Here is a 57,671-nt window from a genome sequence, read left to right as displayed (position 1 = left end):
CGGAAGGAATTCACATGACGGGTTCATCCCAAAGAAGCGCGAAAGCGGCGGCCCGACGCAGCGGGGCGACCAATGCGGGCGTAATCGAGATTCAGATTCAATATCGACCCCTCGGAGATCTCGTTCTGGATCCCCGCAATCCGCGCCAGCACTCCAATCGTCAGGTCAATCAGCTCGCGGACAGCATCCGAGAGTTTGGTTTCGTGATGCCCATTGTCACCGATGACAAGGGGAACGTAATCGTCGGCCACGGACGGGTGCTCGCAGCCAAGAAGCTAGGAATAGCGAAAATACCCGTGGTCGAGATCCGGCACCTGTCGGCCGCTCAGCTCAAGGCACTCAGGATTGCGGACAACAAGCTGGCGCTGAATGCGCATTGGGACGAGCAACTGCTCGGCGAACAGCTCCTGGAGCTGAAGGAGCTCGACCGGGATTTTGACCTGACGGTAACCGGGTTCACCTTGCCGGAAATCGATTTGACGATCCAAAAACTTAACGAGCTGCCCGTCGAAAACACCGAAGATACCGGCTCAGTTACGGGGGTTCCGGTCTGCCAGGCGGGTGAGCTGTGGCAACTGGGCTGCCATCGCATTTTGTGTGGGGACGCCAGATCGGAGTCCACCTTCAAGGAGCTCATGCAGAACGAACACGGCGGTGTCGTCGTCATCGATCCGCCCTATAACGTCCCCATCGACGGACACGTCTCTGGCAAAGGAAAGACTGTCCATCGTGAGTTTGCTCAAGGTGTTGGAGAGCTCAGCAGGGACGAGTTCATTCGCTTCCTAAAGGATAGCTGCATGCTGCTTGCGAAGTACAGCAAGAGCGGAGCAATCCATTTTGTCTTCATGGACTGGGCGCATCTCGACGAGCTTCTTGCCGCGGGCCGCGAGGCCTATAGCGAATTGAAGAACATTGCCGTCTGGGTCAAAAGCGCTGCCGGCATGGGATCGCTGTATCGCTCCCAGCATGAACTCGTATGTGTCTTCAAGTCCGGCACGGCGCGGCACACGAACAACATCGAACTCGGCAAGAATGGCCGAAATCGCAGCAACATTTGGAAGTACGACAGCGCCAGCACCCAAGCCCGAAAAGGCAATAACGTTCTGGAACTGCATCCGACGGTCAAGCCCGTCCCGCTCGTCATGGACGCCCTGTTGGACTGTTCGCATCGCGGCGAAATCGTCATCGACTCGTTCTTAGGCAGCGGCACCACGCTGCTTGCCGCAGAACGAACCGGCCGCCTCTGTCGTGGGATCGAACTCGACCCGCTCTATATCGATACGGCGATCCGACGCTGGCAGAATCTGACGGGACAAGATGCCGTTCGGTTATCGGATGGAAAGCTGTTCAGAGAGATCGAATCTGAAAGGGAAGAGACTGGTGAGCAGGAATAAGGCTGAAGGCTATGAGGTAGGCTATCGAAAGCCGCCGGTAGGTGCGCGCTTCAAAAAGGGTCAGTCCGGGAATCCGAGCGGGCGGCCCAAAAGGAATACTCGGGGAGTTCACCCCGGTCGCCAGCGACCAGGCTCGAAAAAGCAATAATGCTCGGGAACTTCATCCGACCGTCAAGCCGGTCCCGCGTTTGAGATCGAATGCGAAAGGGAAGAGAGCGGTGAGCAAGGATAACGCGGAAGGCTATAAGGTGGGCTACCGAAAGCCGCCGGTAGGTTCGCGCTTCAAAAAAGGTCAGTCCGGGAATCCACGCGGGCGACCCAAAAAGAATACTCAGGTATTTCACCCCGGAAGGATCCTGCAATCGATCGATAACGAGGAGCTTGTCGTCAACATCGACGGCAAGCGCAAACGAATGCCAAGAGCAGAGATCCACCTTCGGCAGTTGTTCAACAAGGCGATGAGAGGAGATATCGATGCAGCAAGGATCATAGCAACAATGGCAAAGCAACATTTCGGCCCAGACGCCGAGGGCCCATCTGAGATAGAGTTCGTTGTTGTGCCCGAACGAAGCGAACTCACAGCAAAGAACCCGATGTCGGAAGAGTCTAATGAGCGCGCAAACTAGATCGAAGAACACACAATTCAAAAAAGGCCAATCAGGAAATCCAAGAGGTCGCCCAAAACAAGCGAAGCGACCGAAGTCTCTCGGGTTTCTGTTTCGCAAAGTTGCACAGGAACAAGTCCGACTTGAGATCGATGGAGACGCCGTCACGATGTTACGTTGGAGCGCCTACGTGAATCAGATCTACACCATGGCCCTCAACAAAGATATCGCTGCGGCGCGCCTGTTGGACCAACTCCGTAGGCAGTTTCCTGGGGATCCGTTGCCTGGTGATAAAATAACATTTGGGATCACCGAAGCCGACGAGAGGCTCTAATGCCAGGCTCATAAGCGAACAACCTAGGGAGCGTCAGGGCGCATTTTGCTAGGACGCAGCCAGCGGCAACGCGACCGTGACGGCCTTCGATCATTCATGGGGGCTGGTCTTCGACAGGCACGCGAGAGACACTGAGAGCCTCTATTCAGCCGACGGCGGCGGACTGGATCAAGCTGATGCACCCGGAGCATATCGCCATATCTGGCTGGACCCGATTGCCCGTTGCGTGGATCAGTCGCCAAGCCCCGTGCGCGATCGCGTAGCGCGGTTCCCAAGCCCTGCGAGTTTGGCTTCGTGGGGCTGGCGTCCAAAGCGCTCAGGTTGCCCCTACCGCGGCCGCCGGAGCCATTGGATTTAAGGTCAAAGAAAGCCCCCGGCGATGAGCCGTGTGATGGAGACGAAGGCACGAACAGATCGGCCCAACCGACCGGCCTAAAAGATCGTTCCAGATTTAACCTGCAACGCGGACATCAAGCTTAATGCCCAAATTGAGGTGCGACACGCGCGCGCCGGGTTAAGCTTATGGAGCCGATCTGGCCCGACAAAAACGGCAGGCATTCCACCATGACAGAACCACCCTATTCTGTCTTCCTCGTTGAGGACGAGACAATGATCAGGATGATGCTGGTGGAAATGCTGGAGGAGCTAGGTCACAGGGCCGCGGCCGAGGCTGGTCTCCACAAGCGGTTCACCTGGCAAACCGTGGTGAGTTCGATTTCGCCATTCTAGGCAGTGTACCCCATCATAAACCCGGTGGCGTGATGCGACTAAAGCAATATCTGCTTTGCCCCTATAAGCAACCGACTTCGTGCGGCAGCGCAATATGTCGCGATGGGCCAAGCTCGGAAGTCGCTAGACCATTGGACTGGCTCACGACGCCAAGTCGTCGAGCAACGCCTTGGCCTCTTTCAAATCGAGCGTGTCGAACCCTTCAGTGAACCAGCCGTAAACCGGAGCCAGCAGATCACGTGCCGCGGTGCGTTTGTCCTGATCGCGCCAAAAGCGGGCAAGGCTCGTCGCTGCCCGGAGCTCAAGTGATTTCGCCCGTTGTTGCCGAGCGGTCTGTAGGGACTTCAGCAGCCATGCGTTGCTCCCTCCGAGCTGGCCGCGAGATAATGCCACCAACCCTCGCAGCCGAGAGATTTCCGCATCCCACCAGTGCTCGCCGCTTTGTTCCGCAATGGCAGCAGCACCCGTCAGGGCTTCGGCTCCGCCGGGGTGGTTTCCCGTGCGACAAAGCACCTCGCAAAAGAGCGCAAAGCTATAGGGAGCGTACTGGATCGTGCCTTGCTTCGCCGGATCAGCAAGCGCGGCGCGGTAGGAGGCAATCGCCGCCTCAATTTTATCCGGTGCCAACAACGCCCAGCCGCGGAGGACTCGTGGATCGAGCGGCAAGGCAACCCGCTTCTCAGCCGCTAGGGTCTCTGCGCTCTCAATGCACTGCAGCACCGACGCTGAGTCACGTCGGAACTGGTGCAATATCGACGCATGCAGACGCGCCATAGCAAGGCTGAAGGGATGGTTCACCCGTTCCGCAAGCGCCAACGCGTCATTCACGCGAGCGAGCGCCGTGTCAGGGTAGCCGAGCAGCCAGGCGCTCCAGGCACCTAGCGTTCCTGCACAGACTCCGGGGTCGTGGCCGTAGATGTGTGCGTGCGTCCGGTGCTGCTCGAACTCATAAAGGGTTCGGCCCTTCTCGCAATGTTCCTGCGCCGGAGCAAGTTCGCCGCAGAAGAAATGTGTTGTCCAGCCCGTATGATGAGCTTCGAGCCGAAGGCCGACATTATTACTCTTTTCGACCAGGCTCAGGAGCCTATCTGAAAGCTGGCGCGCCGCATTCCAATCCGACGTGCGTCGGAAAGTCCACAACCCCCATATCGCGGTGAACTGAGAATCGATGTCCCCTATCTTATCGGAAAGCTCGTGCGCACGAGCGTGCGCTTTAGCTGCTTCGGCCGAGGAGAAGCCGTTGGCGTTACTAAGAGACACGCCTTTAGCGAGTTGCAGCTTGATCTCCTGCCGATCGCGCTGCGCATCCAAGAGAGATGGCAGCAGGGACAAACCACGATCGAAATGACTGACCGCCTCGGCATACGCGGAGCGGGAAGCCGCAAACTGGCCAGCTTTTAGCCATTGATCAGAGGCCCGTTCCGCCTGTCCGGCACCCGTCAGATGATGGGCCAGTATCTCGGGCTGCCGATCGACCAGATCTGCGAAATGCTGCTCCAAGGTGGTGGCAACTCGTGCATGCAACTCTTGCCGTCTTCGGCGCAGCAGCGTGCCATAGGCAGCGTCCTGCACCAGAGCGTGCTTGAATAGATAGCTGGAATACGGAGGCACACCTTGTCGGAACAACAAGCCAGCGGAGATCAGACGGTCTAAGGCGGATGCCAACTCTGGCTCCGGCTTGCTCGCAACGGAAAAAAGCAGGGTGTGAGAGAACTCTCGCCCTATCGCGGAACCAATCTGGGCCACCTCCTTGGCGGACCCGAGCTGGTCGAGCCTCGCCATAAGCGAGGCGTGCAGGCTTGCGGGGACCGCCGACGCAGGTGACGGAATATTGCCTGTAGTTCGCCGCGCTTCGCCCTCACTCTTGGTCTCCAGGACCGCCTTCGTCATCTCCTCCACGAAAAGGGGAATCCCGTCCGTGCGCTCAATGATGTCCTGCCGCACGCTCGCCGAGATAAGCTGGTTGCCCACGATGTGATCAATCACCGTCTCGATTTCGCGCTGCGCCAGCCGATTGAGGGTGAGAGCAGTGACGTAGGGCCGCCCGATCCAGTGCGGTTCGAACTCTGGACGAAACGTCACAATCAACAGCACACGGTAGGTCCGAAGCCGGTCAACGACCCCGCTGAAAGCTTCCTGACTCGTGGGGTCGGTCCAATGTGCATCCTCGACGATCATTAGCACAGGTGTGGAGCGCGACAATGCCTCCACCTGTGACCCGAGCGCTTCAAATGTCCGCTGGCGGTGCTGTTCGGAGGGTATGTCGAGCGCCGCGTAGCGTCCGTCTTTTGGCAGCGACAGCATGTCGGCGAATAGCGCCGTATCCTCCAAAGAGGTTGAAGTCTGCGCCAATACTGTATCGAGCTTGTCCAGCTTTGTTTCCAGCGCGTCGTCATGCGCAAATCGTGCGGCCCGTTCCATCTGGCCGATGATCGGATAAAAAGCGCTGTCGGTATGCTGCGGCGAGCAGAAATAGCGCAATCGGGTATGCGGCTCGTTAGCGATGCTTTCCAGCAGCGCCGCCGTAAGCCGCGATTTGCCAATACCAGCCTCGCCGGAGAGCAGCACTACTTGGCCTTCACCACTCTTTGCCTTGGACCAGCGTCGCAACAGGAGTTCGAGTTCTTCGTCCCGCCCAACAAGCTCGGTCAATCCGTTCGCGTGCAAGGCCTCGAAGCGGCTTTCGACTGAAGCCGGCCGCAACGCAGCCCATGCCCCTACGGCGCCTGAGATACCTTTGAGTTCTTTCGGCCCAAATTCTTCAAGCTCGAACAGATTGCCCAACAGCTTCCGAGTACTCTCCGCAATGACGACGCTGTTCGGCTCAGCAATGCCCTGCAAACGTGCCGCAAGGTTTGGCGTTTCACCGATTATGGCGTGCTCCTGAGAAGCGCCGGACCCGATGAGGTCGCCGACAACCACCAGTCCCGTTGCGATGCCGATACGCGTCTGCAGGGGCGCACGAATCTTCAGAGCACCTACGCCAGCTACCAACTCCAGCCCCGCCCGGACGGCCCGTTCCGCATCGTCTTCGTGCGCCTGCGGATACCCGAAATACACCAGTACCCCATCGCCCATATACTTCGCAACGAAGCCGCCGAACCGCCGCACGATGTCGGTGACGCACTTCTGATACGCGGAAATGATCTCGCGTAGGTCTTCAGGGTCCATGCGTGCTGAAAGTGCTGTTGAACCCACAAGGTCCGAGAACATAACAGTGACTTGGCGACGTTCGGCGGCATCTTGGGGCTTCAACTCGGCCGTAACGCGTTGAGCTACGGCAGGACTCCCAAGCTCCTGGATAGCCGCAAGGATTATGCGCCGATGCCCGAGCAGTACGCCGATGTCCTTAAGGTCCTGATCAGTCAGATGGCGAAGTGCTGCGAAACCAATCCCGTTTTCAGCAAAACGCTGCGCGTACTCGGACATTCCGAGCTTTTCGAGCCAGTCGGCAATTTGCTGCATCGCGGCCCCTCCGGATCTTGCGCAAACCAATCTGGACCGATAGGACCGAAAGTCTACCACGCGAGCCGACTTATTCCAGCGCCCGCCGTGAGGTTGCTTGTCCGGTCATTTTCGACAGTTTTGACAGAGATTGAGGGCTGGTGATGTCCGCTCTTGTCCGTAAGCGCCGTACCAGGGTCGTGCCAAGAGCGTTGCGTTTGGCCGGACTGCCGTGATTCAAACTCTCGAATGGGGGCTCGAATCATGCGCTACGAACTCGCCGACTATGAATGGTCCGCCATCAAGCCGATGCTGCCGAACAAGCCGCGTGGCGTTCCTCGGGTGAACGACAGACGGGTCCTGAATGGCATCTTCCGGGTCCTCCGATCAGGAGCACCCTGGCGTGATCTGCCGACGGCGTTTGGCCCTTACACCACTTGCTACAACCGCTTTGTCAGGTGGCGGCGGGCCGGTGTTTGGAGCCGCATCATAGAAGCGCTTGCCACTGCCCAGGATGCTGCTGTCCAGATGATCGACACTTCCATTGTCCGCGTGCATCAGCATGGAGCCTGCATCACAACGAACCAGCGCCAATCGATGGGAAGGTCCCGCGGCGACTTGACGAGCAAAATCCATGCGGTGGTCGATGGCTGCCGGTACGGCTGGCGCTGAGCCCCGGTGAGGCCCATGACGTTCGACTTGCCGGAAAACTGCTGTCTCGCCTCGTGCTCGCAACCAGGTCGAGCGGTTCTTCAACAGGATCAAACAATGTCGTCGCGTGGCGACGCGCTACGACAGGCTGGCCGCAGCCGCGGCTCGCAACTCGACCTGGGTGGCTCCGTCCCGCGCCTGAATTGCCATTCCCTGGTGGACGCTCAAATAGAACCGGCTGCCGCGTGGATCAGGGCGACCATGAATGGTTCATGCCGACGCTGAGGCGCGGGTACGCCCGGCTTGCGGTCTGGATGGTACGTTCGAACAGAACGTTTGAACAAGGCCGGCTACCGGAGCCGACGCGGACATTCGCGAGGATCTATAATCGAAGCCAGGGGCTTAACCGCGACCGTCGGCAGTCAACGGCGTGCATTCCGCGTTGACGACGCCGGCGGCTGTGACCGGGTGCTGCGCGCGGGAGGGGCGTACCGTCTTACTATCGACTTTGACCGTTAGTCCCTCATCGGGCCGCACATCGGAGACCAAGACCGAAGAAAGGAACCATCAAGCACGTCTGCGATTGTACTTTCTCTGGGAGAAGACCGAAATGAACCGCCTGACTCAAAAAGTGCAGTTCGACAGGTCAAAGATCAACATCCGCGATCCCCAACAGGTTAAACGCTGGACCCACGCGCTCGGCGTGTCAAAGGAAGATCTGCGAAAGGCTGTCGAAAAAGTCGGCGACTGCGCGACGACGGTTCGCAAGGAGCTGGAAACGAAATCATGACAAGAGAGCAGGAAGTGGCCGCCGAATGCGCGCAGGAAGCACGACGTCAGGCAGCGCTTCTTCCGCCAGGTCCCATTCGCGATGCGTTGCTAGAAAAGGCGCGCCAATATGAACTTCCTGTAAAACCCCAGAATCTAGACGCTCCTTCAAACTAGGATTTGCGAAGCTAAAGATACGTGCCCAAAGTCACCATAAACCCGCGGGGGAGCAGCCGTTCGTGCGAATGGCGTTAATCAGGGTCACCGACCGGCGGCTTCAGCTACTTCATGCTCGCGACGCCGCGGACGGGAGCAATTGGGCGCGACCTCCGCAAGCCTCTCGCTTCGATCAACGCCGCACTCATTCTCGGCGAGATGCAAAGACCTATAGGGAGCATCAAGTCCTGCCGATGCTCCAAAGAAACGTCGTGCGCATGCTCGGACTGATCGACAAAGTGCTCAATTTCGCCCGGTCGGTTGGAAGGAGGTATCATCCCAGATCGGAATGATTTGAGCGCCGCTTGAACGGGTCCTGCACCAGGTCATTGTCGAACTGCGCCGTCAAGCCGGAAATCGTCGAGGACAACGCCATTCACGCCCCAGTAGAATGCGACAGATCTCTAGACAACTGATCTCGAACATCGTTGAGAACGCCGTGGCGCTTCCAACGAGACGATACTCAGTCGCGCATCGAGTCAGGGCGACAAGCAAACCATGAGAACCCGCCTTGCTTTCTCGCGCCACAACTTTCGCGGCCTTTCACGTACCCGACGGTTGAATGTTTAAGCCAGCGCTTGCTTGCGCAGAGCCACCAGCGGCCAATTTTCGGTACAACACCTCGTACTCTATCGCCATTCGCGTCGCTGAAAAGCGTTCCACGAAGCGGCGACGTATTTTTCGTCTATCCAATTGCCCAACCCGATGCACCGCCGCGATTGCCTGCTTCTCGTCCTCGACAATGAAGCCGGTCACGCCGTCCTCTACCACCTCGGGAACAGAGCCCGAGCGATAGGCGATCACGGGCGTTCCGCATGCCATCGCTTCGATCATGACCAGCCCGAAAGGCTCCGGCCAATCGATCGGAAACAACAACGCGGCGGCCTCGGCCAAGAACCGCTGCTTCTTGGCGTCGTCGACTTCTCCGACGAGACGAACGTTTTTGCCGTCGATGAAAGGCTCAAGCTCCTTCTTGAAGTAGACGGTCTCGCTACGAGGAATCTTGGCAGCGATGCGCAGAGGTTGCTCGGCTTCGCGCGCGATGCGGATGGCATCCTCCGGCCCCTTCTCCGCGGTGAGACGGCCGAGAAAGGCCAGATAGGATCCTTGTTCGTAGTACGGGCGGAACAGATCCACGGGCAGTCCATGCTGGATCGTCCCGCTCCAGTTCGCGTCCGGGAGCGGCCGACGCTGATCGTCCGAAATCGAGACGAAGGGGGCTCGCGGAAATTCTCGCACCACGTCGCCCAATCCCGGCAGGTCGAGCCGCCCGTGCATGGTCGTGAGAAACGGCACGCCCAGGCGGCTGAGCAGCGGAAGGGGCAGCCAGTCGATGTGGGCATGAATGATGTCAAAATCCCTCGCCCGCTGCGCGATAGCTTCGAGCAGCAGAGCGCAGGCGGCGTTCGGATCCGCCCCCTTTCTCCCCAAACGAAGCGCACGCGGCCAGACCGCGTGAAGCTCGCCGCGCGTCCGGGAATCGCCGCTCGCAAACAGCGTGACGTCGTGCCCGAGTTCGACCAGTTCGTCCACCAGCCAGGCGACAACGCGCTCGGTGCCGCCGTAGAGCTTCGGGGGAACGCTTTCGGCCAAAGGAGCAAGCTGGGCGATACGCATCGGGACCGCCCACTAGTCGAAGACCGAGCGCAGCGCAATCACGACCGCTGCGGAAGCAACGTAAGAAAATGCCAACAGCGTCCATTCCGGTCTGGCACTCTCGCTAGCCAGCTGCCAGATCAGCACCTCCATGCGCTTCAGCATGCGTCGTCGGGAAGGCGCTCGAGGTAAGCAATGCCTAATCCGGTAAGCTCTTCGGCATCGCACTCGCGCAGTTCCCGCCTCGTCTGCAGATGGCGTTCGAGCAGACATCGACGGCTGTCCGGTGCATCGACGTCGCGACGCTTCGCACGGTAGACGCACCAAGCCGTATCAATCGCCGTCCGTAGTTGGCCGTGGGCGACCATGCTCGAGACTCCGAAGTAGATTCCTCGAATGCCAACTCATCTGGGCGGAGGAAGTTTCTACTTTTTCCCGGAGATCGATATCTGCTGAACCGAATTACCTTAGGGAAGATTTACCGGGTTAGCGTCTGGTCCTAGGCTTGCTCCCGGTCGCAGTCGTGATCTCGGCAGGAACGACAAGCACATGTCTTCCGTTGGCAAGTGGGCAAAGACTCATTGAAGAAGAAGCTAGATGAAGGTTTCCGGCGAAGCTGCCTGACGATCTCCGACCCAGGCCGGCCTCGCGCCTTGAAGGTCAGTGACACTTTTTGACCACGGGTCCGTGCTGCCGCAGGGTCTAATGCGTGCGCTGCAACAAAGCCGGAGCCGCCGACGGCGAAAATTACGCTGTTGTGGCCGACGACCGGAAGTAAGATTGTCCTGTAAGTGACGCCGTTCGCGGGAGGTGCAAATGGATAGCAGATCCTCGCAGGGAGATCCCTCCGCCTATCTAGCCCGTCCTATTCGTGAGAGTGCTTTTTTTAGTCCGATTGATGTGGCCGCACATCTGCTCTGACGAGGCGCGCGGGATTGCCTTCGGCTTTTCACCGCCTGACCGACCCGTACTTTGCAACGCGCTTGAGGTGTAGGTTGGGCGAACGGGGGGCGGACGCCCCGCCGGTCAAGGACCGAGAGGCAGCAGCGCGCCTGGCAAGCCGCGGATCAGGTCGGCTTCGGGACATGCCGCGGCAAACGCAAGGCGAATGCGGCTCGTGGTCTCGACGACACGGGCAGCGAGTTTCAAGAGACGAAGACGCAGCGTCGCGAACTCGGCTGTGGCCAATTCCCGGGCTTTGGGAATCGCGTCGCGCACGGTCAGCATCAGCCAATAAGCGGCGGTGTGGAGAACGAGGCGGACTTGATTGGCGAGCGCCGAACGGCAGCTGGTGCGATCGGAGGCGAGCTGTGTCTTATGCAGCTTGATCAGATTCTCGGCTTGGCCGCGCGCGCAATACAGGCTGTCGTAGATCCACTCGGCCGAGCCGACATCGAGGCTGGTGACGACGAAACGGATGTCGAGGCCGAGCATCGTCGCCTCAATACGGGCGACGGTACGCCGTTCGCGATCCCAGGACTTGGCCTTGTGGCGCGTCTCGGTATAGCCACGCAGAACCGGCAGGTTCTCGATGGCGCGTCGCGTGCGGATGTCGTCGGCGGCCTCGTCGAGTTTTCTGGCGAGCGGCTTGGTGCCGGACAGACCGAAGATGTAGTCGATGCCGTTGGTCTCGCACCACGCCATTGCCTCCGGCCGGGCATAGTGCCCGTCGCCACGGAACGTAATTCGCGTGTTGTGCCACCGCGTCCGGATATGCCGTATCAGGCGGCGCAGATGGGCACGCACCTCGACGCCGCCCGGCGTCTTGCCGGGCCGCAACACGACCGCCACGGGCCGGCTCTTCTCCGTGTCGTAGACGTGGATCGGCAGGAAGCAGCGTTCGTCATAATGAGCGTTGAACAGCGAGAGCTGCTGATGGCCGTGGACGACATCGCAGGTATCATCGATGTCAAGCGTGACGGATGCCGGCTCGCGCGGGTAGCTATCCATCCATGCGTCGACCAAAGTGTAGGTCAGTCGGATCACGTCGCGCAGGCGCGGAGCATTCTCCAGCCGCGACAGCGTCGGTTGGGAACACAGATCGCGACCCGTGTCCGGCAGCCGTCCGCAGGCCAGCTTGAATGCGGGATCGGACCGCAGATGATCGAGTGTCATTCGGCCTGCAATATTGACCCCCTAAGCCGGGGGATCGGCGTCCAAAATTGACCCCCTACAGATTGATCTGTTGCGCTGCCTGCTTTGGAACGAAGCAGGTGGTGGGGGATGCTGATCGTGGAGACAATTGCCCGGATCCGGCGCGAGCACTTCATCAAGGGCAAGACGATCAAGGAGATCGCCCGTGACCTGAAGGTGTCGCGGAACACGGTCCGGAAGGTGCTGAGGTCGGGAGAGACCTCCTTCGAGTACGAGCGGCAGGTGCAGCCGCGGCCAAAGCTGGGACGATGGGCAGTAGAGCTTGACGGATTGCTGGCGGCGAACGCGGCCAAATCGGCTCGTGAACAGCTGACGTTGATCCGGATCTTCGAAGAGCTGCGCGGCCGCGGCTACGACGGCGGTTACGATGCCGTGCGGCGTTACGCCAGGCGGTGGAGCAAAGAACGCGGGCAATCGACCGCGGCGGCTTATGTCCCGCTGAGCTTTGCCCCAGGCGAAGCCTACCAGTTCGACTGGAGCCACGAGGTGGTCTTGCTGAGCGGGACCACGGTGATGGTGAAGGCCGCCCATGTCCGGCTCTGTCACAGCCGCATGCTGTTCGTGCGGGCCTATCCGCGGGAGACGCAGGAGATGGTGTTCGACGCCCACGACCGGGCGTTCGCTCTGTTCAAAGGCACCTGCACCCGCGGCATCTACGACAACATGAAGACCGCCGTAGAGACGATCTTCGTCGGTAAAGGGCGTCTCTACAATCGCCGCTTCCTGCAGATGTGCAGCCACTATCTGGTCGATCCGGTCGCCTGCACGCCGGCGTCGGGCTGGGAGAAGGGGCAGGTCGAGAACCAGGTCGGGCTGGTCCGGGAGCGCTTCTTCACGCCGCGGCTGCGGTTCAAAAACCTCGACGAGTTAAACGCCTGGCTGCTCGACAAATGCATCGCCTACGCCAAGGCTCATCGCCACCCGGAGCTGGTCGATCAGACGATCTGGGAAGTGTTCGAAGCCGAGCGTCCCAAGCTCGTTCCCTATGCCGGCCGCTTCGACGGCTTCCATGCGGTGACGGCATCGGTCTCGAAGACCTGCCTGGTGCGCTTCGACAACAACAAGTACTCGGTCGCAGCCAGCGCAGTCGGACGGCCGGTCGAAGTCCAGGCTTATGCCGACCGCATCGTGATCCGTCAGGATGGACGCATCGTTGCCGAGCACCCGCGATCCTTTGGCCGCGGCGAGACGACCTATGATCCCTGGCACTATGTGCCGGTGCTGGCTCGCAAACCCGGTGCCTTGCGCAACGGCGCTCCCTTCAAAGACTGGGTGCTGCCGGCCGCGATCGAGCGGATCCGGCGCAAGCTTGCCAGCACCGACGATGGCAATCGGCAGATGGTCGACATCCTCACCGCGGTGCTGACTGACGGTCTGTCCGCGGTGGAAGCGGCCTGTGCCGAAGCGCTCGGTCATGGCGTCCATTCCGCCGATGTCGTGCTCAACATCCTGGCCCGTCAACGTGAACCCGCCCCACCGGCCAACATCATGACGCCGGCCGCACTGACGCTCCGTCATGCACCGATCGCCGATTGTGCCCGCTACGACAACCTCCGGAGGACCATCTGATGGAACGAACCCAAATCTTCGACCTCATGGGCGAGCTCAAGCTCTACGGCATGAAGGCTGCCTTCGACGAGATCATGGCAACTGCCGTCAAGCGCCAGCACGAACCTCAGCGCATTGTCGGCGACCTGCTTAACGCCGAGATCAACGAGAAGCAGGCCCGCTCGATCAAATACCAGCTGACCATTGCCAAGCTGCCGCTTGCCAAGGACATCGCCGACTTCCAGTTCGACGGCACGCCGATCAATCAGACTCTCGTCAATGATCTCGCCAGCGGCGGCTTCATCGCCCAGCAACGCAATGTCGTGCTGGTTGGCGGCACCGGCACAGGCAAGACCCACCTGGCCATTGCCATCGCCAGAAGCTGCATCCGATCCGGTGCCCGCGGCCGCTTCTTCAACGTAGTCGACCTCGTCAATCGCCTCGAGACCGAGACCCGCAACGGACGGCAAGGACGGCTCGCCGAGCATCTGACCCGGATGGACTTCATCGTGCTGGATGAACTCGGCTATTTGCCCTTCGCCCAGTCCGGTGGCCAGCTCCTCTTCCACCTCGTCAGCCGGCTCTATGAGCGCGCCTCCGTCATCGTGACGACCAATCTCGCCTTCGGCGAATGGCCGAGCGTGTTCGGCGACGCCAAAATGACCACAGCGCTGCTCGACCGATTGACCCATCACTGCGACATTGTCGAGACCGGCAACGATAGCTGGCGGTTCAAGAGCCGAGACGACGATCACGCCACCCGCGCTCGTCTCGCCTCCGCTATCCCGGCCAGCTCCGACGAGACGAGCGCTACCAGCAAAGCCCGCCGCACGAAGGGGTCAAAATTGGACGCCGATGAGGGGCGCATTGCCTCATCGAAAATGTTACCGAACAATTCCGCTGATGACTGGGGCGGCGTTACCGAATCAGGTCGGTGGCGCCAATGGCGAGCGGGATCAGCATGGGCGCAAGGCGCGAGGTGTTGGCCGTGGTGGCGAGGCGCTACCGTGCGGCTGGACGAGTTGAGAAGGGACGGATCCTTGACGAGTTGACAGCAACGACGGGTTGGCACCGCAAGCACGCGGTGCGAGCACTGTCGGTTGCCGGAAGGGACAGGCCCAGACCACCACTGGACGAAGGGGCAACGAGCCCAACCGAACCAGCGACAAGTCGGCGACGCAAATACGCCAGCGTGCGCGACGCGCTGATCGCGCTGTGGGAAGCCTCCGATCGCGTCTGCGGTAAGCGCCTCGTATCGATGATCCCAGTGCTGTTGCCCGCACTCGAGCGGCATGGCCGGCTGAAGCCAACGAGCGCAGAGCGTGCGCTGCTGACAACTCTGAGCGCGGCGACGATCGATCGGATGTTGATCGACGTTAAAATTGCGGCTGCTGGGGGGCGCCGGCGGCGAGTCGGATTCTACTCGGCGATTCGACGCGAGGTGCCGATCCGCACTTTCAATGACTGGGCAAACCCGCCGCCAGGCTTTTGCGAGATCGACATGGTCGCGCACGGTGGGACCAGCGTCGCCGGCTCGTTTATCCAGACTTTGACCATGGTGGACATCGCAACAGGATGGACGGAATGCCTGCCCCTGGTGACACGCGATGGCAGCCTCGTCGTGGAAGCGATGACGCGAGCACAGGGCCTGTTCCCGTGGGTGATCTGTGGCGCCGACTTCGATAACGACAGCGCGTTCATGAACGACGTCGTCGTTCCATGGTGCCGAGCACAGAAGATCGAGGTAACGCGGTCACGTGCCTACAAAAAGAACGATCAGGCTTTCGTGGAGCAGAAGAACGGTGCGGTGGTCCGGCGGCTCGTCGGATACGGGCGCTTCGACGGGGTCGAGACGGCCCGCGTGATGGCACGTCTCTACGCGGCGGCGCGCCTGCTGGTGAACTTCTTCCAGCCGTCATTCAAGCTCAAAGAGAAGCGCCGCGAGGGTGCCAAGATCATCAAACGCTATCATCCGCCTGCCACACCATACGAACGTGCACTGGGGCACCCGAAACTCCCATCAGCGGTCAAGCGCCGTCTGCGCCAGACGTATCGGACTCTCGATCCCATACAATTGCTTGCCACGATCCGCACGGCGCAGGAAGAGCTCGGCGAACGGATCGGCAAGCGCGGTCTTGCGAAGGTTCCCACCGTATCGCCGGCTGATCCGCTCTCGTTTGCCCGATCGCTCGGCACGGCGGCAAACACCGCCGAAGTGCGGGCCACGCACCGCCGGCCGAAACGGCGATACAAAAAGCGTATTCGCATGCCCTCGAAGCTCGATCCCCATCTCGCGATCATCGAGAACTGGCTCGCCGTCGAGCCACAGCTCACTGCACTGGCCATCGTGGGCAGGCTCGCCACGATCGATCCTTCGATGTTCAGCGACAAGCAGCATTCGATCGTTCAGCGCCTGCTTCGGTCCCTCCGGCGGAAGGTGGCGGAGACAGCCATCGTATCCATGCCCGTGGATGAAATACGGCCCGAGGCTGTGGACGGCGCTGCGTGTGATGAGCACTCCGCCCCGCCCACAGCCTCTCCACCGAGCTGGCCGCGGCTCGAGACCGGTCTGGGGCAGTTCGTAGACCTTCATCCCGGGTAACATTACTTCCTGAGGCAATACGAGGGGTCAAATTTGCAGGCCGATTGACAGTGGACTTCTCTTGCTTCGGGTATCATCCCGACCTTGAATCACGACTCACGCTTTAAGAACAGTAGGTACTAGAAAGCCTGATGCAAGCCGGCCAGAAGGCAACCGAGCAATTCGACGACGCACTCGTTGCTGCCATGGGTCTCGAGGGCAAACCTGCGAAAGGTGGGGGAATGCCCCCTTTCGCCGTCGCGGCGAACTTGCAGCAACAATACTGGTCGCCGATCGTGGATTTTTGGCGCGGTTTTTTGGGCGATAGATCCGCGCCGGGGGCGGATTCATCCACACGAGCCTCCCGAGGCGACCGGCGATTCAAGGACGAGGCCTGGGGGTATTCGTCTTACTATGACCTGCTTAAGCGAGTTTATTTATCGAATTCGAAGCAATTGTCGGATCTTGTCGACCAGGCGCAAGTCGACGACACGTCCAAGCTTCAGCTGCGCTTCTATGCACGACAATTCATCGATGCGATGAGCCCGTCGAACTTTCCCGCGACCAATCCCGAGGTTATCCGGACTGCCATCCGTACGCGGTCCGCGAGCCTGACGTCCGGCATGCAGAATCTGATCGCGGATATCCAGAAAGGACGCATCACCCGGGTGGATGAAACGGCTTTCGAAATTGGTCGCAATCTTGCGGTGACGCCCGGCGCGGTGGTTTTCGAGAATGAACTGATTCAACTCATTCAATACACGCCGCAGACGACTGATGTGGAAAAAGCTCCGCTGTTGATCGTTCCGCCCTGCATCAACAAGTACTATTTGCTCGACCTCGGCGCGGGAAACTCGTTCGTCGAATATGCCGTTACCCAGGGGCAGCAGGTATTCCTGATTTCCTGGCGTAGCGCCGTTACCGAGACTCAAAATCTCACGTGGGACGACTACCTGACACTCGGGCCGTTGAAAGCCATCGACGTTGTGCGCGACATCGCAAATGTCGAAAAGGTTCATACTCTGGGCTTTTGCGTTGGTGGCACCATCTTGAGCTGTGCTGCCGGCGTGCTTGCGGCACGCGGAGAAGATAAACTAGCGACCATGACGCTTTTAACTACAATGATCGATTTCGCCGATACCGGCGAAATCGGTCTACTTATCGACCAGCATTCGGTGGCGATGCGCGAGGCAACGATCGGAATGGGCGGCATTCTGCCGGGAAAGGAACTGGCATTCACCTTTGGAACGCTACGCGCGAACGACCTAATTTGGCGCTACGTAGTCGATAGCTATATGAAGGGTGTGCCGCCGGAGGCGTTCGACCTTCTGTATTGGGATTCCGACAGCGTCAGCCTGCCAGGTCCGATGTATTGCTGGTACACGCGCAACACCTACCTTGAAAACAAGATCAAGCAACCCGGCGCGACGGAGCAATGCGGCGTGCCTATCGATCTCTCCAAGGTCAAGATACCGCTCTATCTGCTGGCCTCGCGTGAGGACCACATCGTGCCTTGGCAGAGCGCTTACCGATCGAAGGAGCTTATTGGAACGGATCCTCGCTTTGTGCTTGCAGCGAGTGGTCACGTGGCGGGTGTGATCAACCCGCCAGCGCGCAAGAAGCGCAACTATTGGGTCCACGAAAGCCTGGATGGCAATGCCGCAGGGTGGCTGGAAAGGGCCGAGGAGAAGCCGGGAAGCTGGTGGCCCGATTGGGACGCTTGGATGAAGCGCTACTCCACCGGAACCACCGGAGCCCCATCACAACCCGGAAATGCTCGGTATCACGTCGTCGAAAGTGCGCCCGGGCGATACGTCAAGCAACGGTCGAACTGACGGGCGTTTTGTACGGGTTAACCCGAGGGTGCAAGATACCGGGGCCATCTCTTGCCAATTTGCCGTCTATAAAAAAGGCCAACCCATCCGGCGCGGTGGCGGCCTACGGCACGCGAGCATACTGGCGGCTCTCGACGAGACCTGCGAGAAGATGCCCGAGCCGGGCACGCGCGCTGCCGACTTCATCGGGCTCCCGGGAATGGGTAGGTTACGGCAAGTGCCATTTCCGTCAGACCCGAATCCGGCGCCCGAAGCGCTCACCACGGCCTCTTGCCCCGGGGCGGAGACCTCGGGTAAGGGCGACCGGCTTCCATTGAAGGCCGAGCCCGAGACCGCAACGAACCGCCCCCCCCCGTCCAATTGGCTGTCACGTCTCCGAGCGGACGACGGACGGCGCCGCTCAAGATCATTTCTCGACATTGGCATGATCCCGCCGACACCAAATACAAACTGATGAAGCGAAAAGCGGGGGCCGGAGACCGGAAACGCCTCAACAGGCCGGCGAGAAAGAAAGCCTCCAGCTAGACCGGGTTGGACACCTTCTCCCAGTCAATCACTCTAAAATCGCGCTGCGCTACATAAATGAATGAAAAACGATGCAGAAACTGGCCGGCGCAAAGGAACGACCCGGCGTGGGCGGCAGGCCGGGGTCGCCATTCTGACTCCCGGCGGGCTTGGGGGACCTGACGCCGGGACCTAACCAAACTACGCCCGATATCGCCAGGCGTTCCTGTAACCAAACCTTCGCAGTAGTCCGCGAGGACAGTCGCTTTTCCCGGTACCGCGTTCTTAGGCCGTTCGGCCGGGGCCGTTTCTAACAGCGCGGGTGGTTCCGCGTGAACGAAACATCATTTCCGCCCGTCGAAAACGAGCGCGAAAACCAAACGAAAGCGACCTTGGCGCGGGGAGCGCCAAGGTCGCCACTAATACTCCCGGCCGGGGAGCAACCTGATCGCGGGAGCCATATGATCACTCCCTGCATCGCCACTTGGGCCTGACAGTCTGCGTCAGCCCACCCGTAGGTTCTCGGCGGAAGTCTTGCCCCGATTTTCTCGCTCTTCGTAACTAACCTTTGCACCCTCATTGAGGCCGCTCAGACCGGCCCTTTCCACCGCCGAGATGTGCACGAATACGTCTTTGCCACCGTTGTCGGGCTGAATGAATCCGTATCCTTTGGTTGGATTAAACCACTTAACAATACCTGTAGCCACGTCGCCTCTCCAGCTCTTAAGTAAGGCTTCCAGCGTAGCGCTAGCGCGGTAAATCGCAAGCGGAACCGGCAGCATAAATCGGCGGGTCCTTTTTCCGGACCACCGCTCGACGAAACCATTTTCGGAGCTCGTGAAGCTTGCCCGAAACAAACCGGGCCTAGTACCCAGTATCAGAGCTGAGTGATACGGCGGCCTTTGAAACGGCGTTGACGGACCTTTTTCTTGGTCCAGACGAAGGGCTCGGCTCTGTCGTTGTATGCGTTGACGTAGGCATCGATGTGCTCCTGAAGCTGCGTGAGGCTTGTGAAGGAGGTGCCGCTGAGCGACTGCCCCTGCAAGATCGAAAACCATACCTCGACCTGATTGAGCCAAGACGCACTTGTCGGCGTGAAATGAAATTGCACGTTGGGGTGGGCCTTGAGCCAATGCTCGTTCTTCTTGTGGGTGTTGAGGTTGTCGAGGATGACGTGAAGCTTCCGGTTCGGAAAAGCCGCGGTGACGCTGTTCATGAAGTCGAGAAACTCGACGCGGCGTCGGCGTTTTGAATGCGCCGCGATGATCTTTCCGGTGGCGACTTCGAGCGCCGCAAACAATGTTGTGGTGCCATGCCGCTTGTAATCGTGGCTCTGGCCGGTCAAGGCGCGGCCATTGGGCAACTTCAGATAACCCTGCGCTCGCTCCAAAGCCTGGATCGAGGGCTTCTCGTCCACGCACAGCACAATGGCCTTCGCGGGCGGGGCGACATAGAGGCCGACAACATCGGCGGCTTTGGCCGTAAAGTTCGGGTCGTTGCTCTCACACCAGGACTTACGAGCCGCGAGGTCAATCTTGTGGCTGCGCAGGAACCGCCAGACATATTGGACGTCAACATCGCCCAGCGCCCCGGCCAGCAGGGGCCCGGTCCAGCGTGCGAACCCGTCCGGCGGCGGCTTGTCCAGCAGCTTCAGAATCCGCTTGTCGGTGGCCTTCGTATAGATTGGCTGCTTGCCCGGTCGCGGCTTGTCTTGCAGCCCTTCAAGGCCTTGGTCGGCATAGCGATGCCGCCAAAGGCTGACAATCCGCGGCTGGACCCCAACTTCCTTGGCGATCGACCGAGTGCTGCGTCCATCCGCCGCCAACAGAACTATCCGCGCCCGCTTCAAATCGCGCTGCAACGTCACCGGGGAGCGGCAACACGCCTCAAGCACCTTGCGATCTTTCCTCGAAAGGTGGACTTCTCTTGCTTCGGGTATCATCCCGACCTTGAATCACGACTCACGCTTTAAGAACAGTAGGTACTAGCATTCCCTCATTGGACCAAGGGGATTCGGTCATGTGGGATTTCATCAACATTCTGTATCGTGACTTTTGCCTGGCACGCCTCCACGAGATGCGCCGAGTGGCGCACTGAAAGGCTTGCGGAATGACAGGCGAGAGGATCGCGACGAAGACGGTGTTAGCCGCGTTGGCCATCGGCATCGCCGTATGGGCAACGATGGGACCGCCGCAACCAACCACAAATTCGCCCGTGCACGTCGCCAGCAGACGATGAACCTCCGGTCTGGCGTAAGCCATGCAGTCTAAGTGAGGCTGGGGATTTCAGCGTCCCGGTTCAGGACGAAAACGCCGCGGGCATGTATTTGTGAGACCGGCGGCGGTCTTTGCGCGATCATGCCACCCCCGTCACAAGCCCCCCGACCTGCTTCCGTCCAGGTCGCATGTCCCGTTGCCGTCGTCCCGCTCGCGGTCATCGGTACCGGACGAGGCCCCTCGCTTTGAGACAGCTCGCGCAAGCGCAACACCAGAGGTCACGGTGGTTAGTAAGATCTTGGCCGATCTTGTCCGTACCCTTAAACTGATTGAGTCCGAGATCGCGGCCGAAGAAAGCGCATGAGTATTTCAGACCGATCCGACTCGAAGTATTCGATGCTGACGAAGTCGCTGATCGAGCGGCGGAACAATCTGAAGATGACCATTGCCGCTCTTGAACGGCGGATCACCGAGCGAGCGCACCATGGGCAAGCTTCAACTGCAGCTTAGCCACCAAGATCAGTGTCGCACCATACGCGACTTCTTGACTATCTGAGTTTCGCATGCGCGAGATGCCTAGGTTCGACCTGCTATGACGAGTCCGATAGCTGCGATTCTGGGGCATCGGCCTTCAGCGTGCCGAAGTAGGCGAACGCTGTAATGGGCATCGCTCAGACGAGCGCAGTCATTGACAGATTATCCCGAGGCGGAACACGAGTAACTTTCGCGCGTTCGTTCTCATCGAAGGAGAGCGGACCATGGCATCGAAAGCTGGCATTTTTCTCGCAGGGGTTGGGACAACATTTTTAATACTCGGCGCAGGATTCGGTAGTGGACTAGTCGTGGCAAATTCGGTTCTTGGGGAGCCGGCCAGCCACCAGGCACGCGTCTCTTCGCCAGCACCGCCAGCATCAGGACGAGTCATCTTGCCGTCTACAGCAGAAGCGGCGCAGCCTCTGCAAGTTGCCACTCAACAGGCGGCCGCCACGTCAGAAACGACTCACTCTTCGCGGCCGCAGATACAACCCGAGCCGATCAAGGACGTCCAAGCGCCGGTTGAGAAACAGGTAGCTAAGGTGGACGTGCGAAAAGCCGAGGTTGAAGATAGGGAACGACGTAAGCGATACGCTGAACGCAAAGCAAAACGGCTAGCTGCAGAGCGCGCTAAGCGTCAACAACAGCAGATAGAGCAGGCCGAACAACTCCAAGCGCCAATTGTCGCATTGGGTGGCGATGCCCCCTCTCGTCCAATAGTCTTCGGGAATGACTAAACGCCGCAAGCGTTTGCGCAGCAGCGACCGATTTGTGGACACCGCGATTAGGCGTTTTCAAGAAGCCAGAGGTTAGTCGTGGAGAGCCGCAAGTTCAATCGAGACGTCGAGGCGACTTCATGCCGCGCTCCATTTCTGCCGGAAGCCCATTTGCTTCTGCGCGCGCCCTTCTGCTCCCGCTGGCCCGGATGACACGCTTCTGCTTTGCAAAGGCCGTGCTTTCGTAGCGCGCAAGGCCGCCAATCCGTTTTGCAAGCGCCGTGTTCGGGGCCAGCAGGAATGCGGCGATCAATTCGTAACGAGCCGTGCGGACGCGGGCGAGCTCTTGCTGGGCGCTCACGATGGCGGCCGGCTCGAACGGCCGCCCTTCTTGCTCCAAGCGATTGAGAATAGCTTGCTTCAACGCGTCCGTCTCCGTGCTCTCATACACCATCGACCGCGACAACCCGTGACGAAGCGCATTCCGGCCCGACCGGGCCTTTCCCTGGTTTGTCTTCGGGCCGGTGCTGCGCTTGGCATTTCTCCGATTGGCTTTGATTTGTCGAACTGACGCCATGCCCTCTTGTCCTACTTTAGCGGTCACCCTCGCCACCTTGCTCCGTTCGTTATCTGCATCAAGCCTTGGCGGGCAAAAGAGCAAGATTGTTGCTGCAGAAAGGACTGGCCTTCCGCGGCAAACGGAGCGTTACTGAGTCGGCCGGGCACAGAAATGGCCCCGTTATCTCACCTCGCATCCCGCGAGGTTTGCGCAGTGCGGCAACCATCGCCGCGCTGTTCATAACGGGAGATACCGGTGAGTGCTATTCAGAGCAGTGGCGTAACAGAGCCACGATTCCAGCTCGTCAAGTTCAACCCTGCTGATCGCCGTCATTTTATCGGCGGCTCGGATGCTCGTATCATCATGGGCAATGATGAGGCGGACCTGATCCGCCTGTGGCGCGAAAAGCGCGGCGAGAGCGAGCCGGAGGACTTGTCCAACAACCTTATCGTCCAGCTCGGCACCGCCACCGAAGAACTCAATCGTAGCTGGTATCAACGCAATAGTGGCCAGACCCTGAAAGACATCCAGAAGCGCGTGCGTCATCCCGTCCATGCATGGATGGCGGCAACGCTCGACGGCATCGTCGAACAAACCGGCGCGGTGTTCGAAGCCAAGTTCATGCTGCCATGGGCTTTTAGTGAGGAAGCAGCAGCGGAAAAGCACATGGCGCAGCTGCAGCACAATATGTGGGTGATCGCGGCTAGGTCGGCGGTGCTCTCGGTGATCACCGGTGGCGGCAAATGGATCGAGATCACCGTGCATGCCGACCCGCTCTACCAGCATCTTCTGCTGACCGCGGAGAAGAAGTTCTGGCGCTGCGTGCAAAGTGGCGAGCCTCCGGCCCTGTTCGGGAGCGAGGCGCCGCGCCCGCGCCTGGCGGCCGTCAAGATCGTCGACATGACCGCCTCCAACCTGTGGGCCGAATGTGCGGCAAGTTACCTCCGCACCCGCATCGCCCATGGCGACCACGAACGGGCGAAGGCCGAGTTGAAAAAGCTTGTGCCGGAGGATGCCAAGGAAGCGTTCGGCTGCGGCATTCGTGCCAAGCGCGCGAAATCCGGCTCCGTCAGCTTTGACCCGCTTGAGATGGAGCGCGTCGATGCATCAGGCCAGTGAACATATCGGCGCGATCGCGGCCGCGCTCGCCAAAGCGCAGGCCGAACTGACCAACCCGGAGAAGACCTTGACCGCTGTGATCCGCTCACCGTTCCTGCGCGATGACGATCGGACCTTCCGCTATGCGTCGCTCGCCGCGGGCCTCGACATCGTGCGTAAGACCTTAAGCCGGCATGAGATCGCGACCATTCAGACCACACGGATCGAGACCACCACGGGCCACATCCACCTCACCACCCTGCTCGCTCATGCCTCCGGGGAATGGATTTCCTCGGACTTGCCGGTCTGCGCCGTCAAAGACGTCGAGGCGCCGCACCGCATGGGCGCGGCGCTCACCTATGCCCGCCGCTATGCCCTCTTTGCCCTGGTCGGAATTGCCGGCGAGGACGATCTTGACGCCCCCGACGCGGTGGCGGGCACGCCGGCCGCGGCGCCGCAAGCACCCGCTGGTGCGAAGGCCACCCCCGCCAAGGGCGTTCTCAACCGCGCGCCGGTGCTCGATCCAACGCAGTCGGCCGAGCTTCGGGAGCGGCTGTTGAGCCAGCTCTCGGTCCTGCCTGCCGGGGAGGATCTACTCACCTGGGCCAAGGCCAGCCTTCCGCTCAAGAACACCCTTTTGGAGCCGGACGCCAAGCTCGTCGAGGCCGTCTATCTGACCAAGCTTCAGGAAGCCGACCGAGCCGGGATGGTCGAACAGGCGCCCATCTTAGAGCAAGCGCCAGAGCAGCTCCCACAGCCTTCCGCAGCCACGGAGGCCGCGGTGCCGGCTTCCCTGACAGATGCGCCCGCGGCGGGATTGGCGTATCCCAAGGAGCTGCCCCGCAGGCGCAGCAAAGCGCACCTCATGTTTGTCCGAGAACAACCCTGCCTCGTTTGCCGGCAATCCCCCACTGACGCCCACCATTTGAAGTTCGCCCAACCCAGGGCTCTCGGCCGCAAGGTCAGCGACGAGTTCACCGTCCCATTGTGCCGCGTCCATCACCAGGAGCTGCATCGACAGGGCAATGAAAGGGCCTGGTGGGCGAACCTGAAAATCGAGCCATTGCGGGTGGCGCATGACTTGTGGGCGACGAGTTCGATCCACAGTCCACCCACCGCCGCCGTCGTCGGCGCGGCCGCCCCCTCGCGCCTGGGGTCGGAGGCTTCGCTACGATGAACGGGCCATTCCAAACCGCACGTGAGTTGAACGCAACAACGCCAACGCTGCCGGTCGAGTTTGAGGTGTTGGCACCGCCTCCCCTGCTGCTCCCCGGTGAACGGCTTGACCATTACCACGCGCTACGCCAGGCAGTCTTCGCCGATTTGGCGCCGCGGTCTGCCATCGAATGGCTGCTCGCGATCGACGTCGCCGAACTCTCCTGGGAAATCCAACGCTACCGCCTGCTGCGTCATCGGGTGCTTGCGATCTACCGGCAAAAGGCGATTGAGGCCGCCTTACGCAGCATCGACATGGCCGGGATCGCGCCTGAGTTCGAAGATGAGGCCGAGTATTACACAAGGCAAAACGCGCTGAGTTGGCGGCTCGATCCTGTTGCCACCACCGAAATCGAGGCGCGCCTGGCGTCGTACGGTTTCGATCAGCATTCCATCAACACCGACGTCTACGTCCAGGCACGCGAGGTCTTCGTTTTGTTTGAAAACCTGCTCAATGCGGCGCAGGCCAGACGACTTATGGTAATCAGGGAGATTAAGAAGCATCGCCTTCTGGCCTAGCACACTGGGCCCCACAACGAGGGCGGTGATAAACGCTGATCTTTTGCGCTCACGGTCCGTCGCTCCTGCACATGAACTCCTCTGTTGAAAGGAGCCGCACCATCAATCTCCGCTTGACCGAGAAGCTGACGAGGAAACAGGCCGAACACTTAAAGCAGGCAACGACGGACCTCAAATTGCGCAAGCGCGTTAATCTCGTGGATTTGGGCGCTGGTTCTAAGCCGCCGCGCGAGCGCGGACGATATTGCGCATTGCTCTGATCACAATATCATTGTGTAATCAGCGCCAGGTGTTGAAGTTGTGAAAGCTCGAAGGATAATGCTCCATGTTTTCGACAGCCGATCATGGTGCAGGCCTCAGAGCTGGCTCCGCAAATTCGGACAGTAGCTTGAGTGGATTTTCTGCCTGACAGCGGCGAGGATTCTTGCCGCGAATCAGGAGCGAAGATGACGAAGAAGAGCCGCCGGATGCATTCTCCGGCATTCAAGGCGAAGGTTGCTTTGGCTGCGGTCAAAGGCGAGAAGACGCTGGCGGAGCTGGCGCAACTGTTTGATGTTCATCCGAACCAGATCACGATCTGGAAAAACCAGCTCCTGGAAGGCGCCGCCGGCGTGTTTGGGCATGACAAGGCGTCGGCCGAGACGCCGGTCGATTTGAAGGCGTTACATGCCAAGATCGGCGAGCTGGCGTTGGAAAACGATTTTTTGTCCGGCGCGCTCACCAAGGCGGGCCTGCTGAGCGCAAAGCGATGATCGACCGCGGTCATGATCTTTCTATCGTGCGCCAGGCGAAGGTCCTGAAGCTGGCTCGCAGCACGGTCTACTATGAACCTCGGCCAGTTTCGGCCGAGGACCTTGCCTTGATGCGTCGGCTCGATGAGCTGCATCTCGATTATCCCTTCGCGGGAGCGCGTATGCAGCGATCGTTGCTGCGGCGGGAGGGCGTATACGCCGGTCGCCGCCACATCGCGACGCTGATGAAGCGCATGGGGATCGAGGCGGTCTATCGTCGCCCGAACACGAGTAAGCCGGCACCGGGTCACAAGATCTACCCGTACCTGTTGCGCGGATTGAAGATCGAGCGGCCCGACCAGGCGTGGGCAATGGACATCACCTACATTCCGATGCGGCGTGGCTTCGTCTATCTCGCGGCGGTCGTCGATGTGTTCAGCCGACGGGTCCTGGCCCATCGCGTCTCGATCACAATGGAGGCGGCCTTCTGCGTCGAAGCGGTCCAGGAGGCGTTGGCGAAGCACGGCAGGCCCGAGATTTTCAACACGGACCAGGGCAGCCAGTTCACCAGCCTCGAGTTCACCGATGTGCTGCTGGACGCGAAGATCGCCATCAGCATGGACGGCAAGGGCGCCTGGCGCGACAACGTGTTTGTCGAGCGGCTCTGGCGCACGGTCAAATACGAAGAAGTTTATCTCCGCGCCTACGACAGCGTGTCCGAGGCGCGAGCGTCAATTGCCAAGTATCTGGCCTTCTACAATCAGGGACGCCCTCACTCGAGCCTTGACGGGCGCACGCCCGACGAGGCTTACTTCGGCACGCAAGCTATGGTGATGGCCGCATGACCGTCGCCGACGATTTTGTCGTCGCTCTGGTCGGGCTACGCCCTCCCGACGCAACGACAAAATCGAAAGGCCCCGCGTTCAGCATAACCCGGCAGGAATCCACTTAAATCCCGCGGGGCGCTGTCCAAACAACCGGCGCCAGCTCTCTCCGCGCCGCTCCAATCGAACTCGCGGGCGACTGGGGTCGCATGATCCCGCATGCGGCTCTGCAAGTTGTTGAGCGGATGCGTGCTGCTTGCCTTGACGGTTTCCGCCTTATTTCAAACGACCAACCCGACCGCCTGCGCGTTGAGGAGCGCACCAGCGGCCCTCCCGCGGTCTGGCTTCACAATGACAGAACCGACCTTGCCTGGATTGTCGTCGACATTGGGGAACGGGATTGGTCGAGGCTCGCCTATCAGTTTGGTCACGAGTTAGGACACGTTACATCCAACTCATGGCGGCCGGATGCCAAGCCCGCAGCACCCAGCCAATGGTTGGAGGAGGCCTTGGTAGACGCCTTTACGCTGCGAGGCCTCGCCCTGTTGGCGGACAACTGGTCGCGCGATCCTCCGTTTAGGGATGACAGCGGTTTTGGCGCCGCCGTTGCGGTCTATCGACAAAATGCCGTCGAGCGTTACGGAAAGTTGGCAACTGAACAAGGTAATTCAAAGAATCCCAACGCCTGGTTCAGGCAGCATCGTGCCGCGTTGGAGGCGGACCCGTGCCTCAACGCGTTTGCACAGGCGGCATCTCTCTTTATCCTCGAAGAATACGAGCGCAACCCGGCCACCATGGAAGCGCTTGGCGCGCTAAACCGATGGGATGGCCGCAGCGCTATCCCACTTGAACAATATCTGGAGGCTTGGAAGGACAGCTGCAAAAAACTGCAGGCTTCGCCAGCTTTGCCCGATCGGCTTCAAGAGCTTCTAAGCTGACCTGGACCAACGCGTGGAGCGAAGTCGCCCTAGTTGTCCGGTATTGCGGCATCTGCACCACGCTCTCAACGTTCTCGCTTGATGCTCCGTAGAAATACCGGCGCGAGCAAGCGACTGCGCGCCCACGACAAGCAGTAGCCCGGCGCAAATCCCGGTCGCCAGGGATGCAATGCGCCCAGCGACCGCGGAATCAGTCGCGCGTGCTCTGGCATCGCAAATCTGCTCATTTCCTCCGCTGCTGGCTGTGTTACGCCGAAATGCTGGTGCAGGCCAAGGAAGCTCTAGACGCGGCAACCGCATATTGCGAGTATCAAACTTTCATTTTGAGTTGGATGCTAAAAATGGAACCCATTACATATCGCGGACTGCAAAACGCTGCAGACCAAAACACGCCGCATCTTGGCGGGAGCATCAAGGCTGGCGATCCCTTCACCTACTGTCCCTTGGTATGGGACTACGTCATTTCCAGATTTTGTATTCAATCGGTATTGGACCTTGGCAGCGGATGTGGAAACGCTGCTCATTACTTTCACAAAGCCGGTCTCATGGTGTTGGCGACCGATGGATTTCCAGAGAGCGTTGAAAAATCAACTTACCCGGCGTTCCAGCAGGATATTACCCAAGCCCCGATTGTCACTCGAACAGACTTGGTTCATTGCCAAGAGGTCGTCGAGCACATTGACGAAAAATACCTGGAGAACGTCCTTCTCAGTCTCACGTGCGGCAAATACATCCTGATGACTCATGCCGTTCCTGGGCAAATCGGATATCACCACGTCAACTTGCAGACATCGGAATACTGGATTGACCATCTGCATCGAAAAGGGTGCGAGTACCTTGAAGCTGACACACGTCGCATCAGGAATCTCGCTGAGAAGGACGGAGCTGCTTACATGCAGCAAAGCGGGTTGATGTTCGTCAATTCCGGCCGGCTCTAATCACATGACCTCACCGGCCTCGAATACGGTATCGTGCAAAAGCACTGAGGATGCGTAAGCTTCCGAGTTGCAGCGCGCTGTGTTCACTAAAAGCGCAAGATCTCGGCTGTTTGCGGTGCCTTCCGACTCCCGACTTAGAGTCGGCATGGCTCGAAAGCGCGACGGTCTATCATCTGGCCGAAGGAAGCATAGGGTCGACGCGGCGGCCCAGGACGGACGGCCTGCCCGTTCGTGAGATTATCTTGACGAAGCCCTTTCCAGGTCCGCCAGTTCTGCGTCTGCATCGACAATGCCTTGGGCGGCAGCCATCTCCAACCAATGACTCGCTTGCTTGAGGTCGCTATGTCCCGCCGCACCGCTTCGCAGATAGCGCCCAAGCATGAGTTGAGCTTGACCATGACCGCGTTCTGCGGCTGCATGAAACCAATGCTCGGCTTTGGCTCGATCAACGGCAATGGCATGGCCGCCGCTATACATCGCACCTAAGGCAAACATTGCCCCGGCGTGTCCATTGGCCGCCGCCTGTTCGCATAACTTAAGCGCGGCAGGAGCGTCCTGCGGGCCCCCGCGACCGTTCACGAGCATCTCGGCCAGGGCAACCTGCGCATCGGTGATCCCTCCCTGCGCCGCACGCGCGAACCAATCGCGCGCTGCTCTCGGATCGGCCGGCACACCACGCCCATCGGCAACAAGACGACCGATCATAAATTGCGCCTCTGGGACCCCTTCAGCCGCACGCCTCAGCCAGACCGCTGCTTGTTGTTCGTTGCGAACAACACCTATGCCCTGGAGAAGGCAAACGCCAAGATTGAACGCGGCGACAAGATTGCCGCGTTGCGCCGTCTGCATGAACCAATCCGCGACCGGCGGACATTCCTCTCCACTGGCCGCTCGTTCCAGCAAGTCATTTCCGACGTCGACCTGAGCATCCAAATTTCCGGCCTCGGCAGCGATGCGCAACCAGCGGGCCGCTTCATGGCTGTCTCGAGGTACTCCGGCTCCGGTCATGTAGAACGAACTCAACGACCGAGCCGCCGCCGCGTTTCCACCCTCTGCCGCACGACGATACCAGTTTGCCGCTTCCACATAATTCGGCGGCAATGCTCCACCCTTGGCATAAAGGTTGCCAACCAGTTCCGCGGCACGAGCGTCACCCGCCAAGGCAGCACGACGAAGCCAAGTCTCGCCCAACACCAGATCCCTGGCAACGACGGTACCTTCAATCAGCAGCGTCCCCCATTTAATCTGCGCACCGCGGTGTCCCAGCTCAGCAGCTTTGCGGTAGAGTTCAGCGGTTGCAGTTGGATCGTGTTTGCCGCTGATCCCTCCTTCCGTGAGCACACCCAGCATAAAGACGGCCGTCGGAATTTCAGCGGCCGCCGCTGCTTGCATGTGTTCGACGACCTCGTCCCTGTGAGCGGCCCGGTTCGGGTCTCCAGCGAGCGACAGCGCATATCCCAAGTGTCCTTGGGCGCAGCCTGCGGCGGCGGAGCGGCGATACCATTCTCTCGCCTGTATCTGGTCTCTGAGCGGTGACGGACCATAGGTTAGAACGTAAGCGAGCAGAGCCTGTCCGTCGGGAGACCCGGCGTCAGCCGCCATGCGAGCCCATCTCAGGGCAGCGTCGAAATCTGGCTTTGCCGTGCTGTCCTGCGAAAATAGTCGCGCTGCGGCGCCGCTGCGGTCCTCTCGCGCCTGCGAGCCGAGCCCCTGGAGCAAGAGCGATGCCAGCATAGACTGCGCCTCGGCGTTGCCGTTCAACGCCGCGCGTTCCAACCAGCGCGCGCCCTCCGTCCGACTAAACGGTACGCCGGCGCCCTGAAGGTAAAGCCTTCCGATGTGATACGCAGCTTCCGCGCTGCCGGCTTCGGCCATTCGGGCCAGCTGCGGCAGCGCTTCAGCAAACCGCTCTTTCTCGATAAGAGCGATCGCCCGGCGCAGCCCCGTTTCGGGCGACGCCTTTCCGATCAAGCGATCAAAGAGCATTTCCCGAATCCATCCGACAGCAGAGCCAAATCGCTCACGGCTCGCGCAACGCCTCCTGCGTCACCGGAAGCATCAGGCCGAGTAGGTACGTTAGCACGGTCCGCTGACCAACCTTAATATCGGCGGTTACGGGCATACCTGGCGTGAGTTGGAAACCGGCCGGCACGCCGTGCAGGGCCACGCGATCAATACTGATCCGAGTGCGGTAAAACGGCTCCAGGTTCGTCGTCGGAATGGCACTGGTAGGATTGCGTGCCTCAACCTGAGCATTGAAGCTATCCGGGCTCACGATACGTACGACTCCCTCGGCCATCCCGTATTGAGAGAATGGAAACGTGTCGAACTTGACGGACACGGGATCCTTGACATGCACGAAGCCGTTATCCTTGCCCGCAATGTTGGCCTCGACCTCAAGTGGCGCGTCCGCTGGCACGAGCGTAATGAATTGCTGCCCCGACTGCATGACGGAACCCACCGAAACCTTTGCGACGGATTGCACGATCGCATCAAGCCCGGCGCGGATCTCGACCAACTTGCGTCGCAGGTTAGCCTTGGTCAGCAGCTCCCGTGTGTCGGCTGCCTTGACACTGATCTCCTGCAACTTTTGCGAAGCTTCCGCCTTCCAGCCGCGGACGTAGGCGTCGCGGTCCGAAGCAAGCGCCGATTGATCGCGCTTCGCCCCCTCGCCGGTCGCGACCGCGTTGGACAGCGACCGCTGCATTTCAACGCGTGTATCCTTGGCGATCAGCGAGTTCAGCCGGCTTCCGGTTTGGGTAGCCTCCAGTTGCCTGCGCATATCCTCGATGCTCTGTGCCACACCGAGGCGCTCGCGATAGCCCACAGCATCGGATTCCGATCTCGCTATCACGGAATTCAGTTCCTGCAGTCGGTGCTCATAGTTTTCGATCTTGGAGTCGAACTGCGCTTTGCGATGACTAAAAATGGAAGCCTGCAAGACCCAGTTTGGATCACTGCCGGAGTATGTGAAGGGCTGGCCATCCGCCTCGGCATGCAGACGCGCGAGTTCGGGCTCAAGGCTGTTCAATTGCCCATCGAGGGCCACTCGATCTGCTTCGGCGAAGGTCGGATCGAGACGCGCCAGCACATCGCCCGCCCGCACATGCTGGCCCTCGCTCACGTCGATCGAACGCACGATTGCGGTTTCCAGCGGCTGTACGAGGATGGTGGAAGATTGCGAGACCACCAGGCCGCGCGCAGTGATGACCTGATCGACGGGCAATACCCCCGCAACCAGAACCAAGGCGGCGACCATGCTGGAGACGATCCAAATCGTGCCACGGGCCGCGCGCGGTACAGGAGCATTGATGATGGCCGTTGACGGTTGCTGGAACTCAAGGATGACCGGCAACGTCGGATCGCTCTTCCTCGACTTGAACGGTAGTGGCAGCAAATTGGCCTGGACTTCGCTCATGGTTCGTTCGCTCCGCCCGAGACCAGCTTCGGAGTAACGGACTGGCGCGTCGGTTCGCTATGGCGGTTTTGCTGGTTCCAAAGCTGTCGATAGATCGCGCAACGCTCGACCAAAACATTGTGCGCACCGCAATCGACGATCTTGCCCTGATCGAGTACCAGAATCTGATCGCAGCCAACCAACGACGACAGCCGGTGCGAAACGATGATCATCGTCCGTCCGCTCGCGATCCGTTCGAGGTTTCCTGTCACGACAGCTTCGCTTTCGGGATCGAGCGCACTGGTCGCTTCGTCCAGTACCAGGATGCGCGGATCCGTGATGAGCGCTCGTGCGATCGCCAGCCGTTGCCGTTGTCCGCCAGACAGGTTGGGAGATCCTTCTTCGATGTAAGTCTCGAAGCCATTGGGCATCCGCTCGATGAATTCCTCAGCGCCAGCTAGCCTTGCCGCATAGACAGCATCCGACAACGTCAGGCCCGGTCGACCGGAGATGATGTTATCTCTAATGGAGCCACGAAACAGGAAGTTCTCCTGCAAGACGACGCCGAGGCTTTGCCGAAGGTGACGCAGATCAACATCGCGTAGGTCGGCGCCATCGATCTTCACAAATCCCTTATAGTCACGATTGATTCCCTGCAGTAGGCGCGTAACCGTCGACTTGCCCGACCCGCTGCGACCGACGATCCCCAACGTCGAACCGGCCGGAACCGAGAAGCTGATCCGGTCGAGCGCTGGGACAGTCGTATTGAGGTACGTGAAGCTGACGTCCTGGAAAGCTATTTCGCCTGCGAACTTCGGTCTCAAGCCCGCCGCTCGCGCGCTGCTCTCAGCTGGCCGATTAAGTACGGAACTTGCCTCACCGATCGCCGCCGCGACCTCCTCATAGTCCTCGATCAATCGCGCCAGCCCAACGAGTGGCTGGGCGACCCGGGCGCTCAGCATCAGGAACGCGAACAATCCGCCCACCATGTAGCCTGACGAGTCGTTCATCGCGAGATACGCACCGAGCATGGTCGTGCCGAGCACCATAAAGCGCTCGATCGGAGTAACCAGAGTCTGCGGCCAGTTGGACAGACGGCCGAATTCCAGCCGCCATTTCCCGGCCTCTGCAATCCGCTCGTCCCAAAGAGCGCGACGTTGTGGCTCGAGAGCCAACGCCTTGACCGTCTTGATGCCCACGATCGTCTCGCCGAGCGTTGCCGACTTCCACGTCTCGGCCGTAGTGACCCGTCCGTACATTTCTCGCATCGGCTTCAGGAATGCGATGATGATCAACAGGATTGCGCCGGCGCAGCCGAGCACAATGCTCGCCAGGATCGGGCTGAGATAGAACAGGAACGGGAGCAGGACGCAAAGCGTCATCAGGTCGAGAAATGTCGTCAGGAGGCGGCCGGTCAGAAATTCGCGAACACGATAGACCTGCGCGATACGGTACATCGTTTCACCCGCAGGATGACGCTCGAAGTAATCGAGCGGCAGGCGAAGCAGGCGATTGAAGACGTGCAGATTGAGTTTTGCGTCGAGTCTGGCGCCAACGACCGCGATGATAAGACGTCGCGCATGGCCCAACAGGGCTTCGTAGACGACTACGACCGCCATGACGGCGGCAAGCATGACCAAGGTGGACGTACTGTGGAATTGCAGCACCTTGTTCACCATCGTCATCACCAGGAGCGGTGGGAAGATGGTCAGGAAGCTGATGGTGAGCGAGGCGATTCCGATGTCCCGTAACAAGCGCCTTTCGTGCAGAACGAGATCAAAGAGCCAGCGCAGGTCAAACGGCGCGTCGGCTGCAACGCGGCTTCGGCTCGCGCGCACCAGGATGGCCTCACCGTTCCACACCTGAGAAAGCCGCAGCTCGTCGACGGGCACGGCTCCGTCTGCGGAGGCGCCTGGATCCCTGAGCACGACGATATTCTGATCGGCGTTCGCACCAACCATGAGCGCGGCGCTACCGTCGGCAAACAGCAAGATGACGGGCCCGGCTTCGCTCATCCCGAGCAAGTGGCGCCAACTCGTTCGGACCGCGCGAGACCATAGGCCCGCATTCTGCGCCCAGGCCGAGAGCGCTGCAGCCGATGGATAGATTTCGGATTCACCGGTTCTCAACTCGGCGACGTCGAGCTCGACGCCGTGATGACGCGCGACCTGGACAACCGCTTGCAATCGCGCCTGGTATTGCGGGCTGCGTTGCGCCTCCAGGCGGTCGATCGAATGCCCCTGCTGCGAAGCTAGATCGCTTGACTTCCGCTCGGGTGAGATGACGTGCCGTTTTGATTGAGCCTTTGCGGCAAACTCAGTGCGGATTTGTTGCACGGAGAGACGTGCGCGGACACCGAGATCAGTCAATAACTCGGAGCCTCCACGGACGACGTCCATGGACGCGCGCAGCGCTTTCGCCGCCGGCCAGGAAGCACCTCGCGATTTGGTCGACCTTTTAGCAACACGCGGATGCACAACATCGGGCGATGTGACCAGCTGCGGTGTGTCGCTTTCCTGCGCAGGGATAATGTGCAGGTCGCCGTGCACACCATGCGACTGAGTTCTGGCCTGTTCCGTTGCGCAGAGGCGGACCTGCCCTTCGACGCGCCACATCGCCTCGTCGAAATCAAACTTCTCATTGTCGATTTCGGCCTGCGACAGATCTTTTCTGGCGGCTAGTCGGCTGTCCAATAAGGTGCGTGCCCGGCTGTAAAGCGCATTGCGCGACGCCTCATCGCTCGCATGAAGGTCGTCAATGGCCTTCTGCAGCAAGCGGACATACTTGTCGGGCCCAGGCTCCCCAAAGGCTCCCCTATGCGGGTCCACGGTCACCCTCCAAAATCGATTACGGAATAAAATTCTTCACTATGTCGCGGCAATCTAGACGAATTCGGCAGGGCGCGACACCGAAATCCCTGCACTTGGTTGATGCGATTACGGCCCTGGTCCCACATCTCACGCGATCGCGAACAGTTGCCGTAGACGGGACGGCAGTTCACCGGTGGAACCAATCGCAACACAGCTTTCCGCCCACAAATCGAGATAGCGCTCGATCGGAACGGACGTCCGCTCCGGCCAGCGATTCAAGGCTCCCAAATCATCGAGACAGGTCGGTTTCCCTGCTTTGACGTCCTCGTAGATCTGGAGGATGCCGACCACCGCTGGTCCCCACGGAACGTCCTTTCCAGATCTGACTTCCAGCTTCGCCCGATTTGTACGGAACCACTCGGACGGTGAAAGATCGTCCGCTTTGAACTTGTCCAGCAGCGCTGAGCCATATTGACGAATGACGCGGGCAAAACCTGCGTCTCCCGCAAATGGCGGCGATTTCTCCCAACTGCCGGCAAGCAGCCGCAGACCGCGAACCGAAAATGTCTCCACCAGCACCTCCTCGAGCCATTGTGTCGGAGGTTGCGGCTTGGCGGAAAACTGCCAGCTGTTGCTCAGGACATGCCCAAGCTCGTGACCGAATTGATAGGCAAGCCTGCACCAATCGGCATAGCCGACGTTCACGATGATCGCCGCCATGTCAGGTTGGTCGCTGTGCAACCAGATTGCCGGCGTGACTTCGTCGCGATTTTCGATACGGATCTTCTTGGGTTGCCGATCCGACAGCAATCGCAAACCTGACAGTTCGACCTCTCGGATCCGGGTGAGCACACGCATCACGGCATCGGTCGGTGCCGCATGCCAATCTCCCGATAATTCGATCGGAGAGCTCAGGAGGCCTTCTGTCGGCGCGATCTCGCGTCCGAGAGGCCTTCCGCTCTCGACGAAAAGAGCCGCCGCGCTGCCCGCGAGAACGAGGAAGCGTCGGCGGTCGATCACGGGAGTGCCAGCCATCAGCTATTCCAGGCCTGGTCAGAGAGGAAGCCAGGGATGCGCGATCCCTGGCTTCCTTGTTCGTCACTTCTTCAGCCGCCGACCTTAATGGTCGTTTTTCGGCAGATTGAGGTTGGGCCGGTTTGATTGATCGAATTGACCCATCGATCCAGCACCTCCTGGACGTGTCTGATCGAAAGCTGAGCCGCCATCTGTGTTGCCGATACGGGACAACAGCATCTGGGCCAAGCCCTTGATCGTCGTGAGATCAGCTTGCAACTGCTGGCCGTTCATCGACCCTCCGGCCATTGCAAGCGCCAGGTCCGCAACTGCAGCCTCCAAACGCAGCAGCACCGGATTCAACGATCCAACGGTCGTGTCGGTGTCGATCTTCGTGGTCAGCGACGACTGATCTTGATGACCACCAGTCGTTCCGGTTGCACCTGCCGAGCCGGTCGAGCCCGTCGCACCGCCAGCACTCGTCGCCCCAGTGGCTCCGGTCGAACCGCTCGCAGCTGCTGCTCCAGTCGCACCAGTTGCTCCAGCCGTGCCGCCCGTTGCCCCCGTCGGGCCGGTGTGACCATGGTGACGGTGACTACCAGTCGGACCCGTCGGACCACGCGGACCAGTCGAGCCCGTTGCTCCGGTCGACCCGCTCGTGCCGGTTGCACCCGTCGAGCCTGTTGCTCCGGTCGAACCGGTCGAACCGGTGGCTCCAGTCGAGCCGGTACCGCCAGCACCAGTTGCTCCGGTGGCACCCGTTGCTCCCGTCGATCCGGTAGCACCTGTTGCACCGGTGGCGCCGGTACGACCGGTGTGACCTCGTGGGCCTGTCGGCCCGGTCGGTCCCCTGGGCCCAGTCGCGCCGGTGGCGCCTGTACGTCCGGTCGCTCCCGTCGATCCGGTTGAGCCGGTCGCACCTGTCGAACCGGTGGCACCCGTGGCTCCGGTTGCGCCAGTAGCTCCCGTTGCACCCGTCGAGCCGGTCGCACCAGTTGCTCCGGTCGAGCCCGTTGCGCCGGTTGCACCAGGATCACCGGTCGCGCCAGTAGCTCCCGTCGAGCCGGTGGCACCCGTGGCTCCGGTCGAGCCCGTTGCTCCGGTCGCACCCGTCGAGCCGGTCGCGCCAGTGGCTCCGGTTGCACCCGTCGAGCCGGTCGCACCTGTGGCTCCCGTCGAGCCCGTTGCTCCGGTCGCACCCGTCGAGCCGGTGGCGCCCGTTGCACCCGTCGAGCCGGTGGCACCCGTGGCTCCGGTCGCGCCGGTAGCTCCCGTCGAGCCGGTCGCGCCAGTGGCTCCGGTTGCACCCGTCGAACCGGTCGCACCCGTGGCTCCGGTTGCGCCAGTAGCTCCCGTTGCACCCGTCGAGCCGGTCGCACCTGTGGCTCCGGTCGCGCCGGTAGCTCCCGTTGCTCCCGTCGAGCCGGTGGCACCCGTGGCTCCGGTCGCGCCAGTAGCTCCGGTTGCTCCCGTCGAGCCGGTCGCACCTGTGGCTCCGGTCGCGCCAGTGGCTCCCGTTGCACCCGTCGAGCCGGTGGCACCCGTGGCTCCCGTCGAGCCCGTTGCTCCGGTCGCCCCCGTCGAACCGGTGGCACCCGTAGCTCCCGTTGCACCCGTCGAGCCGGTGGCTCCCGTTGCTCCCGTCGAGCCGGTTGCACCCGTCGCTCCGGTTGCGCCCGTAGCTCCCGTCGAGCCGGTTGCTCCCGTCGAACCGGTTGCACCTGTGGCTCCGGTCGCGCCAGTGGCTCCCGTTGCACCTGTCGCTCCGGTCGAGCCCGTTGCTCCGGTTGCTCCCGTCGAACCGGTCGCGCCAGTAGCTCCGGTTGCTCCCGTCGAGCCCGTGGCTCCGGTTGCACCCGTCGAACCGGTGGCACCCGTAGCTCCCGTCGAGCCGGTGGCACCCGTGGCTCCGGTCGAGCCCGTAGCTCCCGTTGCTCCCGTCGAGCCGGTCGCACCCGTGGATCCGGTCGAGCCGGTCGCACCCGTGGCTCCGGTCGAGCCCGTAGCTCCCGTTGCACCCGTCGAGCCGGTCGCACCCGTGGCTCCGGTCGAGCCCGTAGCTCCCGTTGCTCCCGTCGAGCCGGTCGCACCCGTGGATCCGGTCGAGCCGGTCGCACCCGTGGCTCCGGTGGAGCCCGTAGCTCCCGTCGAGCCGGTTGCTCCCGTCGAACCGGTTGCACCTGTGGCTCCGGTCGCGCCAGTGGCTCCCGTTGCTCCCGTCGAGCCCGTGGCTCCGGTTGCACCCGTCGAACCGGTGGCACCCGTAGCTCCCGTTGCACCCGTCGAGCCGGTCGCACCCGTGGATCCGGTCGAGCCGGTGGCTCCCGTTGCACCCGTCGAGCCGGTTGCACCTGTCGCTCCGGTCGAGCCCGTTGCTCCGGTTGCTCCCGTCGAGCCGGTCGCACCCGTGGCTCCGGTCGAGCCCGTAGCTCCCGTTGCTCCCGTCGAGCCGGTCGCTCCGGTATCGCCCGTCGCACCCGTGGCGCCGGTCGCACCTGTGGCTCCGGTGTCGCCCGTCGCACCCGTAGCGCCGGTCGCACCTGTGGCGCCGGTATCACCAGTCGCACCTGTGGCTCCGGTCGCACCGGTGTCACCCGTTGCGCCAGTCGAACCCGTGGCTCCGGTTGCGCCGGTGTCGCCCGTCGCTCCCGTGGCGCCAGTCGAACCTGTGGCTCCGGTTGCGCCTGTGTCGCCCGTCGCACCCGTGGCGCCGGTCGGACCTGTGGCGCCGGTATCACCAGTCGCACCTGTGGCTCCGGTCGCACCGGTGTCACCCGTTGCGCCAGTCGAACCCGTGGCTCCGGTTGCGCCGGTGTCGCCCGTCGTACCCGTGGCGCCGGTCGCACCTGTGGCGCCAGTCGCGCCCGGATCGCCGGTCGCACCCGTGGCTCCCGTCGAACCTGTGTCGCCAGTCGCACCTGTGGCGCCAGTTGATCCTGTGGCGCCGGTGTCACCCGTCGTGCCCGTCGCACCCGTGGCTCCGGTAACACCCGTAGCACCAGTCGAACCTGTTGCACCGGTGTCACCCGTCGTACCCGTGGCGCCGGTCGCACCTGTAGCGCCAGTCGCGCCTGGATCGCCGGTCGCACCCGTGGCTCCCGTCGAACCTGTGTCGCCAGTCGCACCTGTGGCTCCGGTGGCCCCCGTCGAACCCGTGTCGCCGATCGCACCTGTGGCACCCGTACCGCCCGTCGTGCCGGTTGCACCCGTGGCGCCCGTGCCGCCCGTCGTGCCGGTTGCACCCGTGGCGCCCGTACCGCCCGTCGTGCCGGTTGCACCTGTAGCCCCTGTACCACCCGTTGCGCCGCTGGCGCCGGTGGCTCCCGTTGCGCCAGTCGCACCGGTCGCACCGGTCGGGCCAGTTGCGCCAGTTGCTCCTAGCGAGGTGGAAACGCTACCCGATGTGAACGTATCACCGTTCGCCGCACCACCGCCCGAGAACACCCCGTTCGTGATGGTCGCGACCGAGATGTAGTTGTTCCCGTTTGAGTTGTAGTATACTCCGTAGGTCCCCGTCGCACTCGGAAGCAGGGCTTCAATGCTGAACGTTTGGACGTTACCAGTCCCGGCGCCAAAGCCCTTAGAAGGCAGTTGAAATGAGGAAACAATCGCAAAGGTGCTGAGATCAACCACGTAAAACGTGTTGATCACGGGCGAACCTGAGTCTCCGATCGTGCCATTGAGAGTCAAAACTGCAGCGAGCAAGCCTTCATAACTTTGCGCGCCAAGCACAGTCATCGGCGCTTCCGCCGAGCGGCCGTTGCTCTTGGAATCGAGCGTCCAACGACCACCGAGCATCTCGGCTCCGATAGAGCTGCTGGCGCCATGAACAACAGCGCCGGTTGCCTCTTCGAGCGCATCTATAAAACGGTCGCCCTCGTCAGAAAGCGCTGTACGACAGCTCCACAGGCGCAAGTCACCGCCTCGCTTGAGCGCTCGGCCGATCGTAGCAAGCTCATTCTCCTCGCCCGCCAGCGTCGCCGCCGACCATTCTCCTGAACTGAAGACCACTCGGCCCGGTGCGCCATGTGCAACAACATGGATCGCGTCCAGTTGCTCAGCGCCACTCAGCGTTTCTGCCATCTGCGATGCGGCGGTCCGTACGCAATCGAGCACGATCGCCCGAACCTCGGGACGCAGATTTTTCAGCAGTGTATCTAGATCGGGGACGAATGGATCGACGAACAGGAGCTCTGAGTGGGCCATGAAATTGGTCCTTTTTTAGCTTGCAACAATTCGCGCCGAGCGCGGAGTGCCGCCTCGACCCAAAAATCAAACTGCAGACGCTCCCGTAGCGCGGTCAGATCATCCGCTGCTCGGTCCGCCAGGTGGTGATAGATTCAGAGAACTGCGTACGGACAGGAACGGGCAAACCGCAAACTCTCCCTTCGCATCAAAGGTGCCGATGTCGTAGGCGCTCGCATAGCGCCCGACCTTCACTCGCATCTCAACCGCGTTAAAGCGATCGGACGCGTCCGGCAGAATGACCTGGGAAACGATCGTCTTCGTAGCTTGGTCGACGACGAAGTAGGTGACGTTTTGGGTGGTCTCGCCTCGCGGCAACGATCCGGTCACCAGGATCTCGTTAGGGATGCCCGCAGAGAGAAGCCCCGCATACTTGGCAACGCCTAGCGCCGTTATCGGAGGTGCAATGGACGGAATGCTCTGGGAAATCGCCGACTTGTCGGCTCGACCTGACTTAACCATACGATACCACCCAACGTACGGACGAGGTCGACGCCCGGAGCACGTACGTCCGGAGATCGCCCTCGAACCAACTACAAAACAGTGATTCAACCTTGGGTAGTTGCTCGCTACACTCACTTAAGCCATCAGCAACGAGCCGACGACCACATTCCAAGATTGAACGTCATTCCAAATACCCCCGCCTGAAGCGCAGACGGACCGCGAAAAATTAATTATTCTTTAAAGCATAAGCAGATTTGGAAAAACAGCGCAAGAAAATTCAGAATCGAACACGACTTAAGTCAAATTATTTCCGGAACGAGTTCCATTAAGCAGCGAGTTGATGTCGCATCAAGGCGACAACCTGCTGAATTTGCTGCCCGAACATTTTCAGCTAAGTTGTTAGCGCTTTCAGTGAGGTCCGCTGATGGAACCAAAGATCCGCGCCACATCGCGCGTCCAGCAGATCAATTTCATCTAATTTGAGCTTCTCTCAATTGCTTGCAGCAACCAAAAAAGTTCGGCGGTGGTAGAAAACAAACGCATTTGCCTGAACATGATCGTCAAGAACGAGATGGCAAATCTCGAGCGCTGCCTGTCGGCGGTCGCTGATCACATCTCTTGCTGGGTCATTTGCGATACTGGCTCGTCCGACGGCACGCAGGACTTCATCAGAACATTCTTTGCCCGGCGCAATCTTCCGGGTGAACTCCATACGATTCCCTTCCACGATTTCGGGCAGGCCCGGAACGACGCGCTCGATCGTGCCTGCGCTTCAAAGCTCGATTTCGACTATGTCCTGTTCAACGACGCCGATATGGAGTTCATTGTCGACGACGCCGACTTTCGCAAAGCCCTTACCGGTCCCGGTTACCGCCTCTTGCAGCGCGCGTCGGGCGGGTTGAGCTATTGGAATACGCGATTGGTGCGGTGTGACAGCGGCTCGAGATACGTTGGTGTGACACACGAATATATCGACGTCCCCGGAGACGTCGTTGAACTGCGCGGCGCCTGGTATATCGATCACGCCAGCGGGGCGAACCGCGGAGATAAATCGGAGCGGGATATCCGACTGCTCAAAGCTGCGCTCGAGCGCGAGCCCGATAACGCCCGATACTGGTTTTATCTTGCGTGGTCGTATCGAGATGCCGGCCGGCATGCCGAAGCCGCTGCTACCTTTGCCAAGCGCGCGGATATGGAAGGCTGGGACGAAGAGGCGTGGATGGCACGGCTGCAGCACGCGCGCTCCCTGCGAGACCTAGGCGATGAAGACGGGTTCGTCGGCAAGGCGCTTGAAGCGTTCAAGCAACGGCCGGCACGCGCTGAGCCGCTCTACGATCTCGCACGATACTATCGGGAACGCGGAATGCATGCGACGAGCCTGCTTTTTTCCGAGCGTGGACTTTCGATATCGGCGCCTGAGAACGACATCCTTTTCATCGAAACCGATGTCTATCAGACCGGTCTACGCGAGGAATTTTCGATTGCTGCAAACTACAGCCAGGACACGGCTCGCTGGGACCGCGGGTTCTCGATCTGCAACGGGCTAGCCGTCAACCGGGCAATTCCGGACGGCCCGCGTGAGCTGGCTCGGACAAACCTGTTTTATTACCTGCAGCCAGCCCAAAAGCTCTTTGCATCGTTTTCCGCCCGGCCGGTGGATTACGATGTGCCTCAAGGCTATTGGCCGACCAATCCCTCCGTTTCGCGTCATGGGGATGACCTCTATCTCGTGCAGCGCGCGGTGAATTTTCTTCTGCGCGAGGACGGCACATATGAGACGGACAACGATGCGCCCATTCGGACGCGCAACTTCCTGCTACGGCTCAATACCGATCTTGGAGTTCAAACGGCGGCCGAGATCCTGCCGCCCGCCGATTTCCCAAAAGCCCAATTCGCAGAAGTGCAAGGGCTTGAGGATATCCGTCTGTTCAGTTGGAATGGCTCATTGTGGGGCAGCGCATGCGTGCGCGAGCTGAATGCTGAAGGTTGGTGCGAGCAGTTAATCGCCCGGATTGAACAGCAAAGCAGCTCCGAAATCCGGCTCACTGAGTGGCGCGTGCTTCGCCCTGAAGGTCCGCGACTGCACGAAAAGAACTGGATGCCACAGGCCAACGGCGCAAATCTGCGTTTCGTCTACTCGTGCGACCCGACCAGGATCGTAAACGACCGAGGCGACGTAATCTCAGACAGTGTTGCCAACTTCGCCGTCGAGCATTTCCGAGGCGGAACGCAACTCATTGAATTTGCCGATGGCTGGCTCGCGCTCGTTCATGAAGTTCAGTGGCAAACCGGTCGAAGGTTCTATCAGCATCGCTTTGTCTGGTTCGATCGCGATAATGGTCTGCGCCGGCTTAGTCGCCCGTTCTATTTTAAGGACAAAGGGGTCGAGTTCGCGGCTGGTCTGGCTTGGCATCCGGACAGCCGTCGCTTGCTCGTATCCTACGGGGTCGCCGACAGCGAGTCCTGGATCGCCTCGATAGATGCGGCCGAGATCCGCGCCGCGCTTGAGAGTGATCCGGTGTCGCCGGCCGAGGTTTCTGCTGCGCCGCCTCCCCTACCATTCGAGAACGCGCGCAAAAGCAAAGAGCAGGTAACTAAGGAGTTTGGATTGTCGCAACGAAACGGAAAGTCGATCGGCTTATGCATGATCGTCAAGAATGAGGCGGCGGTCATCCTCCGTTGCCTCGACAGCGTTCGACCGATGATCGACTATGTGCTGATCGAAGACACTGGATCAACCGACGGCACGCAGGCCGTCATACGACAGTGGCTCGACAAAAATGGACTGGCAGGCGAAGTCATCGACGAACCCTGGCGGGATTTCGCGTACAACCGATCGCATGCGCTCGCTTGCCTGCGCCGCAACCCGGACGTCGACTACGCCCTCATCATCGACGCCGACGACGTGCTCACCATCGAGCCGGGATTTGACGTCGCCGCCTTCAAGTCCGGCATGACCGCAGACCTCTATGACGTGACCATTAACCACAACGGCATCCGTCACTATCGACCGCACATATGCAGCAACAGAAAGGAATTCTATTTTCGGGGCGTCCTGCACGAGTTCGTGGAGGCGCCGGCCGACGCGCACGGTCGGGAGACCGCCTCCGGCTTTGCGATCCAGATCGGTGGCGGCGGCGCGCGCAGCCAAGATCCCAAGAAGTACCGTAAAGATGCTGCGCTGTTAGAGGGCGCGCTGCAGACCGAGACGGACGCGTTCCTCCGCTCTCGTTATACCTTCTACCTTGCTCAGAGCTATCGTGACAGCAATGAGCCCGAGAAAGCACTCAACTACTACCTGGCCCGAGCTGAAATGGGCTTTTGGCAAGAAGAGGTCTTCATTTCCCTTTATGGTGCGGCGCGGCTTAAGGAAGCTCTTGCCCATCCTGAAGAGGACGTCATTGCGGCTTATCAGCGAGCCAGCGACTCCCAGCCCGCGAGAGCTGAAGCGTTACACGGAGCTAGCCGTTATTGTCGTCTAAAGGGCCGCAACAAGCAGGGAGCTGACTTCGCTCGCCGTGGCATCGATTTGCCGATGCCTATTGGAGCGCTATTCGTCGAAGAATGGATTTATGAGTTCGGGCTCCTCGACGAATTCGCGGTCAATGCCTATTGGTCTGGCGATTATCAAGGCTGCATCGACGCCTGCTGTCGCATCCTTCAAATTCCATCAATCGATGAAGGTCTGAGGAAACGCGTAGAGGACAATCTGCGTTTTGCGAAGGACCGGATTTCCGAAAAGGTCAAGCCTGCGGATGTGCCTAGGCAGCCCGGCGCAGCGCGTTTTCTTCCCAGGGTGCTGATTGCAATTCTCGCAAAAAACAAGGCTGGCCATCTGCCATTGTTCCTGGAATGCATTGAGGCGCTCGACTATCCGCCGGATCGAATTGCGATTCACATCCGGACCAACAACAATCAAGACGACTCCGGCCAAATTCTCCGAGACTGGCTCAAACGTGTCGGACCGCGGTACTCGCACGTAGAGTTCGACGACAGCGACGTATCGGAACGCGTCCAGGACTTTGCCGACCATGAGTGGAATGCCACTCGCTTCTCCGTGCTGGGTCGAATTCGCCAGCACAGCATGAACCGGACTCTGGCTCTCGGATGCGACTACTATTTCGTGGTCGACGTCGACAACTATCTGCGCCCCCTCACCCTGCGATGCCTCGTAGATGTGAATCGTCCGATTGTGGCGCCGCTGCTCAAATGCGCCGACGCCGACCGACCGCTGTATTCGAACTACCACCAGAAGATCGACGCGAACGGGTATTTTCTGCCCAGCGAGGAATACAACAATATCCTCAGCCGCTCGTCGCCAGGGCTCCACGAGGTGCCGGTGGTCCATTGCACATATCTGGTTCGCGCAGACGCCATACCGCAACTGACCTACGATGATGGTTCGGGCCGCTATGAATATGTCGTATTTTCGCATAGCGCGCGTCGCGCTGGCATTTCGCAAACGTTGGACACTCGCGAAATTTATGGCTGGCTGACGTTCGCACCTGACGGAGAGGCAATTCGACCGCTCATTGCTGGAGATCTTGCCGGAAAATCGGCACAGGAAGCATCGAGGAAGGACACCGCTTCGACTGTTAGTGGAAAAAGAACGATACGGCTGAAGGAGTATCCTGCGAACGTATCCTTGTCTCATACGCCTTCAGATGAATACGTCGAGAGTCGCAAGGGTGCCCTTGTCCAGAAGCCATATATCCTGGAGACTGACGCCCTCGGCTTCATTCGCGGGTCACAGTCTCCGGCTACGGCGGCTCGAACTGTGATCGTTCTCGGCGACAGCGTGGTCGAGGGCATGTATCTCGACCCCGATGACCGGTTTTGCGCCAAGCTGGAGACGATTCTGCGCAATGAGAGTGCTCTAGATGTCATTGTAAGAAACGGTGGCTACAGCGGAGCGACAACCCTCCACATGCTGAATCTGTTTCTTAACAAGATCATGCCGCTCAAGCCCGACCTCGTCATTCTGATGACGGGAATTGTCGATGTTGACGTGGCGAGCCTGGAGGCCAGCTTCTGGAGCCGTGACTGTTGGCTCGAGCCGATCGTTGACCTCAACACGAGCAACTCGTGGCGGGACCGTAACCTGCTTCCTACTCCGAAGTTCGATGATCGTCGTCGGCTGCTAGATCTCTTCTCGCTTGCCGCTCGATCGTTTGGCATCGAGCTATGGTTCGCGACCATTCCCCATTTGCAAGGCGAAGGGGTCGATCCAACCGTGACCCGCACTCGCATATCCATCAACGAGACGACGCGCGTGGCCGCTCGGGCGGGAGGGCACACCTTGTGCGATTTGGAAGCGAAGCTGGCTAGCCGCGCCGATATTTATCAGGATGCCTTTCACCTAAATTCGGTCGGCGCCGAGGTCGTGGCTCGCTCGATCGTGGCAGATGGCTTGGGTTCGTTCTTGCTCGCGAAGGAAGCAAGCGTTCCTGGCCGCCCCACGGAGAAGGACAGGCAGTCAAAGGATGAGATTTGTGTACTCAACTTGGACCAAAGCACCGGTCGCTGGGACAAGTTCAGAACCCGCAACTCCCACTTGGGCAGATTTGAACGGGTCTCCGCGATTGACGGGAGCAAGCTAGATCGCTCGCAGCTCGAAAAACAGGGGCTAATAGCCCCCGGACTTGATTACAGTGCCGGAGCCTTGGGTTGCGCACTCTCTCACGTCCAACTTTGGCAAAGGGCGGCGTCCCAGGATCAACCTTTGACGGTTTTCGAGGACGATGCCCTTAGCCATCCCGCGTTCTATGAGCATCGATCAGCTGTATTGGAACAACTTCCCGCCGACTGGGATGTGATCTTATGGGGCTATGTTTACGATCCGCTGTTCCTTTGGATCGATCTCGGATTTTCAGCTGCGGAGTTTCGATTTTACGATCGAGCCGAACCTTTTGCCTGGAGCGATACCTCGGATGGCAGACCCATTTATCGCCCACACCGGCTCAGACACGCCTTCGGAACGCAGGCATACTCGATTAGCCCACGCGGAGCGAACCGCCTGCTCAGTGCGGTGTTGCCTCTCAAGAAGCAGCTCATATCGTTTCCTGGAACAGCGATCGTAATCGAGGATCAGGGGATCGATGGAGCGATGAACACTGCTTACCAAACTATGCGCAGTTTTGTTTGTGTGCCGCCCCTCGTCGTCCAGCGCGACGAAGGTATCAGCGACCGCTTGAACAGATAGGCGCAGATCCTGTCGATGCCGCTCGGCCATTGAGATAGGCTGAAAACACTTCCGTGTGGTGTCTCCAGAAACAAGGGGAACGACGTGAGGCTGCAAAATGTACCCCTGTTGGAAGTTCAAGCCCGATGGGGTTACAGCGAGTTGATGGATTCTCCGGCCGCCCGGCACTATTCGGATCTAGGGCATCTCGTCGCGAAGCGATCAACCGGGACCTCATTCGAGGAGCTCTCTGAGGCCGAGCAGTATGAACTCGCCTTTGGTACCGCGTGCGCTCGACCCGTCCTACTCGCGTTCCTGACCGGAGTGATTTCGTTTGACGTCGTTGGGGTCGGGCGAGCGAGATTGGGCTCGATGCTCGTGCCACCAAATGTCTGGTATCCCGAAAGCGAGGGGCGTTTCGTTTCGTTCGAGGAATATATGACAACGACCGGCGTCAATCTCGATGATCCTCGAAGCGTACTTCCCAAAGGAACGAGCTATGAATTTCCCGCAGATCCGATCACGTTCGGTCGCTCGTTCAGCTTTCCAATAATGATCGACGGCTTTCATCGCGCCGCCCGCTTCTGGAAGTACGGGCCACCGGACGGAGAGTTGCTCGCATACTTGCCTACAGGTCTGGTGGTAGAGGACTGAATTTTGCGCGTGGGTGATGTCTGCGTGTCGCAGTCGCCAAGCTGAGCTCTGAAAAGTAATACTTCCGCAGCGTCGGCTGCATGATGAAAAGTGCCGACGCGATCCGCGCGTCGCTCCACCCGAGCGCGACTAACAGATTGACGCGGTTCCGGCTTTGCTTCGTCGCGACATGCTCCGGCCGGCCACGCTATCCCAGTCGGACGGCACCGGATCGCCGAACAGGCCCAAAACTTCAGCCGTAGAAAAACCCGTCAATGTGAGACGGGCCGGTCCGCGGAGAGGAACCTGCGACGGAAATGCCCCTGTCCGCAATCCCAAACGCCGCGCGTGTGTAGGCTCGCTTGCTCTCGGCCTGCTTGACGCTGTCGTGGCACGCTTTGCATTCTGCAGATTGCCCTCGTCCCAGAACAGACGTTCATCGCCTCGATGTGGAATGACGTGGTCGCAGACCAGCAGCGCCGCATTCGGCTCAATGCTGCCGCATGCCCTGTGCTGGCAGGTGTAGAGATCACGCAGGAAGATGCGCAGGCGCAACGCCCGCCATCGCGCGAGTTTGTACCAGGCCATCCACGGTGGCTGCGACATCAGGAACCCACACAAAGAATATGCGTTGCCATTTTTTCCCGATAGGGTTGCCGAGTTGGATATCGGGTTTTGGGACGGCTATGGCGCTCGCCGCCTAGCCCGAAATGGTTTCAGCAGAAAGGAAACGTATTCTATGCCTGCATTTTACGGCGATAGCACGGATAACAGCGTGCTCTCTTCCGCTGGTTTCGACGCGCTCTATGGCGGTCAGGGCAATGACACGCTGGCAAGCAGCATTGCCGGCAACGACTATTGGGACGGCGGCCAGGGCAACGATTTCCTGAGGGCGGAATGGACCAGCCTGGCCTTTGGCGAAATGTATGGCGGCGGCGGCAATGATTGGATTCAGGGTGGCAATTCGGTCAACACGTCATTCGAGTATGGCGGCAATGGCGACGACTATATTCAGGATGGCGGCGCGCTGGCAACGCAGTCCCACTACATCGACGGTGGTGTCGGACGCGACGCGCTGTATGGCTCGGCCGGCGGCGATACGATTTATGGCGGCGATGGCAACGACAGCGGAGCGAACATCTTGGTGGCCTCCGGCGCCGCCATTGCGCCGGGCCTCTATGGCAACGGCGGCAACGACGTCCTGTCAGGTGGCAACGGCGATGACCTGCTCTTCGGTGGCGACGGCAATGACGTGCTGTTCGGAGGCGGCGGCAACGACACGTCGTACGGCGGCAACGGCAACGATACGCTGGTGGCAGACGACGGCGTCGATCTGCTCGAAGGCGACGCCGGCGACGACTGGATCTACATGGGCGCCGCCGACGGCGGCTCGGCGTACGGCGGAGGAGGTAATGATGTCATCGTCGCCAATGGCCGGGCAGTCGAGATCGGTGACGACGGCAACGACATCATGTACGGCGCCAATGGCAACGATTATTTCTATGGCGGCAATGGCGACGACGTCATGTATGGCGGCGACGGCGTCGACGTTCTGCTCGGCGGCGCCGGCAATGACTATTTCGACGGTGGCACCGGCGTGAACTACTATTTCGGCGGCGGCGGCAGCAACACGTTCGTCTCGCGCAGAGTGCCGGGCGTCGAGGTGGTTCAAGACTGGAACGCTGCTACGGATGTCGTTCAGTTCAACGGTAGCGGCTTCGGCTCGCTCAGCGATGTGCTGTCACACTCCTACCAGAACGGCGCGTACTTCGTCATTCAGGTCGACGGCGGCACCGCGGTCTGGCTGAACGGCGCGACCGCTGGCTCGGTCACTGCAGCGAATTTTAGCCTTCTGTCATAGTTGCGTTTTGGTCGAGCGGCGCAAAGGAAAGGCCGCCCGCGCGGATGCACAAGCGGCCCAAGTCTAGGGAGGAAACGCCCAAGGAGGGCGAGCCACAGCGCGAAGCGCTACCACGCGACCTATTTAGTAACGACAAAGCCCGGCGCAAGGCCGGGCTTTGTGAAGTTCGAAGCGCGCTGTCGCGCGGTCACCTGAATCAGGCTCTGCGCTTTTAGTCGAGCTGCCGCGAATGCCCTGCACCGCGAATTAGACGATCAGTTCGACTGCGTCTCGTCGACGACCTGCCATGCCTCGCGACCGGCGCCAGCAAACGCAGCCATCACCGCCAGGCCACGCAAGCCCGCGCATCGACCCGTTCTGCTGGCGCTCCCGACCAGGAGTGATTTGTTTGACGTCGTTTAAGGTCTGGCGAGCGAGATTGGCCTCGATGTTCGTGCCACCGACTGTGTCGCAACCCGAAAGCGAGGAGCGGTTCGTTTCGTTCGAGGAATTCCTGACAACGAGCAGCGTCAATCTCAACGCTCCTCGAAGCGTACTTCTCAAAGGAACCAGCTATGAATTTCCCACAGATCCGATCACGTTTGGTCGCTCGTTCAGCTTTCCGATATTGATCGACGGCTTTCACCGCGCTGCCCGCTTCTGGAAGTACGGTCCACCGGACGGAAAGTTGCTCGCTTACCTTCCGTCAGGTCTGGTGGTAGAGGACTGAATTTCGCTCGTCGGTGATATCTGCGTGTCGCAGTTGCCAAGTGATATTTCTCCACCCATTGAATGTCGACCAGATCAAGGGCGTGGTGGAGCGCCGGAGGGCCAAGACCAACAGGGGCACGGCCGAATTACTCGGCTAAATTTTCATTCTCGTGGCTTTCAACAGAACGCCGGTGACGCCTCTTGGCGATCAAACCAAGAAACACCAATACGACGCCAGCAGCGATCATGATAACCGGGCCGACCGTTTCCCAATCCGCAATCAGTGCCTTCACCGGTTTGCTCGTCAACCTTTGAGCGACCAACAGGGTTCTGCAGGGCTAACCAGTTTACTCCGACGAGACCGCAGCGGACGGCATGCGCAGGCAGGCTACCCCTTCAGGGCTACAGAAATATCGCGCGCCTGATGAGTGCGATCTCAGCCAGGATTTTGCACGCCCCTGGACTAGAGCTAGCGCCGTCCGCGCATTTTTTAAGCCGGCGGCGCTGCGCTGTGGGGAATCGCAAACCTGCCTAGGATACTTATCGGCCAGGGATGCCAATCACACGAAAGCGATGACGATCAGACCTTCCGTTATGCGTCGCTCGCCTCGGGCCTCGACATCGCGCGCAAGGCAGGAGATCGCTACCATACAGACCGCCCGGATCGAGACCACCACGGGCCACGTCCACCTCACCACCCTGCTCGCTCATGCCTCCCGGGGGCGCCAATGACACATTCTATCTAAGGTAGCGTATTGGCTGGCGAGCTTTTTAGTTGGCCTTGCCGTTAACGACCTTCGCCCTCGCCGCGCGATCGAGCTGTTTCTGCGTCCTCACCCAAAACAACCGACGCAATGCACGATCTATGGCAGCATCCAAGCGCTCCTCGACCGCGAGGTCGTCTATGGTCTTATCGGCGGCAAGAAACTCCGCGGCGGCCGGAAGATATCCATTGGGATCGGGGCGGCGCTCGCGGATACGAGGCATCAGAACGTTGTCGACTTCCTTTTTCAAAGCAATGATCCAGAGTTCCTTAGTCTCAAAGCTGTCTTCGCCCACGTTTGCGTTGAGATGGTCTCGGCATTCGGTTGACAAGAACGAAATTCCCAATCTCAAAAATCTCACGTCCGACGCGCGATGGAGGTTCGCGCTGAAGTGCAGCAGGCGCTCGTAGTCGTCGCGCGGATAGCTGCGCTTTTCTGCGAGAGTATCCTTTAAAACCTCGAGCTCATTCTCCAGGAGCAGTTGGGGCGGCCTTTCGTTGAATACCCGATTCTGCACCTTGTCGAGAGCGACTGCCGTATCCAGCTTCCGCTTTGCGCGTACGCGCAGCTTGCGCCATTGGCAGATTAAGATGGTTTCCGCACAATCAACTTCGATTGGGCCTTCGGGCGCCATTCTTGCCAGATCGCGCGGCGGAGTTCCTGGAATGCGTCCGGATCCTCCCATGGCAACAGTTCAACGGAAGAGTAAGCCCCATGCTTGAGTGCGTTCGGCTTGCGCAGGCGCCTCGCCGGCACGCTCTGATTGTTCTTCTTTTCGGGCAGCATCGCTCGGTATCCTCGGTCGACTTGAGAACATCGGGTGTCCGTTGCGATTCAATTTCCGGGAGCGATGTAACGCAGGGCGAGAATGGAACGCCAGAAGACAAACCCAACCGAATTCGTAGGATATTCGAGGTCAGATCGGCTAGAGGTCTTCCACAGCAATTTGCAATTCGAAAATTGCCGTCCCGGGATAATTAGGCTCAGCGATTTGCGTACAGGTACCAACCCTCGCGGAAATTCGAGTCCCGCTTGTCGATCAACTGCGAGACGTCGGAATATCAGTCCTGAGCTGTAACCCACACGGCACCCCTGCCCCGCTCTGACAGCCGCGCCTCCAAAAAGTCTAGCCTTTCCGTTCCTCGGGTTTTCGCTTTTGAAGGCGCACGCCCGGTCCGCCGCCGTTCTCGTCGATGAACTCGACCCCGCCAGCTTCTAATGCATGGCGCAACGCCTCGATCGTGCGCTCCTTTAATTCGTCTCCGCGCTCAAACCTAGCAACGGTATCGATCGACACCTTGGCCGCCGCGGCCAGTTCTCGAACGCCTAATCCCAGAGCAGCCCGGGCCATACGGCACTGAACAGGCAAAAAAATCATAACAGTGTACCGATTTCGGTTGCAATGTCTGTTTTCCTCTCTATCGTAACTATGTGCTGTTTTCGCATCAAAAACATGGTTATTCGATTTGGAGAAATGGACATGCAAGCTCGAATGGTACCTGATTCAGCAGATAGACGCAGTTTTATGGTACCTGATTCAGCAGATAGACGCAGTTTTATAGGTGGGTCTGACGCACGCACCATTATGGGCGATGATGAAGCCGCCCTGCTTCGGCTCTGGCATGAAAAGCGGGGCGAAGCCGAGCCGGCGGATTTTTCAGGCAACTTGATCGTACAACTCGGCACCGTAACTGAGCAGCTTAACCGGCACTGGTACGAGAAGAATACCGGCCAAGTCGTAACTCAGGTGCAGCGGCGGGTCTTTCATCCGGTCAAGCGCTGGATGGCGGCAACCCTCGACGGCATGGTGGAGGGCACCGGCGCGGTATTCGAGGCGAAGTTCATGCTGCCATGGTCGTTCTCGGAAGAAACGGCCGCTGAAAAACACATGGCCCAACTGCAGCACAACATGTGGGTCACGGCTTCGAGGACCGCAGTGCTCTCGATCATCACCGGCGGCGGCAAATGGGTAGAGATCACCATTCCGGCCGATCCGCTGTACCAGCACTTGCTGCTGACGGCGGAAAAGAAATTCTGGCGCTGCGTCGAGACTGGCGAGACCCCTCAGCTGTTCGGCATTGAACCCCCGCGACCTCGGATTGAGGCGGTTCGAACCGTCGATATGAGCGCCTCCAATGCCTGGGCGGAATTTGCCGGGGTCTTTCATCGGACGCGCTCCGCCCATCTCGAGCACGATGCCGCAAAGTCTGAGCTGAAGAAGTTGATCCCAGAAGACGCCAAGGAAGCGAGCGGTCATGGACTGAGGGCTACGCGCTCGAAATCCGGTTCAATCAGTTTTCATGTTGTGGACTGAGGGGGCGGCCATGCAACAGTCTAGCGAAACGATCGGCGCAATCGCCAGCGCATTGGCCAAGGCTCAGCTGGAGCTTTCCAATCCTGAAAAGGCGCTCACTGCGACCATCCCTGCAGTCTTTCCGCGCGAAGAGGCTCGCAGCTTCAGATACGCTTCATTAGCAAGTGGATTGGATTTGGTCCGCAAGTGCTTGGGCAGCCATGAGATTGCAACAGTTCAATCGACAGGTATCGACCAAGCGACGGGCCTTGTTCGTTTGACAACGGTCCTCGCACACTCGTCCGGAGAATGGATGTCTTCGGAGTGGCCAGTATGTGCTGTCAGTGAAATCAATGCTCCACACCGGATGGGAACTGCCCTCACTTATGCCCGGCGATACGCTCTCTTTGCCCTTGTGGGTATCGCGGGCGAGGACGACTTGGATGCGCCGGACGCCACATCGGCCCCGCCGCCCCCCGAATTTCGGGCCGGCAGTCGGCCCGACGTCAAAGGAAACAAAGGTGCTGCGCAGCGGCCTCCGCTGCTCAGCCTGGATCAATCAGCCCAACTGAGGGAGCAGATGTTGGCGGAGCTCGACTGCTTAACGAGTGAGAACGACCTTCTCGCCTGGGCCCAAGTCGGACTGCCGAGGAAGAACACCCTTTTGGTGGCAGATGCCCGCGCCCTTGAGTCTGCCTACCTCGAGAAGCTGGCGGCCGTACAGCAGGTGCTTCCTGACACAAGCGATAGCTTAAAACCGGATGCGTCCGTCGAGGACACCCCAAGCGATGCGACGGCTAATCTCGCATTTCCCAAAGAACCCGTGCGCAAGCGCAGCAAGGCCCACCTGCTGTTTGTCCGGGAACAGCCTTGCCTCGTTTGCCGGCAAAGTCCGTGCGATGCTCACCATTTGAAGTTCGCTCAACCTAGGGCTCTCGGCCGCAAGGTCAGCGACGAGTTCACCGTTCCGTTGTGCCGCGCCCATCACCACGAGCTGCATCGACAGGGCAATGAAAGGGCCTGGTGGGCGGACTTGAAGATCGAGCCGTTGCGGGTGGCGCACGAGTTGTGGACAGCAAGTCCGATCCACATCCCACCAGTCGCCGCCGTCTTCAACGCGGCCGTTTCCTCTGTGAGGTCGGACGGTCCCCCACGATGAACGGACCACTCCAAATCGCGCGGCGGGCACCCACTGCATCAGCCTATCGCGGTTCTGACTTCTTGCCGACGATCCACCTCACGATTGGCCACCCCACCAGGAAAGCTGATGCGACGACGCCGGCCATTCTTATGACCAGGGTGCCGTAATCCTGATCGAGGAAGAATGGACGTCGGTCATAGAAGATGAACACGAGTATGACGCTGAGCGCGCAGCAAAGGGCCGTTAGTAACCGAGAGACTTGTCCTTCCAGATTGCTGAGGCGCTCATCGAGTTTGTCGTTATCCACCGTTCACCCCCGTTGGTTCGGGTTTCTTCGGCTTCCATGCCGAGCCGCTCCAGACGCCCGACATTTTGGTCCGTCGATGAGATGGTCTGCCAGCGGAAAATCGCTACTTTTTCCGACCCCGTGATCCTACGGGTTGGCCATGCCACTACATGGCGAGATCATCGGTCGATTCGCACGTTCAAGACAGTCACTACCTTTGGCTCACATCCCGCCGGAAGTCGCCCGCCCGTTTGCGGTGGACAGCAGGCCCATTGCGCCGAGCAGAATGATATCCGCTGCGACCGGCTAGCGGCCGGCACAAGCTTCGGCTGAGTGATCTGAATGGAGTTGTTCGAGCTATTGCAGTGAGAGCAACAGACCGCGAGTCGACGCGCACTTTCCTGCCTGCCTGGGTTGGGATACGCTACCCGCTTATTTTATGGGAATTTCAATGAACCGCTCAGTAGAGTTCGTGAAAATCCATCGGATTGAGCAGAGCAGTCCCGTGCAAGATCTCTCTCCGCGACCAGAGTTGCGGGCGCTAACGGGACTTCGCGGGTTAGCAGCGACGGCGGTTGCCGTTGCACATTTTCAGAACGCCATTCCCGCCTACTCCGGCACCCCGTTCATGTGGCACAATGCCGTCGACCTGTTCTTTTGCCTTAGCGGCTTCACCCTATCCTACGTCTACAACCGGGAGACGTTCCAGTTTTCGAGCTACCTGACGGCTCGCGTCGCTCGAATTTACCCGTTGTATCTCGTCTGCTTGATCGCAGCCGGCTCTCTCTACGTCTGGCCCAGTGTGGTCAATCCGATCAGCTACCCCGTCCGCACCGCGGTCTCAGATTTCGCATTGCAGCTCGCCATGTTGAATGCGTGGCCTGTGGTCGGCTCCGGCGCCATTGGGACAGCCCGGCGTGGTCCCTATCCGTCGAATGGTTTTGCTACGTGCTGTTGTTCCCCATTCTCCTCTTCCAAAAAGCGTCGCCGTCAACATCGACCAGGGTGCTCTGCATCGCTGTAACGACAGTCGCTTCCTTCTTCTTGTTTACATTTTTCTATGATGATCTCCTGGTCACACCGCAGCTCCACCTGCCAAAGAGCCAGTGGAGTGACTGGGTAGCCTTGGCTCGTGGGGTGTTGGGCTTCATCGCCGGGTGGGCTGCATTCGCAAGCTTTCAGAAGCGCGACGGGCTTTACCTGGCCTGCACAAGATTTTCGACATTGATCTGGTGCGGAGTCGCTCTCATTGTGCTGCTGGCGTACTGCAGACTGACCAATCCACATGCGCTGATAGTCGTCTATCCCTTCGTCGTACTTGCAGCAACGGACCCGACTTCGATCACGTCGCGGTTGCTGGGCTCGAAACCGCTGCATTTCCTCGGCGTGATTTCGTACTCGATCTATATGACCCACTTCGTCGTTTTCCTCGCCGCCGTGGACTTGTTCGGTCCATCAGCCAGCTGGCCGCTCGCCGTTTATGTCATGCTGGCTGCGGCGACGGCTGCCGTGTCGGTCGGCACCTACTTTGCGATCGAAATGCCGGCGCGCAAGGCCATTCGTGGCATTCAGCGTTCCGCCCTCTGACGTTCAGCAATGCACACCAAACCTGAAGTCGGACATTGCCACGCTCTGACGGCCTCGCGTACGCCGGACGAGTAGATTTCCTGAATCCGCGTGGTGATGCTATCCTTGAGCGTGCTCTTTCTCGGGGTGCGGCAAGCATCCCAGTGATTTTACGGCTTCTTCGGTTTTCGTTATCGGCAGCTTTTACACATCGATTTGGCACCGCGTGCCGTACACAAGTCAAACACTCCATGCATTTCGATGACCGGGTCAATCTTCGAGCGATATCAGCGCGGACCGTGCGTTTCGCGCCTCTGATATATCCCGCGACGCTCTTCCTCTCGGCGCTGTTGCTGTTCGCGATCCAGCCGATGTTCGCGAAGATGGTGTTGCCGCGGCTCGGCGGCGCGGCCGCGATCTGGTCGGTCGCAATGGTCTTCTTCCAGTCGGCACTGTTGCTGGGCTACGCCTACGCGCACCTGCTCGGCCGCATGCTGTCGCCGGGTCTCTCGGCGCTCGTCCATCTTGGCGTGCTGGCAATTGCCGCCACGACGTTGCCGATCCGCATTGCTCACGGCTTCGAAGCCCCGCCGCAGGGAGGGCTCGAACTCTGGCTCCTGAGCTTGTTCGCCGTATCGATCGGCCTGCCGTTCGTCGCGCTCGCCGCGACCGCCCCCTTGCTGCAGAACTGGTTCGCAGCGAGCGGCCATCCCCACGCAGCAAACCCCTATTTGCTGTATGCGGCATCCAATCTGGGGTCGTTCGCAGCCCTTATGACCTATCCCTTCATCGTCGAGCCGCTGTCCACCCTGCTCACGCAGATTCAGGTGTGGTCGGCCGGCTATTTCCTCTTGGTCCTGCTGATTGCGGTGGCGGCGATGATGGTCGCCCGCGCAGACAAGCCTTCGCTCAGTGCGGCAGGCCCGGACACGACCACCGCCTCCAAAATCGTTGAACGCACAATGTGGACTGTGCTCGCCGCGATTCCAGCGGGCCTCGTGGTCGCGGTCACGGCAGCGATCTCGGTCGATCTCGCAGCAGCGCCATTCCTCTGGGTTCTGCCACTGTCGCTCTACCTCCTGACCTTCGTGGCTATCTTCCGCGACCGTCCCTGGGTGGCGCATGAGCGCGTGTTGCACCTGGTGCCGTTCGCCGTGGTCGCCGCCGCGTCGACGGTGGCCCGGCCGTATTTGGGAGCCCTGCTGGTGATGCATCTGGCGGGCTTCTTCGTGCTGGCGCTGGCTTGCCATGGCGAACTCTATCGCCGCCGGCCGGCGCCAGTGCGGCTGACGGAATTCTATCTGTGGACCTCGTTCGGCGGTGTGATCGGCGGAATCTTCGCCGGACTCATTGCGCCGCATACGTTCAGCGGCGTCGCCGAATATCCCATCCTTGTGCTGGCGGCGCTGCTGGCAATGCCCGGCGCGTTTGCCGGTGGGACGGGACGGTTCCTGCGACGGAGCGGCCCCGGCCTCGTTTTGGCAGCGGCGGCCGCCGCCATCATATGGCTCCGCCTTCGCATTCCCGCCGACGCCGTGCTGCCGATCCAGATCGCGCTCATTTCCCTCGCTGGCGCCATGATGCTGCTGCGGCGACAACCTGCCCTGTTCTTCGGCCTTGCCGTGCTCGCTTTCGTGATCGCCAAGCTCGATCCGCTGTTGTCGCCGATCATGCAGGTCCGCAGTTTCTTCGGCGTGCA

At 60.1% G+C, this 57,671-nt stretch carries 40 protein-coding genes and 6 pseudogenes (1 of these 46 cut by a window edge); 27 read left to right on the top strand and 19 right to left on the bottom strand.

What is annotated here, in order from left to right:
• Window positions 1–14: 14 nt before the first annotated feature.
• From HAP54_RS32185 to HAP54_RS32175, 4 genes and pseudogenes are all read left to right on the top strand, one after another.
• Window positions 15–1,394 carry a site-specific DNA-methyltransferase gene (locus HAP54_RS32185; RefSeq protein WP_166294274.1) on the top strand — a complete coding sequence of 460 codons (1,380 nt, stop codon included), beginning with the start codon at window positions 15–17 and terminating at the stop codon, window positions 1,392–1,394.
• A 218-nt stretch (window positions 1,395–1,612) separates the two neighbouring features.
• Window positions 1,613–2,020 (top strand): DUF5681 domain-containing protein, encoded by a 408-nt coding sequence (locus HAP54_RS32180; RefSeq protein WP_166294272.1) that lies wholly within the window; start codon window positions 1,613–1,615, stop codon window positions 2,018–2,020.
• Window positions 2,004–2,333 (top strand): DUF5681 domain-containing protein, encoded by a 330-nt coding sequence (locus tag HAP54_RS52615; protein ID WP_166294270.1) that lies wholly within the window; start codon window positions 2,004–2,006, stop codon window positions 2,331–2,333. The genes HAP54_RS32180 and HAP54_RS52615 overlap by 17 nt, the downstream gene beginning before the upstream one ends.
• A 564-nt stretch (window positions 2,334–2,897) precedes the next feature.
• Window positions 2,898–3,008, top strand: a pseudogene (locus HAP54_RS32175) (response regulator); the annotation flags it as partial.
• 195 nt (window positions 3,009–3,203) lie between these two features.
• Here HAP54_RS32175 and HAP54_RS32170 read toward each other — a convergent pair.
• Window positions 3,204–6,527, bottom strand: a complete 3,324-nt coding sequence (locus HAP54_RS32170; RefSeq protein WP_166294267.1) for an AAA family ATPase — start codon at window positions 6,525–6,527, stop codon at window positions 3,204–3,206.
• A 243-nt stretch (window positions 6,528–6,770) separates the two neighbouring features.
• Here HAP54_RS32170 and HAP54_RS32165 point away from each other — a divergent pair.
• Together HAP54_RS32165 and HAP54_RS32160 are read left to right on the top strand one after the other, a co-directional pair.
• Window positions 6,771–7,359: pseudogene (locus HAP54_RS32165) on the top strand (IS5 family transposase).
• Window positions 7,360–7,767: 408 nt separating this feature from the next.
• A complete protein-coding gene (locus HAP54_RS32160) occupies window positions 7,768–7,947 on the top strand; it encodes a DUF3606 domain-containing protein (RefSeq protein WP_166294265.1) in 180 nt (59 codons plus the stop codon).
• Window positions 7,948–8,684: 737 nt separating this feature from the next.
• Here HAP54_RS32160 and HAP54_RS32155 read toward each other — a convergent pair.
• The 3 genes and pseudogenes from HAP54_RS32155 to HAP54_RS32145 all read right to left on the bottom strand — a co-directional run.
• A complete protein-coding gene (locus HAP54_RS32155; RefSeq protein WP_166294263.1) occupies window positions 8,685–9,758 on the bottom strand; it encodes a glycosyltransferase family 4 protein in 1,074 nt (357 codons plus the stop codon).
• Between the two features lie 12 nt (window positions 9,759–9,770).
• The gene (locus HAP54_RS32150) at window positions 9,771–9,902 is read right to left on the bottom strand and encodes a hypothetical protein (RefSeq protein ID WP_283843178.1); all 132 of its coding nucleotides are present in this window, start codon (window positions 9,900–9,902) and stop codon (window positions 9,771–9,773) included.
• 861 nt (window positions 9,903–10,763) lie between these two features.
• A pseudogene (locus HAP54_RS32145) lies at window positions 10,764–11,846 on the bottom strand (IS1380-like element ISBdi2 family transposase); the annotation flags it as partial.
• A gap of 114 nt (window positions 11,847–11,960) precedes the next feature.
• Here HAP54_RS32145 and istA point away from each other — a divergent pair.
• The 4 genes and pseudogenes from istA to HAP54_RS32125 form a co-directional block, all read left to right on the top strand.
• A pseudogene (gene istA, locus HAP54_RS32140) lies at window positions 11,961–13,451 on the top strand (IS21 family transposase); the annotation flags it as partial.
• A gap of 8 nt (window positions 13,452–13,459) precedes the next feature.
• Window positions 13,460–14,302: pseudogene (istB, locus tag HAP54_RS32135) on the top strand (IS21-like element helper ATPase IstB); the annotation flags it as partial.
• Window positions 14,303–14,631: 329 nt separating this feature from the next.
• Window positions 14,632–16,041 carry an integrase catalytic domain-containing protein gene (locus tag HAP54_RS32130; RefSeq protein WP_166293515.1) on the top strand — a complete coding sequence of 470 codons (1,410 nt, stop codon included), beginning with the start codon at window positions 14,632–14,634 and terminating at the stop codon, window positions 16,039–16,041.
• A gap of 131 nt (window positions 16,042–16,172) precedes the next feature.
• A complete protein-coding gene (locus HAP54_RS32125; RefSeq protein ID WP_210297512.1) occupies window positions 16,173–17,855 on the top strand; it encodes a PHA/PHB synthase family protein in 1,683 nt (560 codons plus the stop codon).
• 1,007 nt (window positions 17,856–18,862) lie between these two features.
• Here the strand turns inward: HAP54_RS32125 and HAP54_RS32120 are convergent.
• Entirely contained in the window at window positions 18,863–19,066 is a 204-nt protein-coding gene (locus HAP54_RS32120) for a cold-shock protein (RefSeq protein WP_166294260.1), read from the bottom strand.
• Window positions 19,067–19,236: 170 nt separating this feature from the next.
• Window positions 19,237–20,301, bottom strand: a complete 1,065-nt coding sequence (locus HAP54_RS32115; protein WP_166204319.1) for an IS630 family transposase — start codon at window positions 20,299–20,301, stop codon at window positions 19,237–19,239.
• A 1,032-nt stretch (window positions 20,302–21,333) separates the two neighbouring features.
• Here HAP54_RS32115 and HAP54_RS32110 point away from each other — a divergent pair.
• Window positions 21,334–21,846, top strand: a complete 513-nt coding sequence (locus HAP54_RS32110; RefSeq protein ID WP_166294258.1) for a hypothetical protein — start codon at window positions 21,334–21,336, stop codon at window positions 21,844–21,846.
• A gap of 94 nt (window positions 21,847–21,940) precedes the next feature.
• Here HAP54_RS32110 and HAP54_RS32105 read toward each other — a convergent pair whose 3' ends face one another.
• On the bottom strand, window positions 21,941–22,402 hold the full coding sequence (locus HAP54_RS32105; protein WP_339156782.1) for a hypothetical protein: 462 nt from the start codon (window positions 22,400–22,402) through the stop codon (window positions 21,941–21,943).
• A gap of 246 nt (window positions 22,403–22,648) precedes the next feature.
• On the opposite strand from HAP54_RS32105, the gene HAP54_RS32100 reads away from it, so the two are divergent.
• The 7 genes from HAP54_RS32100 (at window position 22,649) to HAP54_RS32070 (ending at window position 28,647) form a co-directional block, all read left to right on the top strand.
• A complete protein-coding gene (locus HAP54_RS32100) occupies window positions 22,649–23,503 on the top strand; it encodes a YqaJ viral recombinase family protein (RefSeq protein ID WP_224742025.1) in 855 nt (284 codons plus the stop codon).
• On the top strand, window positions 23,487–24,659 hold the full coding sequence (locus HAP54_RS32095; protein ID WP_166294253.1) for an ERF family protein: 1,173 nt from the start codon (window positions 23,487–23,489) through the stop codon (window positions 24,657–24,659). The genes HAP54_RS32100 and HAP54_RS32095 overlap by 17 nt, the downstream gene beginning before the upstream one ends.
• A complete protein-coding gene (locus HAP54_RS32090) occupies window positions 24,656–25,216 on the top strand; it encodes a hypothetical protein (protein ID WP_166294251.1) in 561 nt (186 codons plus the stop codon). Before HAP54_RS32095 ends, HAP54_RS32090 begins: the two co-directional genes overlap by 4 nt.
• 113 nt (window positions 25,217–25,329) lie before the next feature.
• A complete protein-coding gene (locus HAP54_RS32085; protein WP_166294249.1) occupies window positions 25,330–25,476 on the top strand; it encodes a hypothetical protein in 147 nt (48 codons plus the stop codon).
• A gap of 186 nt (window positions 25,477–25,662) precedes the next feature.
• Window positions 25,663–26,792, top strand: a protein-coding gene (locus tag HAP54_RS32080; RefSeq protein WP_166296389.1) for an IS3-like element ISRj2 family transposase whose coding sequence is annotated in 2 segments (ribosomal slippage) — window positions 25,663–25,915 and window positions 25,915–26,792 — 1,131 coding nt in all. Because the reading frame shifts where the segments join, the coding sequence is not laid out codon by codon here.
• 188 nt (window positions 26,793–26,980) lie between these two features.
• A complete protein-coding gene (locus HAP54_RS32075) occupies window positions 26,981–27,709 on the top strand; it encodes a hypothetical protein (protein ID WP_166294247.1) in 729 nt (242 codons plus the stop codon).
• 263 nt (window positions 27,710–27,972) lie between these two features.
• Entirely contained in the window at window positions 27,973–28,647 is a 675-nt protein-coding gene (locus HAP54_RS32070) for a class I SAM-dependent methyltransferase (RefSeq protein WP_166294245.1), read from the top strand.
• Window positions 28,648–28,884: 237 nt separating this feature from the next.
• Here the strand turns inward: HAP54_RS32070 and HAP54_RS32065 are convergent, their stop codons facing one another.
• The 7 genes and pseudogenes from HAP54_RS32065 to HAP54_RS32035 all read right to left on the bottom strand — a co-directional run bounded on the left by HAP54_RS32065 (window position 28,885) and on the right by HAP54_RS32035 (window position 40,575).
• Window positions 28,885–30,633 (bottom strand): tetratricopeptide repeat protein, encoded by a 1,749-nt coding sequence (locus HAP54_RS32065; protein ID WP_166294243.1) that lies wholly within the window; start codon window positions 30,631–30,633, stop codon window positions 28,885–28,887.
• Between the two features lie 34 nt (window positions 30,634–30,667).
• Window positions 30,668–32,065 (bottom strand): HlyD family type I secretion periplasmic adaptor subunit, encoded by a 1,398-nt coding sequence (locus tag HAP54_RS32060; protein WP_166294241.1) that lies wholly within the window; start codon window positions 32,063–32,065, stop codon window positions 30,668–30,670.
• The gene (locus HAP54_RS32055; RefSeq protein ID WP_224741688.1) at window positions 32,062–34,818 is read right to left on the bottom strand and encodes a peptidase domain-containing ABC transporter; all 2,757 of its coding nucleotides are present in this window, start codon (window positions 34,816–34,818) and stop codon (window positions 32,062–32,064) included. The genes HAP54_RS32060 and HAP54_RS32055 overlap by 4 nt, the downstream gene beginning before the upstream one ends.
• Before the next feature lie 183 nt (window positions 34,819–35,001).
• Window positions 35,002–35,889, bottom strand: coding sequence for a hypothetical protein (locus tag HAP54_RS32050; RefSeq protein WP_166294239.1), 888 nt, complete (start codon window positions 35,887–35,889; stop codon window positions 35,002–35,004).
• Between the two features lie 84 nt (window positions 35,890–35,973).
• Window positions 35,974–36,231: a hypothetical protein gene (locus tag HAP54_RS32045; RefSeq protein ID WP_029085644.1), complete on the bottom strand. Its 258-nt coding sequence runs from the start codon at window positions 36,229–36,231 to the stop codon at window positions 35,974–35,976.
• 3,348 nt (window positions 36,232–39,579) lie between these two features.
• Window positions 39,580–40,074: pseudogene (locus HAP54_RS32040) on the bottom strand (DUF4347 domain-containing protein); the annotation flags it as partial.
• A 99-nt stretch (window positions 40,075–40,173) separates the two neighbouring features.
• Window positions 40,174–40,575: a hypothetical protein gene (locus HAP54_RS32035; protein ID WP_166294237.1), complete on the bottom strand. Its 402-nt coding sequence runs from the start codon at window positions 40,573–40,575 to the stop codon at window positions 40,174–40,176.
• A gap of 535 nt (window positions 40,576–41,110) precedes the next feature.
• Between HAP54_RS32035 and HAP54_RS32030 the strand changes: the two genes are divergently transcribed.
• The 4 genes from HAP54_RS32030 to HAP54_RS32015 all read left to right on the top strand — a co-directional run bounded on the left by HAP54_RS32030 (window position 41,111) and on the right by HAP54_RS32015 (window position 49,941).
• Window positions 41,111–46,759, top strand: a complete 5,649-nt coding sequence (locus tag HAP54_RS32030) for a glycosyltransferase (RefSeq protein ID WP_175619252.1) — start codon at window positions 41,111–41,113, stop codon at window positions 46,757–46,759.
• Window positions 46,760–46,843: 84 nt separating this feature from the next.
• Window positions 46,844–47,392: a hypothetical protein gene (locus HAP54_RS32025; RefSeq protein ID WP_176422191.1), complete on the top strand. Its 549-nt coding sequence runs from the start codon at window positions 46,844–46,846 to the stop codon at window positions 47,390–47,392.
• A 520-nt stretch (window positions 47,393–47,912) separates the two neighbouring features.
• A complete protein-coding gene (locus tag HAP54_RS32020; protein WP_166294232.1) occupies window positions 47,913–49,232 on the top strand; it encodes a calcium-binding protein in 1,320 nt (439 codons plus the stop codon).
• A 427-nt stretch (window positions 49,233–49,659) separates the two neighbouring features.
• Entirely contained in the window at window positions 49,660–49,941 is a 282-nt protein-coding gene (locus HAP54_RS32015) for a hypothetical protein (RefSeq protein WP_166294230.1), read from the top strand.
• 127 nt (window positions 49,942–50,068) lie between these two features.
• Here the strand turns inward: HAP54_RS32015 and HAP54_RS32010 are convergent, their stop codons facing one another.
• From HAP54_RS32010 to HAP54_RS31995, 4 genes are all read right to left on the bottom strand, one after another.
• A complete protein-coding gene (locus HAP54_RS32010; RefSeq protein WP_156929193.1) occupies window positions 50,069–50,215 on the bottom strand; it encodes a hypothetical protein in 147 nt (48 codons plus the stop codon).
• 478 nt (window positions 50,216–50,693) lie between these two features.
• Window positions 50,694–51,320 (bottom strand): hypothetical protein, encoded by a 627-nt coding sequence (locus HAP54_RS32005; RefSeq protein ID WP_166294228.1) that lies wholly within the window; start codon window positions 51,318–51,320, stop codon window positions 50,694–50,696.
• Window positions 51,272–51,472, bottom strand: a complete 201-nt coding sequence (locus HAP54_RS32000) for a hypothetical protein (protein ID WP_166294227.1) — start codon at window positions 51,470–51,472, stop codon at window positions 51,272–51,274. Before HAP54_RS32000 ends, HAP54_RS32005 begins: the two co-directional genes overlap by 49 nt.
• A gap of 340 nt (window positions 51,473–51,812) precedes the next feature.
• Window positions 51,813–52,064, bottom strand: a complete 252-nt coding sequence (locus HAP54_RS31995) for a helix-turn-helix domain-containing protein (RefSeq protein ID WP_224741691.1) — start codon at window positions 52,062–52,064, stop codon at window positions 51,813–51,815.
• A gap of 147 nt (window positions 52,065–52,211) precedes the next feature.
• Between HAP54_RS31995 and HAP54_RS31990 the strand changes: the two genes are divergently transcribed.
• Both HAP54_RS31990 and HAP54_RS31985 read left to right on the top strand, forming a co-directional pair.
• Complete coding sequence (locus HAP54_RS31990) at window positions 52,212–53,000, top strand: YqaJ viral recombinase family protein (protein ID WP_166306579.1); 789 nt, start codon at window positions 52,212–52,214, stop codon at window positions 52,998–53,000.
• Window positions 53,001–53,010: 10 nt separating this feature from the next.
• On the top strand, window positions 53,011–54,138 hold the full coding sequence (locus HAP54_RS31985; protein ID WP_166294225.1) for an ERF family protein: 1,128 nt from the start codon (window positions 53,011–53,013) through the stop codon (window positions 54,136–54,138).
• 43 nt (window positions 54,139–54,181) lie between these two features.
• On the opposite strand, the gene HAP54_RS31980 is transcribed toward HAP54_RS31985, so the two are convergent.
• Window positions 54,182–54,427 carry a hypothetical protein gene (locus HAP54_RS31980; RefSeq protein WP_166294224.1) on the bottom strand — a complete coding sequence of 82 codons (246 nt, stop codon included), beginning with the start codon at window positions 54,425–54,427 and terminating at the stop codon, window positions 54,182–54,184.
• A 418-nt stretch (window positions 54,428–54,845) separates the two neighbouring features.
• Here HAP54_RS31980 and HAP54_RS52610 point away from each other — a divergent pair, with 418 nt between their 5' ends.
• The 3 genes from HAP54_RS52610 to HAP54_RS31970 form a co-directional block, all read left to right on the top strand.
• A complete protein-coding gene (locus tag HAP54_RS52610; RefSeq protein ID WP_414646155.1) occupies window positions 54,846–55,430 on the top strand; it encodes an acyltransferase family protein in 585 nt (194 codons plus the stop codon).
• Complete coding sequence (locus HAP54_RS31975; RefSeq protein WP_166293414.1) at window positions 55,355–55,993, top strand: acyltransferase family protein; 639 nt, start codon at window positions 55,355–55,357, stop codon at window positions 55,991–55,993. The genes HAP54_RS52610 and HAP54_RS31975 overlap by 76 nt, the downstream gene beginning before the upstream one ends.
• Before the next feature lie 350 nt (window positions 55,994–56,343).
• Window positions 56,344–57,671: the 5' portion of a fused MFS/spermidine synthase gene (locus tag HAP54_RS31970; RefSeq protein WP_339156781.1), read on the top strand. The gene runs 796 nt beyond the window's last position; 1,328 of the gene's 2,124 nt are visible here — the first part of the coding sequence; the start codon lies at window positions 56,344–56,346; the stop codon falls past the right edge of the window.

It is taken from the genome of Bradyrhizobium sp. 2S1 (genome assembly GCF_011516625.5).
In the GTDB taxonomy this organism is placed as follows: domain Bacteria; phylum Pseudomonadota; class Alphaproteobacteria; order Rhizobiales; family Xanthobacteraceae; genus Bradyrhizobium; species Bradyrhizobium septentrionale.
This window is presented reverse-complemented; position numbering and strand designations above follow the sequence as displayed.

Bases quoted from the DNA above. Each gene is read 5' to 3' on its own strand.
- HAP54_RS32185 (WP_166294274.1), top strand. From the start codon at position 15: ATGACGGGTTCATCCCAAAGAAGCGCGAAAGCGGCGGCCCGACGCAGC.
- HAP54_RS52615 (WP_166294270.1), top strand. From the start codon at position 2,004: ATGAGCGCGCAAACTAGATCGAAGAACACACAATTCAAAAAAGGCCAA.
- HAP54_RS32170 (WP_166294267.1), bottom strand. From the start codon at position 6,527: ATGCAGCAAATTGCCGACTGGCTCGAAAAGCTCGGAATGTCCGAGTAC.
- HAP54_RS32160 (WP_166294265.1), top strand. From the start codon at position 7,768: ATGAACCGCCTGACTCAAAAAGTGCAGTTCGACAGGTCAAAGATCAAC.
- HAP54_RS32155 (WP_166294263.1), bottom strand. From the start codon at position 9,758: ATGCGTATCGCCCAGCTTGCTCCTTTGGCCGAAAGCGTTCCCCCGAAG.
- HAP54_RS32150 (WP_283843178.1), bottom strand. From the start codon at position 9,902: ATGCTGAAGCGCATGGAGGTGCTGATCTGGCAGCTGGCTAGCGAGAGT.
- HAP54_RS32125 (WP_210297512.1), top strand. From the start codon at position 16,173: ATGCAAGCCGGCCAGAAGGCAACCGAGCAATTCGACGACGCACTCGTT.
- HAP54_RS32115 (WP_166204319.1), bottom strand. From the start codon at position 20,301: ATGATACCCGAAGCAAGAGAAGTCCACCTTTCGAGGAAAGATCGCAAG.
- HAP54_RS32110 (WP_166294258.1), top strand. From the start codon at position 21,334: ATGGCATCGAAAGCTGGCATTTTTCTCGCAGGGGTTGGGACAACATTT.
- HAP54_RS32105 (WP_339156782.1), bottom strand. From the start codon at position 22,402: ATGGCGTCAGTTCGACAAATCAAAGCCAATCGGAGAAATGCCAAGCGC.
- HAP54_RS32095 (WP_166294253.1), top strand. From the start codon at position 23,487: ATGCATCAGGCCAGTGAACATATCGGCGCGATCGCGGCCGCGCTCGCC.
- HAP54_RS32090 (WP_166294251.1), top strand. From the start codon at position 24,656: ATGAACGGGCCATTCCAAACCGCACGTGAGTTGAACGCAACAACGCCA.
- HAP54_RS32075 (WP_166294247.1), top strand. From the start codon at position 26,981: ATGATCCCGCATGCGGCTCTGCAAGTTGTTGAGCGGATGCGTGCTGCT.
- HAP54_RS32065 (WP_166294243.1), bottom strand. From the start codon at position 30,633: ATGCTCTTTGATCGCTTGATCGGAAAGGCGTCGCCCGAAACGGGGCTG.
- HAP54_RS32060 (WP_166294241.1), bottom strand. From the start codon at position 32,065: ATGAGCGAAGTCCAGGCCAATTTGCTGCCACTACCGTTCAAGTCGAGG.
- HAP54_RS32050 (WP_166294239.1), bottom strand. From the start codon at position 35,889: ATGGCTGGCACTCCCGTGATCGACCGCCGACGCTTCCTCGTTCTCGCG.
- HAP54_RS32035 (WP_166294237.1), bottom strand. From the start codon at position 40,575: ATGGTTAAGTCAGGTCGAGCCGACAAGTCGGCGATTTCCCAGAGCATT.
- HAP54_RS32030 (WP_175619252.1), top strand. From the start codon at position 41,111: ATGATCGTCAAGAACGAGATGGCAAATCTCGAGCGCTGCCTGTCGGCG.
- HAP54_RS32020 (WP_166294232.1), top strand. From the start codon at position 47,913: ATGCGCAGGCGCAACGCCCGCCATCGCGCGAGTTTGTACCAGGCCATC.
- HAP54_RS32015 (WP_166294230.1), top strand. From the start codon at position 49,660: ATGTTCGTGCCACCGACTGTGTCGCAACCCGAAAGCGAGGAGCGGTTC.
- HAP54_RS32005 (WP_166294228.1), bottom strand. From the start codon at position 51,320: ATGGCGCCCGAAGGCCCAATCGAAGTTGATTGTGCGGAAACCATCTTA.
- HAP54_RS32000 (WP_166294227.1), bottom strand. From the start codon at position 51,472: ATGCTGCCCGAAAAGAAGAACAATCAGAGCGTGCCGGCGAGGCGCCTG.
- HAP54_RS31995 (WP_224741691.1), bottom strand. From the start codon at position 52,064: ATGATTTTTTTGCCTGTTCAGTGCCGTATGGCCCGGGCTGCTCTGGGA.
- HAP54_RS31990 (WP_166306579.1), top strand. From the start codon at position 52,212: ATGGTACCTGATTCAGCAGATAGACGCAGTTTTATAGGTGGGTCTGAC.
- HAP54_RS31985 (WP_166294225.1), top strand. From the start codon at position 53,011: ATGCAACAGTCTAGCGAAACGATCGGCGCAATCGCCAGCGCATTGGCC.
- HAP54_RS52610 (WP_414646155.1), top strand. From the start codon at position 54,846: ATGGGAATTTCAATGAACCGCTCAGTAGAGTTCGTGAAAATCCATCGG.